The organism is Paenibacillus sp. SSG-1 (genome assembly GCF_002224835.1).
Taxonomy (GTDB): domain Bacteria; phylum Bacillota; class Bacilli; order Paenibacillales; family Paenibacillaceae; genus Paenibacillus_AQ; species Paenibacillus_AQ favisporus.
This window is the reverse complement of the sequence record NZ_MBRK01000001.1, coordinates 4,901,787-4,959,457: the sequence shown is the minus strand read 5'-3', so window position 1 is coordinate 4,959,457 and position 57,671 is coordinate 4,901,787. Positions and strand designations below refer to the sequence as shown.

General features: G+C 56.3%; 48 protein-coding genes (2 of these 48 cut by a window edge). 40 read left to right on the top strand and 8 right to left on the bottom strand.

The features are described from left to right. The 3 genes from BCV73_RS22900 to BCV73_RS22890 form a co-directional block, all read left to right on the top strand. Positions 1-757 carry the 3' portion of an ABC transporter ATP-binding protein gene (locus BCV73_RS22900; protein WP_089548645.1) on the top strand. The gene continues 326 nt to the left of window position 1, outside the view, so the window shows 757 of its 1,083 coding nt (coding positions 327-1,083); its start codon lies off the left edge, out of view; the stop codon is at positions 755-757. A gap of 1 nt (position 758) precedes the next feature. After that, positions 759-1,631, top strand: a complete 873-nt coding sequence (locus tag BCV73_RS22895) for a carbohydrate ABC transporter permease (RefSeq protein ID WP_089548644.1) — start codon at positions 759-761, stop codon at positions 1,629-1,631. 105 nt (positions 1,632-1,736) lie between these two features. Continuing rightward, complete coding sequence (locus BCV73_RS22890) at positions 1,737-2,597, top strand: carbohydrate ABC transporter permease (RefSeq protein ID WP_089550367.1); 861 nt, start codon at positions 1,737-1,739, stop codon at positions 2,595-2,597. Positions 2,598-2,806: 209 nt separating this feature from the next. Here the strand turns inward: BCV73_RS22890 and BCV73_RS22885 are convergent, their stop codons facing one another. Beyond that, a complete protein-coding gene (locus BCV73_RS22885; protein WP_089548643.1) occupies positions 2,807-3,433 on the bottom strand; it encodes a DUF3298 and DUF4163 domain-containing protein in 627 nt (208 codons plus the stop codon). A gap of 271 nt (positions 3,434-3,704) precedes the next feature. Between BCV73_RS22885 and BCV73_RS22880 the strand changes: the two genes are divergently transcribed. Then, the gene (locus BCV73_RS22880) at positions 3,705-5,267 is read left to right on the top strand and encodes a sigma-70 family RNA polymerase sigma factor (RefSeq protein ID WP_089548642.1); all 1,563 of its coding nucleotides are present in this window, start codon (positions 3,705-3,707) and stop codon (positions 5,265-5,267) included. A gap of 132 nt (positions 5,268-5,399) precedes the next feature. Here BCV73_RS22880 and BCV73_RS22875 read toward each other — a convergent pair whose 3' ends face one another. Next, a complete protein-coding gene (locus BCV73_RS22875) occupies positions 5,400-6,011 on the bottom strand; it encodes a hypothetical protein (RefSeq protein WP_089548641.1) in 612 nt (203 codons plus the stop codon). Between the two features lie 135 nt (positions 6,012-6,146). Here BCV73_RS22875 and BCV73_RS22870 point away from each other — a divergent pair, with 135 nt between their 5' ends. The 28 genes from BCV73_RS22870 (at position 6,147) to BCV73_RS22740 (ending at position 44,624) form a co-directional block, all read left to right on the top strand. Continuing rightward, complete coding sequence (locus BCV73_RS22870) at positions 6,147-7,001, top strand: AraC family transcriptional regulator (protein WP_089548640.1); 855 nt, start codon at positions 6,147-6,149, stop codon at positions 6,999-7,001. A 133-nt stretch (positions 7,002-7,134) separates the two neighbouring features. Further along, positions 7,135-8,031: a phytanoyl-CoA dioxygenase family protein gene (locus BCV73_RS22865; protein ID WP_089548639.1), complete on the top strand. Its 897-nt coding sequence runs from the start codon at positions 7,135-7,137 to the stop codon at positions 8,029-8,031. Between the two features lie 183 nt (positions 8,032-8,214). Next, positions 8,215-9,924: an amylo-alpha-1,6-glucosidase gene (locus tag BCV73_RS22860; RefSeq protein ID WP_089548638.1), complete on the top strand. Its 1,710-nt coding sequence runs from the start codon at positions 8,215-8,217 to the stop codon at positions 9,922-9,924. 215 nt (positions 9,925-10,139) lie between these two features. Further along, positions 10,140-11,903 (top strand): cache domain-containing sensor histidine kinase, encoded by a 1,764-nt coding sequence (locus tag BCV73_RS22855; RefSeq protein ID WP_089548637.1) that lies wholly within the window; start codon positions 10,140-10,142, stop codon positions 11,901-11,903. Beyond that, positions 11,863-13,044: a response regulator transcription factor gene (locus tag BCV73_RS22850; RefSeq protein ID WP_089548636.1), complete on the top strand. Its 1,182-nt coding sequence runs from the start codon at positions 11,863-11,865 to the stop codon at positions 13,042-13,044. Before BCV73_RS22855 ends, BCV73_RS22850 begins: the two co-directional genes overlap by 41 nt. 131 nt (positions 13,045-13,175) lie before the next feature. Beyond that, entirely contained in the window at positions 13,176-14,441 is a 1,266-nt protein-coding gene (locus tag BCV73_RS22845) for an ABC transporter substrate-binding protein (protein ID WP_076175655.1), read from the top strand. A gap of 25 nt (positions 14,442-14,466) precedes the next feature. Then, on the top strand, positions 14,467-15,456 hold the full coding sequence (locus BCV73_RS22840; RefSeq protein ID WP_076175657.1) for a carbohydrate ABC transporter permease: 990 nt from the start codon (positions 14,467-14,469) through the stop codon (positions 15,454-15,456). After that, positions 15,453-16,265, top strand: a complete 813-nt coding sequence (locus BCV73_RS22835; protein WP_076175659.1) for a carbohydrate ABC transporter permease — start codon at positions 15,453-15,455, stop codon at positions 16,263-16,265. The genes BCV73_RS22840 and BCV73_RS22835 overlap by 4 nt, the downstream gene beginning before the upstream one ends. A gap of 55 nt (positions 16,266-16,320) precedes the next feature. After that, the gene (gene lacZ / locus BCV73_RS22830; RefSeq protein WP_089548635.1) at positions 16,321-19,473 is read left to right on the top strand and encodes a beta-galactosidase, LacZ type; all 3,153 of its coding nucleotides are present in this window, start codon (positions 16,321-16,323) and stop codon (positions 19,471-19,473) included. Beyond that, positions 19,466-20,248 (top strand): SDR family NAD(P)-dependent oxidoreductase, encoded by a 783-nt coding sequence (locus BCV73_RS22825; RefSeq protein ID WP_089548634.1) that lies wholly within the window; start codon positions 19,466-19,468, stop codon positions 20,246-20,248. The genes lacZ and BCV73_RS22825 overlap by 8 nt, the downstream gene beginning before the upstream one ends. Positions 20,249-20,334: 86 nt before the next feature. Beyond that, positions 20,335-21,774 carry an aminomethyl-transferring glycine dehydrogenase subunit GcvPA gene (gene gcvPA / locus BCV73_RS22820; RefSeq protein WP_089548633.1) on the top strand — a complete coding sequence of 480 codons (1,440 nt, stop codon included), beginning with the start codon at positions 20,335-20,337 and terminating at the stop codon, positions 21,772-21,774. Continuing rightward, entirely contained in the window at positions 21,771-23,342 is a 1,572-nt protein-coding gene (gene gcvPB, locus BCV73_RS22815; protein WP_089548632.1) for an aminomethyl-transferring glycine dehydrogenase subunit GcvPB, read from the top strand. The genes gcvPA and gcvPB overlap by 4 nt, the downstream gene beginning before the upstream one ends. Positions 23,343-23,637: 295 nt before the next feature. After that, entirely contained in the window at positions 23,638-24,834 is a 1,197-nt protein-coding gene (locus tag BCV73_RS22810) for a Gfo/Idh/MocA family protein (RefSeq protein WP_089548631.1), read from the top strand. Positions 24,835-25,150: 316 nt separating this feature from the next. Next, on the top strand, positions 25,151-25,903 hold the full coding sequence (locus BCV73_RS22805; RefSeq protein WP_076175669.1) for a response regulator transcription factor: 753 nt from the start codon (positions 25,151-25,153) through the stop codon (positions 25,901-25,903). Beyond that, positions 25,872-27,554, top strand: coding sequence for a sensor histidine kinase (locus BCV73_RS22800; protein ID WP_089550366.1), 1,683 nt, complete (start codon positions 25,872-25,874; stop codon positions 27,552-27,554). The genes BCV73_RS22805 and BCV73_RS22800 overlap by 32 nt, the downstream gene beginning before the upstream one ends. Before the next feature lie 155 nt (positions 27,555-27,709). Beyond that, the gene (locus tag BCV73_RS22795) at positions 27,710-28,015 is read left to right on the top strand and encodes a Dabb family protein (RefSeq protein ID WP_089548630.1); all 306 of its coding nucleotides are present in this window, start codon (positions 27,710-27,712) and stop codon (positions 28,013-28,015) included. A 71-nt stretch (positions 28,016-28,086) separates the two neighbouring features. After that, positions 28,087-28,212 (top strand): hypothetical protein, encoded by a 126-nt coding sequence (locus BCV73_RS35915; RefSeq protein ID WP_256992956.1) that lies wholly within the window; start codon positions 28,087-28,089, stop codon positions 28,210-28,212. Positions 28,213-28,284: 72 nt separating this feature from the next. Further along, the gene (locus tag BCV73_RS22790) at positions 28,285-29,922 is read left to right on the top strand and encodes a type 2 periplasmic-binding domain-containing protein (RefSeq protein ID WP_076175671.1); all 1,638 of its coding nucleotides are present in this window, start codon (positions 28,285-28,287) and stop codon (positions 29,920-29,922) included. A 121-nt stretch (positions 29,923-30,043) separates the two neighbouring features. After that, positions 30,044-30,913 carry an ABC transporter permease gene (locus BCV73_RS22785; protein ID WP_244364612.1) on the top strand — a complete coding sequence of 290 codons (870 nt, stop codon included), beginning with the start codon at positions 30,044-30,046 and terminating at the stop codon, positions 30,911-30,913. A gap of 18 nt (positions 30,914-30,931) precedes the next feature. After that, on the top strand, positions 30,932-31,819 hold the full coding sequence (locus tag BCV73_RS22780; protein WP_089548628.1) for a carbohydrate ABC transporter permease: 888 nt from the start codon (positions 30,932-30,934) through the stop codon (positions 31,817-31,819). Between the two features lie 246 nt (positions 31,820-32,065). Then, positions 32,066-33,943 (top strand): molecular chaperone HtpG, encoded by a 1,878-nt coding sequence (gene htpG, locus BCV73_RS22775; RefSeq protein WP_089548627.1) that lies wholly within the window; start codon positions 32,066-32,068, stop codon positions 33,941-33,943. A gap of 164 nt (positions 33,944-34,107) precedes the next feature. After that, positions 34,108-35,310, top strand: a complete 1,203-nt coding sequence (locus BCV73_RS22770) for an SEC-C metal-binding domain-containing protein (protein ID WP_089548626.1) — start codon at positions 34,108-34,110, stop codon at positions 35,308-35,310. Between the two features lie 272 nt (positions 35,311-35,582). Next, on the top strand, positions 35,583-37,844 hold the full coding sequence (locus BCV73_RS22765; RefSeq protein WP_089548625.1) for a helix-turn-helix domain-containing protein: 2,262 nt from the start codon (positions 35,583-35,585) through the stop codon (positions 37,842-37,844). 308 nt (positions 37,845-38,152) lie between these two features. Next, positions 38,153-39,781, top strand: coding sequence for an extracellular solute-binding protein (locus BCV73_RS22760; RefSeq protein ID WP_089550365.1), 1,629 nt, complete (start codon positions 38,153-38,155; stop codon positions 39,779-39,781). A gap of 45 nt (positions 39,782-39,826) precedes the next feature. Further along, the gene (locus BCV73_RS22755) at positions 39,827-40,723 is read left to right on the top strand and encodes an ABC transporter permease (RefSeq protein ID WP_076175735.1); all 897 of its coding nucleotides are present in this window, start codon (positions 39,827-39,829) and stop codon (positions 40,721-40,723) included. A 39-nt stretch (positions 40,724-40,762) separates the two neighbouring features. Further along, on the top strand, positions 40,763-41,635 hold the full coding sequence (locus tag BCV73_RS22750) for a carbohydrate ABC transporter permease (protein WP_089548624.1): 873 nt from the start codon (positions 40,763-40,765) through the stop codon (positions 41,633-41,635). A gap of 154 nt (positions 41,636-41,789) precedes the next feature. Further along, positions 41,790-42,794, top strand: a complete 1,005-nt coding sequence (locus tag BCV73_RS22745) for a sugar phosphate isomerase/epimerase family protein (protein WP_179232047.1) — start codon at positions 41,790-41,792, stop codon at positions 42,792-42,794. 42 nt (positions 42,795-42,836) lie between these two features. Further along, entirely contained in the window at positions 42,837-44,624 is a 1,788-nt protein-coding gene (locus tag BCV73_RS22740; protein WP_089548623.1) for a hypothetical protein, read from the top strand. Between the two features lie 143 nt (positions 44,625-44,767). Here the strand turns inward: BCV73_RS22740 and BCV73_RS22735 are convergent, their stop codons facing one another. After that, a complete protein-coding gene (locus BCV73_RS22735) occupies positions 44,768-45,520 on the bottom strand; it encodes an SGNH/GDSL hydrolase family protein (protein WP_076175689.1) in 753 nt (250 codons plus the stop codon). A gap of 153 nt (positions 45,521-45,673) precedes the next feature. On the opposite strand from BCV73_RS22735, the gene BCV73_RS22730 reads away from it, so the two are divergent. Next, positions 45,674-45,946, top strand: a complete 273-nt coding sequence (locus tag BCV73_RS22730) for a NifU N-terminal domain-containing protein (RefSeq protein ID WP_076175691.1) — start codon at positions 45,674-45,676, stop codon at positions 45,944-45,946. 244 nt (positions 45,947-46,190) lie between these two features. Here the strand turns inward: BCV73_RS22730 and BCV73_RS22725 are convergent, their stop codons facing one another. From BCV73_RS22725 to BCV73_RS22715, 3 genes are read right to left on the bottom strand one after another with little or no spacing between them, the layout of a single operon-like run. Continuing rightward, positions 46,191-47,291 carry a Gfo/Idh/MocA family protein gene (locus BCV73_RS22725; protein ID WP_089548622.1) on the bottom strand — a complete coding sequence of 367 codons (1,101 nt, stop codon included), beginning with the start codon at positions 47,289-47,291 and terminating at the stop codon, positions 46,191-46,193. A gap of 5 nt (positions 47,292-47,296) precedes the next feature. After that, positions 47,297-48,145: a sugar phosphate isomerase/epimerase family protein gene (locus BCV73_RS22720; protein WP_089548621.1), complete on the bottom strand. Its 849-nt coding sequence runs from the start codon at positions 48,143-48,145 to the stop codon at positions 47,297-47,299. A gap of 36 nt (positions 48,146-48,181) precedes the next feature. Then, entirely contained in the window at positions 48,182-49,345 is a 1,164-nt protein-coding gene (locus BCV73_RS22715; RefSeq protein ID WP_089548620.1) for a Gfo/Idh/MocA family protein, read from the bottom strand. 207 nt (positions 49,346-49,552) lie between these two features. On the opposite strand from BCV73_RS22715, the gene BCV73_RS22710 reads away from it, so the two are divergent. Further along, the gene (locus BCV73_RS22710) at positions 49,553-50,380 is read left to right on the top strand and encodes an AraC family transcriptional regulator (protein ID WP_089548619.1); all 828 of its coding nucleotides are present in this window, start codon (positions 49,553-49,555) and stop codon (positions 50,378-50,380) included. A gap of 45 nt (positions 50,381-50,425) precedes the next feature. Here the strand turns inward: BCV73_RS22710 and BCV73_RS22705 are convergent, their stop codons facing one another. Together BCV73_RS22705 and BCV73_RS22700 are read right to left on the bottom strand one after the other, a co-directional pair. Next, complete coding sequence (locus tag BCV73_RS22705; RefSeq protein ID WP_411829700.1) at positions 50,426-51,127, bottom strand: response regulator; 702 nt, start codon at positions 51,125-51,127, stop codon at positions 50,426-50,428. Next, positions 51,120-52,766 (bottom strand): ATP-binding protein, encoded by a 1,647-nt coding sequence (locus BCV73_RS22700; protein WP_089548618.1) that lies wholly within the window; start codon positions 52,764-52,766, stop codon positions 51,120-51,122. The genes BCV73_RS22705 and BCV73_RS22700 overlap by 8 nt, the downstream gene beginning before the upstream one ends. Positions 52,767-53,008: 242 nt before the next feature. Between BCV73_RS22700 and BCV73_RS22695 the strand changes: the two genes are divergently transcribed. The 6 genes from BCV73_RS22695 to BCV73_RS22670 form a co-directional block, all read left to right on the top strand. Continuing rightward, positions 53,009-54,043 carry a tripartite tricarboxylate transporter substrate binding protein gene (locus tag BCV73_RS22695; protein WP_089548617.1) on the top strand — a complete coding sequence of 345 codons (1,035 nt, stop codon included), beginning with the start codon at positions 53,009-53,011 and terminating at the stop codon, positions 54,041-54,043. A gap of 76 nt (positions 54,044-54,119) precedes the next feature. Next, positions 54,120-54,581 (top strand): tripartite tricarboxylate transporter TctB family protein, encoded by a 462-nt coding sequence (locus BCV73_RS22690; protein ID WP_089548616.1) that lies wholly within the window; start codon positions 54,120-54,122, stop codon positions 54,579-54,581. An 11-nt stretch (positions 54,582-54,592) separates the two neighbouring features. Further along, positions 54,593-56,119, top strand: a complete 1,527-nt coding sequence (locus tag BCV73_RS22685; protein WP_089548615.1) for a tripartite tricarboxylate transporter permease — start codon at positions 54,593-54,595, stop codon at positions 56,117-56,119. Between the two features lie 23 nt (positions 56,120-56,142). Further along, positions 56,143-56,844, top strand: coding sequence for a TerC family protein (locus tag BCV73_RS22680; RefSeq protein ID WP_089550363.1), 702 nt, complete (start codon positions 56,143-56,145; stop codon positions 56,842-56,844). 17 nt (positions 56,845-56,861) lie between these two features. Beyond that, complete coding sequence (locus BCV73_RS22675; protein WP_076175710.1) at positions 56,862-57,101, top strand: HPr family phosphocarrier protein; 240 nt, start codon at positions 56,862-56,864, stop codon at positions 57,099-57,101. A gap of 18 nt (positions 57,102-57,119) precedes the next feature. Further along, a protein-coding gene (locus BCV73_RS22670; RefSeq protein ID WP_089548614.1) for an NAD-dependent malic enzyme crosses the window boundary here: on the top strand, positions 57,120-57,671 show its 5' end (the start). Its footprint extends 867 nt past the window's final position; the window shows 552 of its 1,419 coding nt (coding positions 1-552); it begins with the start codon at positions 57,120-57,122; the stop codon falls past the right edge of the window.

Below are 57,671 nucleotides of genomic sequence, written 5' to 3'. Positions count from 1 at the left end.
GCGGGAGCGCCTGGTCTCCGATATTTCGGAAATCGTCGGACTTGGGCCATACCTCGACAAGAAGCCGCAGAATCTCTCCGGCGGCCAGCGCCAGCGCGTGGCGCTCGCCCGGGCGATGGTGAAGCAGCCGAAGGTGTTTATCCTTGACGAACCGCTGTCCAACCTGGACGCGAAGCTGCGGAACCAGATGCGGACCGAGCTGATCCAGCTGCACGAACGCCTTGGCACGACCTTCGTCTACGTGACGCATGATCAGGTCGAAGCCATGTCCATGGGCGACGAGATCGTCGTCATGAACGAAGGGGCGGTCCAGCAGGCGGACTCGCCGATGAAGCTGTACGAGCAGCCTACCAACCTGTTCACCGCCCAGTTTATCGGCACGCCGGCGATGAACATCATGAAGGTCGGCGACATCAAGGGGCTGCGCGTCCAGCCCGAGTCCGGAGCCTACCATGTCGGCTTCCGGCCGGAGCATGCACAGATCAATCCGGACGCCCCGGTGGAAGGGCTTGTGCTCGAAGGAGACATCTTGACGCGGGAGAGCCTGGGGGCGGAGCATATCTATCAGATCCGTTCCAAGGCGGGCGTGTTCTTTGTCAAAACATTTCTGAAGCCGCTGGTGACGGCGGATCGCGTAAGCATCGCCGTACCGAACGGGCATCTCTATTATTTCAGCCTCAACGGCAGCCGGGTGCAGACAGCGGGAGCGGCGAATGAGAAGACCTCCTCGCGGCAGCTGATAGCGGGAGGGGTGTAGCATGACCGTCTGGGAACGGCTGCGCCCGTACAGCATGGTCGCGCCGGCAATTGTCGTCTTTGCCATGTTTTTTATCTACCCGATTTTTTACATGATGTACTTAAGCCTGTTCGACTGGAACTTCGTCAGCCCGACAAAAACGTTCGTCGGCATCCAGAACTTCGTCGATCTGCTGTCGGAGCCCGATTTTCGCCAGGTGCTGTCGAACACGACCCTTTATACGGTGCTGACGGTTACGCTGACGACCGGACTCTCCCTGTTCATGGCGATCTGGCTGAACCGCAGCGGCTTCTTCTACGGCCTGGTGCAGGGGGCGATCTTCAGCCCCCATATCATCTCGCTCGTATCGATTTCGCTCTTGTGGAGCTGGCTGATGGACCCCGAATACGGGCTCTTGAACTGGGTGATCGGCCTGTTCGGCTTCGGCAAGCTGGAATGGCTGTCCCATCCGAGCACCTCGCTGATCTCCCTGGTGATCGTGGCCGTGTGGAAAGGGCTCGGCTATAACACGCTCGTGTTTATCGCGGGGCTGCAGAGCATCCCGCAGGATATATACGAAGCGGCTTCCCTGGACCGCTCCAGGCCGTGGACGACGTTCACGCGGCTGATTCTGCCGATGCTGTCGCCGACGATCTTTTTCCTCGTCATCATCAATTTGATCGGGTCGTTCCAGGTGTTCGAGACGATCGCAATCATGACGCAGGGCGGTCCGGTCAACTCGACCAATACGCTGGTGTATTACATCTACGAGGCCGGCTTCCGCTTCTTCAAAATTGGGTATGCCTCGGCGGCCGGCGTGATCCTGCTGTTCATCGTCGGCATCCTGACCATCGTCTATTTCAGGCTGCTGTCCAGCCGCGTTCATTACCGTTAACCGGTAACAACTTCTGCTTCTATGATCTTAAAAAAGGGGGAAAACCGCGTGGAACCCGCAAACCGTGCTTTTGACGGGCATACCGTCGCTGTTCCCGGAGGACGCATGCTGGAAGCGCCGGGCAGACCTGCCCTTGTACGCTCCGCAGCCGTCCTGCTGCTGAAGGCGCTGAATGTGGCGGCGCTGCTGCTGCTGGTCCTCATCTTTGCCATGCCGTTTGTCTGGATGCTCTCGACATCCCTCAAAACGCTGCCGGAGACGATGATCTTCCCGCCGGAATGGATTCCCCGGAATCCGGTATGGAGCAATTACGCCTCCGCGTGGCAAACCGGGCCGTTCCTGCATTACATCACGAACAGCGCCGTCATTTCGGTGAGCATTTTGCTGCTGCAGATGTTGACGATCATTCCGGCTTCGTACGCATTTGCCAGATACCGGTTTGTCGGCTCCGGCTTTCTGTTCAGCCTGGTCATGGTGACGCTCATGATCCCGACCCAGCTCATCTTTCTGCCGGTATACTTGGAGCTGAGCGCCTTCAAGCTGCTGAACACCCATCTCGGGCTGATCCTCCCGTTCGCGTCCAGCGCGTTCGGCATCTTCCTGCTCCGGCAGGCGTTCCGGCAGATCCCGGAGGAGCTGGTGGAAGCTTCCCGCCTGGATCAGGCCAAGGAATGGAAAATCATCATCCGTATCATGGTGCCTATGGTGAAGCCGGTGCTTGTGACGTTTGCCCTGTTCAGCTTCATCGCGCACTGGAACGATTATTTTTGGCCGCTCGTCATGACGACGAACGAAACGGCGCGGACGCTGCCGATCGGCATCGCCAAAATCCGCGAGGTCGAGGGCGGCGGCACCTGGAACATCCTGATGGCCGGCAACGTCATTTTGGTCGCGCCGATTCTGGCCGCCTTTTTCCTGGCGCAAAAGCATATCATCAAAGCGTTTGTTTACAACGGCGTCAAGTAAGAGGGATGCTGTATGCCACGTGTACCACGTGTACCACAGTGACCATGAACGCAGGCTTACGTGTAAAAGAGCTGCTCCTTCGTCTCTCAGACGATATGGAAGCAGCTCTTTGCTTTTTTGGAGTTATCCAGTCTATAGATAGGGGTGACTTTAGGCTGCGAAAATGGATCACGGACGGCCGCTCAGCTCCTGTCACCTGGGGCGCCGCTTTACACGACGTCTGCGGCAAGTGTCGTAAGCGGGCCGTCTTCAGCGGCGATGTCCTGCAGATCATAGACCGAAATCGGGAACATCGGAATGCCGACATAATAGGGTGTGATCGCGTACAATGGGTAAAAGAGCACCAACGCCTTGTCGGCGAGGTGGAAATCCTGGTTAGGCGCGACCGTGATGCTTCCCGCATCCAGTACCGGAAGATTCCGCTCCTGCACCTGCTTCTTGACGGCGGCAGTCAGGACCGCTTGGTAAGGGGAGCCCGGTTTGAACAGGCTGGACAAGGTATAGGTGTTCCCCGTTTGCAAGGAAAAGGTCAATCCCTTGGCGATTGTGTATCCATGCGCCATCGGTGTGGAATAGGTGTAGTTGCTCAGCACGAGGCTGAGAATGCCGCGCTCGTTCGTTTTGATCTCGAAATTTCCGGTCGTTTCCGGCTGGCTTCCCGTCTGAACCGCCTGCTGGGCGCGCTGCATCTCCTGGATCGTACGGATGATCGTGTGGTTGATTTTGTTTTCGGCCGTTTTGTCGGCGAGCCCGGTTACCTGCGGATAGTGGATCACCGTGCCGGGGGCCGTAAAGGTGACGGTATGGATGGTGACCGGCGGTACGTATTGAGGCATGCGGTTCGCTCCAATCGTTGAATGGTATACACCAGCCTATTCCGGGGCTGGGCGTTCGGTGACGCGAATGGAGCGCGGGAGCATACTTCCACCTGAGGTCAGCCGATCTAATCGATATAATGTAATACGAGAACAGTGATCACGCCGCACTAAGGCGATTTTTCTGAACAGATTCAGTTTTTTTAAAAAAATATTCCGAAGCTCTGGTAACCTTACGGATCTGATATTGCACTATAGGGTTGAAACCAAGATCAAAGGGAGGAAAGTGGGTGTGCGGCAGATCATTGAACAAGCCCGGCAGGGAGACGGGGATGCGCTAAACCGTCTCTTCCGGCAGTATTATGCGATGGCGCATACGGCCGCATACGGAAAGCTGCAGGATCACGATTTGGCGGAGGAAGCGGTGCAGGAGGCGTTTGCGGAAGCATTCGTCCACCTTAGCCGGCTGCAGCAAGCGGACGCCTTTCCGGGGTGGCTGCGGACGATTGTGCATCGCCAGTGCTATCGCTTGATCCGCAGGAAGCCGCAGACTTCCGCGCTGGAGGAAGGGAAAGTGACTGCACCCGACCAGCCGGATATCGGAGAGGTCGTGGCGCGGCAGGAGCTGTACCGGATGCTTCACGATTCAGTCCAGGCCTTATCGCCCGGCATGCGGGAGGCGGTCCAGCTGTTTTATTTTCACGGCTATAGTCTGCAGGAAATTTCGGAGTATGCGGGAACGCCGGTGACGTCGCTCAAAAAGCGGCTGTTCGACGCACGCCGCAAGCTGAGGGGCACGCTGCCGGTCGCTGACTTCGCGCATGTATTCAAGCATTTACACGAAGGAGGAAAACGCATGCTGCATATTGTTAACGGCGATACGGTCGCCGAGACGCTCAAGCAGGGAGTCGTTCAGGGGGATATCCTCGTTTGGCGCGAGGTATATTCGGAAGGCCCGGTGTTTCTGGAGCCGGCGGAATCGGAGAGCCGTGCGGTCCGCGCGGGATACCTTGAGAAAGACATGGGCATCCCGGCTGATGAATATATCCGGAACTGCGAAGAGCAGGAGCAAAAACTGGCCGGATTCCGGCAGTATGACGAAATCGTGCTGTGGTTCGAGCATGACCTGTTTGACCAAACGATGCTGTCTTATTTGCTGCACTGGTTTGGACGGCAGTCCCTTGGCGGGACGAAGCTGAATCTGCTCTGTATCGGAGATTATCCGGGAGTCGGCCTGTTCCGCGGACTCGGTCAGTTAACGGCCAGTCAGCTGAAGTCGTTGTCCGGAACGTGGCATCATATCGGAGCGGAAGAGCTGAAGCTGGGGAGCAGGGTCTGGGAGGCATACACCTCACCTGATCCGATGAAGCTCCAGCAGCTATTGGAGGAGGACACCTCGGCGCTTCCGTTCGTGCGGGAGGCATTTGAGCTGCACCTGTCCCGTTATCCTTCCGTTTATAACGGACTGGGGATCGTGGAGCAGATGACTTTGGAAAAGGTAAGCGAAGGGATTCACTCGCCGCTGGACCTGTTCAGGCAGATCGGCGACCGGCTGCACGGGTTGGGCATGGGCGACCTGCAGTACTGGGATGTTCTGCGCAGCCTGTGTCAGGGCCCAAGTCCGCTGCTGACGCTGGAGGGGGCGGAATCCTTTCCAGGCTATGCGGGACCTTCTCCTGCTTTCCGGGACAGCAAGGTCCAGATCACAGAATGGGGGACCCGGGTTTTACGCGGTGAAGATTACCTGGAACGGTGCGGCATAGACAGGTGGTACGGAGGCGTTCATTTGAGCGGTGACCAGCCTGTGTGGCGTTGGGATCAGGATCGGAGAAGGCTGGTGAAATGCGGGGAGTAGGAACGGCCATCGGAGGCAGACGCCGTACTACCGGCCATAGGTTCAGATCATGACAAAGAAGCAGGCAAAATGCCTGCTTCTTTGTTTCGGTTCTTCCTAGAATCTGACCCTTTCCTTTGCATCCACGGGGACTTACTCGAAAAGAACCTCCTGATCCAGAAAGGTTTCCCTGTGCCTGAATTCCATAGGCTCTTCGAATGGGATCAGCGCGAAGTGCACAGTGTCCAGCTCTTCCGGCAAGCGGGGTTCAACGAGGAAGGACATGGAGCTGGCTCCTCCGCCCCCACGGGAACCACTGCGCTGTACGTTGTACTCTTCATTAGTACTCGTGACTTCGAGCTGAAGACGGGGATGAAAATCTGGTGAGTCGTTATCAATCTTCAACTGCCTAATCTCGATATGTACAATACTGCCATGCTCATGCTGCATCGCATGGGTGATCCTGTATTGGTACCCTTCCTGTACGGTCGTTTTCATAATCTGCAGGATGCCCTGCAGCTCGCCGGGACCGTCGGAGCGTGTACGATGAAACCCTCCGTTAATCGAATGAAACAGCCAATTCAAATAGGGAGGCTTCAAGCCGAATTTCGTTTCAAACTCCTTCATCACTTCCTTAGGCGGAAAACACCGGCGCCCTTTCGCCAGGGCTTTCCGGTGGTTGAGCAGCTCAATCAGCTGCGTATCGACCGCATGGATTTCCTCATCGTAATCATTGGGCACCGCCCGCAGTTCTGACCATCCCATGATCCAGTTCCTCCCTTATTGTCAATATACCATTAAAACATAAGTTTTCCTGATTATACCATAGGCTGAAAACTGAGATATGAAAAAGTATGGACAAGCAATAAGGCTTTGGACTGTAGCTCCTCTCCGCGATTGATGTATAGTGAACATAACATCATCAAGCGCTTGGCTTGGCCCAAGCTGGCGGACAAGGAGGATGAAGCGATTTTGCCTGAAATTAGAGGTTTTATCGGAACCCACGACAAGGACTGGGAGGACGAGCGGCAGTGGAGCCATCCCGATTTGGAAATCTCCGTCGTGTTGGAAGGAAGCGGGCGCTTTGTTCATGAACAGGAAGAAAGGCGGGTCGAAGCAGGGCATGTCGCGCTGATCCCGTCCTTATCCGCTCATTCTTTTCATGCGATGACCCCGATCCGGTTCGGGGTTGTGCTCGTTGACGGACTGCCGACACATGTACGTGAGCTGTTCGAACGGCTGATTGTCCTTGGCAAACCGCGCATTATTGCCTTATCCCGCCTCGACCAGGACCGCTACGAGCGGCTGTTCCGGGAATGGCTGAGGAGCCGTTCGTCTACGCTGAAAGAGCCGGTCCGAAATGATTTGGCCTGGATCGAAATTCTGCTGCTGTTTTTAAACGAGCATTCCCACCCGGACCAGCAGTCGTTCACGGTATCGCATACAGGCGATTATATTCGCCGGCATCTTCAAGAACCTATCGTCATCGGCAGCCTCGCGGAGATGGCCGGCTTATCGGAGGAAGGCTTCCGCAAACGGTTCTTCAAAGCCTACGGCATGACGCCCAAGCAGTATCAGCAGATGTGCCGCCTGGAAGAAGCCAAGTGGCTGCTCAGCTCGACGGACAAGGATATGCAGGCGATAGCCGAGCAGATCGGCTTTGCTCAGCTGCACTCTTTTTCGCTGTGGTTCAAAAAGACCGAAGGCTGTCCACCGTCAGAGTGGAGAACGAGGCAGCGCCGTGATCATCATTGAGGCAACCGGTCCGGTTTTGCGTAAATTGTGGTGGGTTTCGATTAACGACTTTCTCCTGAAGCAGGGGCTATGATGAGGGGGAATCTTCCGCTTCCGGCAGGAACGCGGTGATACCTTGAAAGGAGAGAGCGGTATGAACGTGACGATCGGAACGAGGGAGCTTGTGATGGGAAGCCGGTATTTGACCGAGCTGCGCAGCAGCAACGATATATTGGAGGACACGGAAGCGCTGAGATTGCGTCTGGCGGAGGAGGGATACCTGCTGATCCGCGGATTTCACGACCGCGAGCGGGTGCTGTCCGCAAGAGAGGAGTTTTTACGCAAACTCCAGGCCATGGGCAGATTGGAGCCGGGGACTCCGCTGGACGAAGGGCGCATTTCCCGAGACAACCGCAGCATGATGTGGGGCGGCGGCGCGGAAGAGCTGCAGGCGGACTTCCCCCGATTTTTGGATGTGGTGAACCATCCTTCGGTCCTGGATTTTTTTGACCGTCTGCTTGGCGGCAAATCGATGACATACGACTATAAATGGCCGCGGGCCGTAGCCCATGGCGGGAATACCGGCGCGCACTACGACGTCGTGTATATGGGAAGGGGTACCAAAAACGTATATACGATGTGGACCCCTTTCGGAGACACGCCGCTTGAGCTCGGAACGTTGGCCATGTGCCTGGGCTCCCAACATTTCAGCAAAATTAGGCAAACGTACGGCGAGATGGATGTGGACCGGGATAATGTCGCGACAGGCTGGTTTTCCGAAGACCCGGTGGAGATCGTCGATACGTTTGGGGGACGATGGGCCACAACATCTTTCGAAGCGGGCGATGCCATTATTTTCGGCATGTACATGATGCATACTTCGCTTAACAGCACGACGGACCGCTACCGGATCAGCTCAGATACCCGCTATCAGCTCGCATCGGAGCCGGTCGATGAGAGATGGGTGGGCCGCAAGCCGAAGGGACATTACGCATGGGGCAAAACGACGCCGAAGCCGGTCGCCGATGCCCGCAAGGAATGGGGGGTATGAGGGAGGCAAATTGCCGAATCTAACAATCGCCCCCCCTCCCACCTGACAAAAAGACACGATTGCCCGGAAAATAAAGCCGTCCCCAACAAATGTGCAGGTACATGGAAACACCTGGCCGTTTCCCTTCCAGGCGCCGCAGTTTACAATGAAAGCGTTATATTCCTGGATAAAAGGAGAACAGCCATGAACTTTGACCTGAACGTAGTACCCTTCAGCCGCAGAGAGACGTTTCTGGCGGTATCGCTGCTGCCTGAGGGTAAAAATAGACCAGCCGGGCTGTACCTGCGCACCGTCCGGGGCGGGGACGACAAGTTCGGGGAGGCATTCCGCATCGAGCTGCTGGATGACGCCGGTGAGCTTTTGCCGTTCACGGCCGAAGCCAATCCCGCGAGCGTGAAGCTGGCTACTCTCGATAGCGCTACTTATGCAGAGCTGTGCATATCGGACAGCCGCACCGCGCGCTTCCGGACCAGAGGCTGCGGCATCCGGCTGACGTTTCAGCCGGCGGCTTACGATTATGCCTACGAGGCGGTGCCCGGCAGCTGGGAAGTGAACAGCTTTACGCACGAATGCCGGTTTATGCTGACCCGTCTCGCTGGCTGCATGAAGATGGAAGTGATATGGGACAAGATCAAGAGCTCGCGCATCGTGGCTGAGTTCAGGCCCGACGGAGCCGCGGGTACGGCCGAATTCGCTATTGAAGAGTTCCGCACCGTGTGGAAGCCGCGGCCGGCCTGGGAGCCCTTTGAGGCGGCGGTGAAGGAAGCCGAGGCCGAATTTGCGGCCTGGCTGGATCACAGCCTTACGGTCCCGGCGCACTGGCAGGAAGGGCGGGAGCTGGCAGCTTACATTACGTGGTCGTGCCTCGTTCCGGCCGAAGGCTGCCTGACGCGCCCAGCGATGTACATGTCGAAGAACTGGATGACGAATATATGGAGCTGGGACCACTGCTTTAACGCCATGGCGCTGGTGCGCCACGATCCGAAGCTGGCGTGGGACCAGTACATGATCTTTTTTGACCGGCAGGATGAGAGCGGGCTGCTTCCCGATTTTATCAACGACAAGTACGAGCTGTGGAACTGCAACAAGCCGCCGATCCACGGCTGGACGCTCGGCTGGATGATGCGCCGGACCGATTGGATCGGCGAAGCGCAGCTTCGGGAGGTATACGGGCCGCTGTCCAAATGGACGGATTGGTGGTTCCTGTACCGGGACGGCGACGGCGACGGCATTCCCCAGTACAATCACGGCAACGATTCCGGCTGGGACAACAGCACGGCGTTTAATAACGGCATTCCGGTGGAAAGCCCGGATCTGTCGGCCTTTCTGATTTTGCAGGCGGAGCTTCTGGCCGAGATTGCCGGGCTCTTGGGGAAGGCGGAGGAAGCGGCGCGTTGGCGCCGGCTTGCCGGGGATACGCTGGACGCCATGCTAAGCCATTTCTGGAAAGACGGCCGATTCACGGCATGCCGGTCAGGGACGCATGAGCGCTCGCAAGGCGACAGCCTGCTGCTGTTCGTGCCGATCCTGCTCGGTAACCGGCTGCCGGAAGAGATACGGACCGCGCTGCTGCAGGGGCTGCGGGAAGAGGGCCGTTTCCTCACCGGCAACGGCTGGGCGACCGAAAGCGTCCGCAGCCCGTATTACCAGCCCGACGGCTACTGGCGCGGGCCGATATGGGCGCCGTCGACCATGCTGCTCGTGGAAGGCGCCGCGGCGGCGGGGGATACGGAGCTCGCCAGAGAGGTGGCGCAGCGGTTCTGCCGCATGCTGAACAAGAGCGGCATGGCGGAGAACTTCGACGCACTGACGGGGGAAGGGCTGCGGGACCGGGCTTTTACCTGGACGTCGAGCGTATTTTTGATCCTCGGGCACGAATACGGGGAGCTTTAGCGGGATCATGCACTTCTTCGGAAGGGACTTTTTGGAAAAGTCCTCCGGGGAGGTGCTTTTCCCGTTTAACGAAAGGTGCTTCACTTCCGCAAACAAGGCGCTTGGCCACGGATTTCTTGTAAGCGGTAACAATTGCGCGGCGAAAGGGCTCCGTCCCCTGTCCGTCCATGCTAGAATGCAAATAGACGACTACCGTGAAGAGGAGGGGATTCGCCATGAATATCCGCCGGCACGGACCGCTGCGGCGCTGGCTTCCGGCAGGAGCTTACCGCAGCATCCGGACCAAACTGCTCGTATGCTTTCTGATTGTGACGCTGATCCCGCTGCTCTCGCTCGGGGCGCTTTCTTACTACCAGTCCGCGAAGACGGTCAATTCCCAGTTCGGCCGTTACGGCGAGAACGCGGTGGCCCAGCTGCAGCAGCAGTCGGACTCCATGCTGGTCCGCATGAAGCAGATGAGCCAGACGATCTACTCGTATTTGCTGGATCCCGCCCATGCGGATCTCGGGAGCGATCCGCCGGTCACCTACGGCGAAATCATGGAGAAGAACGACTTCGAATCCGTCCTGAGATCGCTGGCTAACGACCAGACGGCCGGGATTTATATTATTACGCCCTCCGGTTATTACTACGGCGAAAATAACCTCGACGTCGGCAAGCTCACCGGCATTCCGGCCTGGAAGAGCATGCCCGACACGAATAGCGGCCCTTATTGGCTGGGCTTCTATATGCAGAACCATGCGATTTCCGCCTCGGAGCAAGCCGGTCCGGCGGTGCTGGGACTGGCCGTGCCGATCCGGAACCCGGGCGGCGCCCAGGACGGCAGCACGATCCTGATTGAGGAGGACGCACGGGAGCTGCTGCGCATGTTTCGTCAGTTCGAGGAGGACACGCAGGCGCATCTTTCGATCCAAGCGCCGGACGGCCGGACCATCTACGAAAGCACGGAATCCTTTTCGCCGAGAGATAACGATATCATCTGGGACAAGACACTGTCCGTCAATCATTGGAAGATCGAGGCAAGGCTGCCTGCCAAGGCGTTTTACCAGTCATCGGGAGTCATCCGGTCGAACACGGTCATCGTGGCGGTTTGGTCCTGCCTGCTCGCTTTCGGGCTGGCCTATCTGTTTACGTCCCGGTTTACGGGGCGCATCCGTTCCCTGAAGGAGTCGATGCAAAAGGTCAGCTTCGGCAAGCTGGACACGCGGGTTCCGGTCGAAGGACGGGACGAGCTCGGGAGCCTGGATATCAGCTTCAACCGGATGGTCAGCGGCGTGCAGTCGCTCGTCCAGGAAGTGGAGCGAAGCGAGCGCCTCAAGAAGGAGGCGGAGCTGAAGGCGTTTCATTACCAGATCAATCCGCATCTGCTCTTCAATACGCTGAACTCGATCCAGTGGAAGGCCAGGCTGGAAGGGGCGGAGGAGATCCGCCGAATGCTGTATCACCTGACGATGGTGCTGGAAGGCAACCTCGATATATCGCAGGAGCTCGTTACGCTGGAGCGGGAGCTGCGGATGATCGGGCATTTTTTGAAAATCCAGGAGATCCGCTATGGAGCCGTATTCCAGTATAAGCTGGACTGCGAGGAAGATCTGAAACGGTTTGTCATCCCGCGGATGACGCTGCAGCCGCTGTTTGAGAACATCTTTTTCCACGGCTTTACCGACGGGGCCGGGGTCATTGAGCTGCGCGTCCGGGAGCAGGGGGAGGAGCTGCTGCTGGATCTAAAAGACAACGGGGCTGGCATCAGCGAAGAGAAGCTTGCGCGGCTGTTCGCTCCGAATCCCGAGCCCCGCGGCCGCGGCGGTCTCGGCGTAAGAAACGCGGACCAGAAATTCAAGCTGCATTTCGGCCCGCGGTACGGACTTACGGTACGTTCAATCAAAGGAGAGGGAACATCGATACTGATTCGCTGGCCCAAAAAGGAGGAGCATCCGGATGGAGAACGCAAACAACCTGAAAGTGCTGATTGCCGATGACGAGAGCATCGTTCGCAAAGGTCTGAGATCGACGGTGCCCTGGGAGCGGTTCGGTATGGAGGTCGTGGCCGACGCGCCCAACGGGGCGAAGGCGTGGGAAGCCTTCAAGGAGCACCGACCGGACATCGTCATTACCGATATCGTGATGCCGGAGATGGACGGCATCGAGCTGCTGCGCAGGGTCAAGGAGGCTGAGGAACGGACGAAAATCATCCTGCTCAGCTGCCACCGGGATTTTGAATACGCGCAGCAGGGCATCCAGCTAGGGGCTTCGGGCTACCTTCTGAAGACCGCGTTTGAGGACGAAGAGCTGGAAGGGCTGCTGGAGAAGCTGCGGCGGGAGCTACAGCGGCGTCCGTCCCCGGCACCGCTGGACGGGGAGAAGCTGGAGGCGCTCCTGTTCGGCTGGCTCAGCGGCAGCAGCGGCAGATTTCCCGCCGAGCTGGAGCGGCTTCGCGCGGAGGCGTGGCGTTTCGGCGGCCAGGACGTGCATGTGTACCTTGTCCGGACGGAGGGCTGCGGCATGCCGTGGGCCGAATGGCTGAAAGCGAAGCAGCTCGTACACAGCTCGGGAAATGAAGCGGTCATCCCCTATGGCGGTGACGCCTGCTATTGGATCGTGCCGGAAGGGCTGCAGGAGGCGGCCAACAGCCTGCTGATCGAAGCCAAGGGCAGCCATAGCCTGCTGAAATGGTCCGCCAAGGGCCCCTTGGGCACCAGCAGCGGCATCGCGGAAGCGTTCCGCGCCCTGCATAAAGAGGCCGAGCTGGAACGAGCGTACGGCGTATCCGGCGGGGACTGGCCTGAGCCGATCCAAAAGGCGGTGCGGCTGCTTCATGAGCAGCCTGGTTCCGACTGGTCGGCGAGCGAGCTGGCGGAAGAGGTCGGACTCAGCCGCAGCCATTTTTCCATCCTGTTCAAAAAGACGGTCGGCGACAGCTTTATCGCGTTCCAATACAAGCGCAAGCTCCGGCTGGCCAAGGGACTGCTGCGGGATACGGACCTGACGATGCAGGATATCGCCGAGCGGACGGGGCTTGGCGACAGCAAATACTTCAGCAAATGGTTCAAGCGCTGCACGGGTCAAACTCCAAGCCAATTCCGGACCGTGCAAAAAGGCGAATCGGACCGGACAGTTTGACACCCCGCCCGAAAGTTCAAACAAAAAGACGCCAAATTGCCGATGATCGCACGTTTTGAACCGCTTTCAAAAGCGTTACGATGAAAGCGGTTCAAAAATGAGATGCCTCATTCGCGAGGGGAGCTGACAATATGAAAAAACAGGTTTCACTTATCGTTCTTGCAGCGGCGCTGATGATGTCACTGTCGGCCTGCGGCGGCAGCGGGGGCAAGGCCGAAACGGCCGGCCAGGGCGGCGGCTCCGGATCGGAGAAGACGCTGCGCTTTGCCACCTGGGATACGGGGGATGCGCTCAAAATTGAGCAGGACATCGCCAAGAAGTTCGAAGAAAGCCATCCGGGCACGAAGGTGCAGGTGGAGGCATACGCGGACGGCTTTGATCAGAAGCTCGCCGCGGGCTTCGGCGCCGCCAATCCGCCCGACGTCATGTACATGTGGGATTTTCCGACGTACCACCAGTCGCTGGAGCCGCTGGACAGCTATGCGGACAAAGACAAGGATTTAAATATTGACGACTTCTACAAGGGCCTGTTCAATTACGGCAAAATCGACGGTACCCTGTACGGCATTCCGGCGGGCTTTACGACGCGGGTGGTGTACTACAACAAGAAGCTGTTTGATGAGGCGGGCGTGCCGTATCCGAAGGACGGCTGGACCTGGCCCGAATTCCAGGAGATGGCCGGAAAGCTGACGGATAAATCCAAGAAGCAGTACGGCTTCGGCGTCCGCGCGGAGAATGACACTTACGATCTGCAGGGGTTCGTATGGAGCAACGGGAGCTCGTTCATTTCTCCTGACGGCAAGACGATCGACGGCTACATGAACAGCAAGGAAACCGCAGAGGCGATCCAGATGTTCGGCGACATGGTGAAGAACGGCTCGGCCGTGCTGACCGGCGGAAAGGGGCAGCAGAGCGGCGACGACATTTTCAAGGCAGGCAAAATCGCCATGTGGGAAAGCGGCATCTGGCCGCTGGAATCGTTCCGTCAGGCAGGTGTCGATGTAGGAACGGTTGAAATGCCGGCCTTCCCGGGCAAACCGGTCAAAGGCGTACTGGCTGAATCGGCGCTGTCGATCGCGAAGGATTCCAAGCAAAAGGATCTGGCCTGGGAGTTCATCAAGTTCTACGTATCCGATGCGTCAATCAAAATGCGGGTTGCCGACCTTCCGGTGCGTCAAAGCGTCGTGACCGAGCTGAAAAAGGACCAGGATCCGCTCTACAAGCCGTACTACACGATGCTGGAGCGTTCGGACAACACCCCGGCGTTCCTGTTGAATCCGAAGTGGAATGAGGTTAACCGGCAGCTTTCCGCCGCGGTGGAATCGGTCATGCACGGCAGCAATGCCCAGGATGTGCTGAACCAGGCCGTAAAGGACAGCGAGCGCTACATGAAATAATACCTGAAGAAAGAAGGTTTTTGAGATGGCTCAAACCTACCTCCACCCGGCACGGGAACAGTCAGCCGCCCTCAAGGCCTTGAAGAAACGCAGACGGGGTGGGGCTGCCCCCTACCTCTTCATTTTTCCGTGGATATTCGGCTTTCTGGTTTTCACGCTGGGACCGCTGCTGTTTTCGCTCGTCATTTCGTTCTTTGACTGGCCGATCGTCGGCAAAGTGACGTTTATCGGGCTTGGCAACTACGTGGAAATGTTCACCGACGATCCGCTGTTCTGGAAATCGCTGATGGTGACGCTGAAATTCGCCGTGCTGTTCGTGCCGCTGAACATCATTGTCGCCCTCGGGCTTGCGATGCTGCTCAACCAGAAGGTTCGGGGCAGCGCGATTTTCCGCACAGCGTTCTACCTCCCGTCCGTTATTTCGGGTGTGGCGCTGGCCATGATCTGGTCCTGGGTATACAGCGGCGATTACGGCATCCTGAACTACTTCCTGTCGATCTTCGGGATTCAGGGGCCGGATTGGCTGAACGACACCAAATGGTCGCTCGTCGCCATGGTCGTTGCCAGCTTATGGGGACAGGGCTCGATGATGCTGATTTTTCTGGCGGGGCTGAAAGGCATCCCGAAGGATCTTTACGAATCGGCCTCCATCGACGGCGCAGGCAAGCTTCGGCAGTTTGTCAGCGTCACGGTTCCGATGATCACCCCCACGATTCTGTTCAACCTGATCACGTCGATTATCGCGGCGTTCCAGCAGCTGACGCTGGCGCTGCTCTTAACGGGCGGGGGACCGATGAAGGCGACGTATTTTTACGCGATGTACATGTATGAGAACGCATTTAAATATTTCAAAATGGGCTACTCCGCCGCCAACGCCTGGTTCATGTTCCTGATCGTGCTGACGCTGACGTTCCTGGTGTTCAAGTCGTCGGAAGCGTGGGTGTTCTACGAAGGCGAAATGAAGCGCGGACCGCAGAAGAAGCCGAAGCCGGCGAAAGGAGGGAGGGTAGGATGAAAAAGACGCTGAGCTATCTTGCGCTGATCCTCTTGTCCCTGCTCTTTATCGCGCCATTGTTCTGGGCCATTACGACTGCGCTCAAGTCTCCGCAGGAGCTGTACCTGTTTCCGCCCAAATGGATTCCATCCGTCTTCCGGTTCAGCAACTTTGCGGATGCCTGGAATATTCAGCCCTTTAACCTGTTTCTGAAAAACACGCTGATCGTCACCGTGCTCTCCACCCTCGGCCAGCTGGTATCCTGTACGCTTGTGGCCTACGGCTTCGCCCGGTTCGAATTCAAGGGACGGAACCTGCTGTTTCTGATCGTGCTGGCCACGATGATGATTCCGTGGGAAGTGACGATGATCCCGCAGTATATGGAGTTCAATTATTTGGGGTGGATCAACACGCTCAAGCCGCTGATCGTTCCGTCCTGGTTCGGCTCTGCATACTTTATCTTTTTGCTGCGTCAATTCATCATGACATTACCGCGGGAATTAGATGAAGCTGCTACGATCGACGGGGCGGGCAAACTCACCGTACTGATGCGGGTGATCGTGCCTTTGATGGGGCCGTCGCTCATCCTGGTGGCGGTGTTCCAGATGATGAGCTGCTGGAACGATTACCTCGGACCGCTCATTTTTCTGAATGACCAGACCAAATACACGCTGACGCTGGGCTTGTCGCAGTTCAAGGGCATGTACGGCGTCGATATGCAGTCGATTATGGCGATCACCTGCCTGATCTCCATTCCGCCGCTTGCCATCTTTTTCTTTGCACAGCGTTATATCGTCGGCGGCATAGCGAGCACGGGCATCAAAGGCTGACGCCTTTCCTGCTCAAGTGAGGAGACGCATCCAGAGAGAGAAAGGAAGGGAAAGCATGCACAACACGAACCTGCCCCGGGATTGGGACGATCTTGCCGTGCTGGCAAAAAACCGGATGAAAGGCAGAGCCTATTTCATTCCTTATGCGGACGCTGAAGGGGCCCTGAGCAGCGACCGTGGAAGCTCACCTTGGTTCCAATCGCTGAACGGCATTTGGAAATTTCACTATGCAACCAGGCCGGAGCTGGCGCCGGACGATTTTCGGGAAGAAGCGCTGTCCGGCTGGGACTGGTCGGATATTCAGGTGCCGGGGCACTGGCAGCTGCAAGGGTACGGCAGTCCACATTATACGGACCTGGACTACCCGTTTCCGGTGGACCCGCCCCGGGTACCCAATGACAATCCAACAGGCAGCTACGTCCGGGAATTCGAGCTGCCGCCCTATTGGCAGGGGCGGCGGATCGCCGTCAAATTCGACGGTGTGGACAGCGCCTTCCATGTGTGGCTGAACGGATCGTTCGTCGGTTACAGCCAGGGAAGCCGGCTGACTTCGGAGTTTGACCTTACGCCTTATTTACAGCCGGGGGTCAACCGTCTGGCCGTCCGCGTGTATCAATGGTCGGACGGCAGTTACCTGGAGGACCAGGACATGTGGTGGCTGAGCGGCATCTTCAGGGACGTCTACCTGATCGCCGAGCCCGCCTCGATCCGCGTCGCCGATTACCGGGTGGTTACCGAGCTGGACGCAAAGTTTGAGCAGGGAGTGCTGAACGTTCGGCTCGACCTGGAAGGGGTTGAACCGGAGGGAGGCGTCTCGCTGCGGCTGATGGACCCTGCGGGGCAGGAAGCTGCCTCTGCTAATGAATCGGTGCAAAATGGCTCCAATACCTTGGATGTCCGCCTGCCCGTTGCTCATCCGGCTTTGTGGAGCGCAGAACATCCTGCACTGTATCATTTACTGATTATGGTAACGGACGCTCACGGGAATCAGACCGAGATCATCGCGCAGCGGGTGGGATTCCGGCAGGTGGAAGTGAAGGACGGCAGATTTCTCGTCAATGGCAGGGCGATCCTCCTTAAAGGAGTCAACCGGCACGACCATCACCCGGATACCGGCCGAACCGTGACTTTGTCCACGATGCGGGAAGACATCCTGATGATGAAGCGCCACAATATCAACGCCGTCAGAACGGCTCATTATCCGAACGATCCGCGGTTCTATGAACTCTGTGACGAATACGGGCTGTACGTCATGGAGGAGACGGATCTGGAGACGCACGGGTTTGAGCCGCTCGGGAACATTTCGCGCCTGAGCGACGATCCCGCCTGGAAGGAAGCTTATGTGGACCGCGTCCGGCGCATGGTGGAGCGCGACCACAACCATCCTTCCGTCATCTTCTGGTCGCTCGGCAACGAGTCGGGCTTCGGCTGCAACTTCCGCGCCATGTCCGAGTGGTGCAAGGCGAACGATCCGACGCGCCTTGTGCATTACGAAGAGGACCGGGAAGCGGAGGTATGCGACATCGTCAGCACGATGTATTCCTCCGTGGAGAAGATGGAGGGCTTCGGGAAGCTGACGGACCATCCGAAGCCGCATATTATGTGCGAGTTCGCCCATGCGATGGGCAACGGACCCGGCGGGCTGCGGGCGTATTTCGATACCTTCGAGAAGTTTCCCCGCCTGCAGGGAGGCTTCGTCTGGGAATGGATTGATCACGGCCTGCGCAGACGCACGGCCGATGGGCGTGACGATTACGCCTACGGCGGCGACTACGGCGACGTGCCGAACAACGGGAACTTTTGTCTGGACGGTCTGGTCTTCCCTGACCGCACCCCGTCGCCTGGTTTGATTGAATACAAGAAAGTCATTGAGCCGGTTCGTGTGGAGTGGGCGGAAGCAGGCCGCATCCGCATCACGAACAAGTATGACTTTATAACGCTTGAACATCTTCAGGCGGATTACAGCGTGACGGCCGATGGCCGTACCCTGCGCAGCGGTGTGCTGACCCTTCCGGCCGTGGGGCCGGGGGAATCGGCAGAGCTCGCGCTCCCCTTTGCGTGGGACCGTCCGGAAAGCGGTCTGGAAGCCGGGACGGAGCGGTGGCTGAACGTCGGCTTTACGCTGGCGGCCGACTGCAGCTGGGCGGAGCAGGGGCATGAAGTCGCTTGGACACAGCTGGCACTGCCTGCTGTGGCTCCGGCAGAGGCGGCGTCGCAGCATCAAGCAGCCCGGTCCGCCGAGGCTGCGAGTCTGCGCCGGGCCCTATCCGTTCAGGAACGAGGGCATGCGCTGATTCTGGCAAGCGACCGGTTCCACTTGGAAGCGAGCAGGCTTGAACCCGGTTTCACTTCGCTCCGGATGAGCGGCAAAGAGCTGATCCGGCGCGGACCGCGGCTGAACTTCTGGCGCGCGCCGATCGATAACGATATGTACGTGCTGGCGGACTGGCGGAAGGCGCACTTGGACCGGCTGACCGAGCGGGTGGACGATTTCCGCTGGGAGCGGCTTGGCGCGGACGCGGCCCGGCTGACCTGGTCCTCGCGGATCGCGCCGCCGGTGTACGACTGGGGCTTCCGCTGCGAGACGTCGTACACGGTGACGGCGGACGGGCTCATCATCATGGACGTGGCAGGATCGCCGATCGGCACGCCGCCGTCTATGCTGCCGAAAATCGGGCTGCAGCTGCAGCTCCCGGGGGATTGTGAGCGGGTGGCCTGGTACGGCCGCGGTCCCGGGGAGAGCTACTCGGACAGCAAGGAAGCCGGCCGCTTCGGGGTGTACCGGAGCACGGTGGACGGCCTGTTTACGCCGTACGTGTACCCGCAGGAGAACGGCAACCGCACCGATGTGCGCTGGGTCTCGATGGCGGACGGCACGGGGCTGGGACTGCTTGCGGAGGGCTCGCCCGTACTGGAGTTCAGCGCAAGGCGATACACGGATCAAGATCTGGAGCAGGCGCAGCACATGACGGAGCTCAAGCCGCGCGACTATATTACGCTGAACCTGGACTACCGGCAAAACGGGCTCGGCAGCAACAGCTGCGGTCCGGCGCAGGCGCCGGAGCACGCGGTGAAGCCGGAACCGTTCCGGTTCCGGGTGCTGCTGCAGCCGTATATGGCGGAGGACCAAGCGCCGGAGCGGCTGAGCCGGCAGATGACCGGGGAGGCCGCACGATACCCACTTAAGGAGGAGAACGAGGATGCTTAATACACAGGACGTTTTGAACTTGTCGGGGAAAGTGGCGGTCGTGACCGGAGGAGCTTCCGGCATCGGCCTGGCCACCGCTGAGCTCCTGGCGGCTTTCGGCGCTCACGCTGTGCTGATCGATATCAATGAGGCGGCCGGGGAGGCGGCGGCCGCAGGCATCCGGGCCGAAGGAGGCTTGGCCACCTTCCGCCGCTGCGACGTCACCTCGGCCGCGGACTGCGAACGGACCGCGGCTGAAATTGCTGCCGATTTGGGAGGCATCCACATTCTGTTCAACAATGCGGGCGTCATCCGCCGCCGAAGCGTGACCGAGCTGGAGGAGCGGGATTGGGACCTGGTACTCAACGTGTCCCTCAAAGGCGTCTACCTCCTCTCGAAGTACGTCATTCCGGTGATGGAGCGGAGCGGCGGAGGCAGCATTATTAATACGGGCTCCGGCTGGGGTCTTAAGGGCGGGGACCGCGCCGCAGCCTACTGCGCCGCCAAGGCCGGCGTCGTGAACCTGACGCGGGCGATGGCGATCGACCATGGGCCGGCGGGCATCCGCGTCAACTGCGTATCGCCTGGCGATACGGACACGCCGCTGCTTCGGGACGAAGCCAAACAGCTGCAGCAGGATGAGGCGGCGTTCCTCGTCGCCTCCGCCGGGGGACGCCCGCTCGAGAGGCTCGGCACGCCGCGCGATATCGCGAATGCGGTGCTGTTTCTCGCGAGCGACCTGTCGGCCTGGGTCACGGGCAGTGTGCTCGTCGTCGACGGCGGCGGGATCGCCTGACCCCAAAGGCATATCGATTTTTTTCAACCTATACAACAATCCAATCATTTCTTTAGTTCATTCTATACAGAACGGAGGCGTTAGCTTTGGCAGAACACAGAACGTATGCCCATCCTTATATACCGAATACCGTCCCGGAAGTCCGGGACGCGATGCTGCGGGAAATCGGACTGACGTCCATGGACCAGCTGCATGACGCCATTCCCGATCACCTGAAGCTGAAGCGGGAGATGGACCTCCCGCCGGCCATGAACGAATATGAGCTGCGCCGGCATATCGAAGGCATACTCGCCAAGAACAAGCACGGCGCGGATTACCTGAATTTTTTGGGGGCGGGCTGCTGGCAGCATTTTATCCCCGCGGTCTGTGACGAAATCAACCAGCGCTCCGAGTTCGTGACGGCCTATGCCGGCGAGCCTTATGAGGATCACGGCCGCTTCCAGGCGCTGTTTGAGTATCAGAGCCTGCTGGCCGAGCTGGTGGATATGGATGTCGTTAACGTTCCGACTTTTGACTGGGCACAGGCGGCGTCCACGGCGATCCGCATGACCGGCCGCATCACCGGGCGGCGCACTGCCCTGATTCCGCGCTCTGTCGATCCGGATAAGGTCGCCATCATCCGCAATTACTGCACGCCGGTCATGGACATCCGCATGGTGGAGATCGACCCGGCCACCGGGAAAATGGACCTGGCCGATCTGGAATCCAAGCTGGACGGGGACACCGCCGCCGTTTATTTCGAGAATCCCGGGTATCTCGGCATCATCGAGGACCAGGGATCGGAAATATCCCGCCTCGCCCATGCCGCTCAGGCATTGTCGATTGTCGGCGTGGACCCGATCTCCCTCGGCGTGCTGGAGCCGCCGGCCCGCTACGGCGCGGACATCGTCTGCGGGGACCTGCAGCCGCTCGGCATGCATATGAACTACGGCGGGGGACAGGCCGGATTTATCGCAACCCGCGACGAAGAGAAGTTCGTCATGGAATACCCTTCCCGGCTGTTCGGCATCGTGCCGACGGAAGTGGAGGGCGAGTACGGCTTCGGTGACGTTGCATACGAGCGCACCTCGTTTGCGCTGCGGGAGAAGGGCAAAGAATCCGTCGGCACGCAGACCGCCCTATGGGGCATTACGGCCGGCGTCTATTTGGCCCTGATGGGGCCAAGCGGCATGCAGGAAGTGGGCGGAACGATCGTCCAGAAGGCGAAGTATGCGGCCATCCAGCTGTCCGGTATTCCAGGCGTATCCCTGCGCTTTGGCGGCACGCCGTTCTTCAAGGAGTTCGTCGTCGACTTCAACGAAACGGGACGCACCGTGGCCGACATCAACCAACAGCTGCTTGATGAAGGGATTTTCGGCGGCAAGGATTTGTCGGCAAGCTATCCCGAGTGGGGGCAGTGCGCCCTGTACTGCGTCACGGAAATTCATACCCAGGCCGACCTGGACCGCCTGGCCGGAGCCGTCCGCGCCATCGTAGGCGCAGGTGCTTCAGCGGCCGGAGCATCAGGAGAGGAGCAGACGCCATGAAACGGATTGTCAGGGACCGGAAGGTCCGCCAGTTCCACCAAGCCAAATGGGATGAGCCGGTCATCTTTGAACTGCACCGCGCGGGAGAGCGGGGCGTCATCCCGCCGCAGACCGAGCCGGCCGTTGCAGCGGAAGCCGGCGGCGTGCAGGACGCCATTCCGGCGAACATGCGCCGCAGCCAGGCGCCTGCCCTGCCGGAGATCGGCCAGGCCAAGGTGCTGCGCCATTACCTTCGCCTCTCCCAGGAGACGCTGGGCTCGGATTTGAACGTCGAAATCGGCCAGGGCACCTGCACGATGAAATATATCCCGCGGATCAACGAAATGCTGATCCGCAGCCCCCGCATGACCGAGCTCCATCCGCTCCAGGATGTGAGCTCGGTACAGGGCATGCTGGAAATCTACCACAGCCTGGACCTTGCGATGCGGGAGATTTCCGGCATGGATGCTTTTAGCTTCCAGCCTAGCAGCGGCACCCAGGCGCTGCTGGCCATGGCTTCCATCGTGCGGGCTTACCATGACTCGCGCGGGGAGGGGGAGAAGCGCGACGAGATCATCACGACGATCTTCTCCCACCCGTCCCAGGCCGCGACCGCTGCCGTCAAAGGCTACAAAATCATCACCCTTCATCCGGACGAGGACGGATTCCCGGACCTGGAGAAGCTGAAGGCTGCGGTCTCCGAACGGACCGCCGGCTTCGTCGTAGCGAACCCGGAAGACACCGGCATTTATAACCACCGGATCCGCGAGTTTACGGACGTGGTGCATGCCGCCGGCGGGGTCTGCTACTATGACCAGGCTAATGCCAACGGCCTGCTCGGCATTACCCGCGCGAAGGAAGCGGGCTTTGACATGTGCTTCTTCAACCTGCACAAGACGTTTGCCGCGCCGCATATGTGCGGCGGACCGGCCACCGGCGCGCTCGGCGTGACGGATGCGCTGAAGCCGTTTCTGCCTGGACCGCTGGTGGATCAGGCGGCGGACGGGAGCTATGTCCTGCGGGAGCAGGGCGGCAGCAGCATCGGCAAGGTCCGCAGCTTCCACGGCGTCGCCCAGACGGTGCTCCGCGCCTACGCGTGGATTCTCAGCCTCGGCGCGGAAGGCCTGAAGGATGTGGCGCAGACCGCTGTGCTGAACAATAACTATCTGTACCACAAAATCCTGCAGATCCGCGGGGCAAGCGCGCCATACATCAAGGGCCGACGCCTGGAGCAGGTCCGCTACAGCTGGAAGCAACTGACCGACGAGACCGGCGTCACGACCGAAGATATTACGCGGCGGATGTGCGACTTCGGCCTGCATTACTGGACGTCCCATCATCCGTACATCGTGCCGCAGCCGTTTACGCTCGAGCCGACCGAATCGTACTCCAAGGAAGATCTTGACGAGTACATCCAGGCGCTGGAGCATATTTCAAATGAAGCGTACACGAATCCCGAGATGGTCCGGACGGCTCCTCATGCCAGCACGGTTCACCGCAACGACGAATCGTCCCTGGACGATCCGCGGCAGTGGTGCATTACGTGGCGCGCCTATCTGAAGAAGACCGAACCGTCAGCAGTGAAGTAACCACGAATGAACTTGTAGACCAAGGCCACAGCCGAACCGATGGCTTTGGTCTTTTTTTATGGACTTGGCCCAATATAGGCCCCTCAGACATAATGGGGGTGGCTGGCCAAGCCGGATCCGGGGGAGGAACAGGTCATCCGGTTCCCTTATGCTCGTTATCCAAAAAACACAAAAAATTTGGAGAAGGAATAACCCTTTTTATAGAGAACTATGCTTGTATAGTCCATAAAACAGCCAAAGATGGACTGCATTGTTCACAGCCAAAACAACCAAATATTTGGAGGAGTGATCGAGGGTGAAGGAGAAGGTGCGTGTTGGAATGATTGGTCTCGGCGCACGCGGCATGGGGCTGCTGAGAGGAATCATCCTGCATATGGAAGATGTTGAGGTTGTCGCGGTTTGCGACCTGTATGAAGACCGCTGCGAGGAGGCGGCTGGATATGTCCAAGAGACAGGAACCACCAGACCGCTGGTAACGACCAAATATCAGGAAGTTGTGGCCCTGCCGGGGCTGGACGCCGTTGTGATCGGCGCATCCTGGGCGGACCATATTCATATTGCTGCGGCATGCATGGAAGCCGGGATCTACGTAGCCAGCGAAGTCGGCGGCGCTTATTCGGTGCAGGAGTGCTGGAAGCTGGTAGAGACGTACGAGCGCACCGGCGTACCCTGCATGATTATGGAAAACTGCTGTTACGGACGCGAAGAACTGATGGTGCTGAACATGGTCAAGCAGGGTGTATTCGGCGACATCGTTCACTGCGCCGGTGGCTACCATCACGATCTGCGCGAAGAAATTGCCTACGGCATCGAAAACCGGCATTACCGCCTGAACAACTATATTCACCGTAACTGTGAAAACTACCCGACGCATGAGCTCGGACCCATTGCTCAGATCCTGGGCATCAACCACGGCAACCGGATGGTATCCCTCGTCTCCATGTCCTCCAAGGCCAAAGGCATGCATGAATACGTTGTCCGGGAGAGAGGCGCCGATTCGGCGCTTGCCCAGACCGAGTTTATGCAGGGCGATATCGTTACTACCGTGATCAAGTGCGCCCATGGCGAAACGATTACGATCACGCTCGACACTACGCTTCCCCGCTACTACTCCAGAGGGTTTACGGTCCGGGGCACGAAAGGGATGTATGTGGAGGAGAACCATTCCATTTACATCGACGGACAGCATGACGAGCACCACTTTGACTGGAAAAACCAATGGGGCAACGCCGACTCCTTCCGTGAGCAGTATGAGCATCCGATCTGGAAGAAGTTCATCAGCGAGGGCGTGAAGGGCGGCCACGGCGGCATGGACTGGCTGGTCTACTCCGAATTTATCGAATGCGTGAAGAACGGCACGGATACGCCGCTTGATGTGTACGATATGGCCGCCTGGATGAGCATCTCGGCCCTGTCCGAGGAGTCGATTGCGCTCGGCGGTCATCCGGTGGCGATTCCGGATTTCACGAACGGAAAGTGGATGAGCCGTTAAACGATACAGCGATATTTTAAGCGAAATTTCTCGAAAAAGTGACCTGCAGCCATTTCGGAGAAACTTTCCCGAATGTACAGGTTACGGGCGCTGGCGATGAAGCCGGCGCTCTTTTTTTTAACCGCCGGCCATCGTTACTCTACGAGCGAACAAATTATTGAAAGCACTTTCACTTCATATGATATAATGCAATAAAAGCAGACATACCTAATATATCAATCACTTCCACCGTTTGCATCGTTAAAGCGCAGCAGCCGCTTGCCCCTAAGGTCCTATCCCTGCATATCATTAGTTCATAAGGAGACGAGTCCGTACGATGTTTAATGTTCTTGTAGTAGACGATGAGCATGTTCAACGAGAGGGCATCAAGGATTTGATATCGGAATACCGGTTTCCGTTCCACGTGCTCGAAGCCGACAATGGCCGCGCGGCCGAAACCATTTTGAACCGCCACCCGATCGATATTTTGATTACCGATGTCAAAATGCCGCTGATGAGCGGCCTCGAGCTCGGCAGGCTGGCGAAAAAAACGCAGGACAACCTCAAAATCGTCATCTGCAGCGGATACGACGAATTCGAATACGCGAAAACTGCCATTAAGCTGGGCGTCGTCAACTATCTGCTCAAGCCGCTTGTGACTGAGGAATTTTTGGAGGTGATGGAGGAGATTACGCATATTCGCCCCCATGCCGGCGGGCCCGAGGTGGAATCGGAGGAATCGAAGGTGATCCGCCAGGTGAAGGAGTTCGTGAAGGACCATTTTCAGCGCGACCTGTCATTGACGGAGGTGGCCAATGAGGTGTATCTGTCCCCTGGATACTTGAGCATTTTGTTCAAAAAAGAAACCGGGATGAACTTTTCCAAATATTTGACGGACCTCCGCCTCCGCAAGGCAGGCCATCTGCTGCTGAACTCCAATATGAAAATTAACGACATCGCGGCGTTTGTCGGCATCGACAACACCTCTTATTTTTGCCGGCTGTTCAAAACCAACTACGGCGTGAGCCCATTACAGTATAGAGAGAGCGGGAATGTCCATGCTTCACTGGATCAAGAGCAGGTTCAATGATATCCGGTTCCGCAACAAGCTGCTGCTGTCCCACCTTTTTATTGCGCTGATTCCCATTCTGCTGCTCGGCGTTCTCGCTTTTATCCAATCCTATCGCATCCAAATGAAGGAGCTGAAGAGCGAAGCCGCGGCCAGTCTGGACCAAGTGGCGAACATTCTCGATTATAAAATCAACCGCTACAACACGCTGAGCGAATTTATCGTGCTGAACCGCGACTTTTCGAAATTGTTCACCCGGAACTATGCCGGCAATTACTTCGAGATGTTCCTTGATTTCCGGGACATTATGGACCCGCTCATTTCCAATACGAAAACGATGGACGACAATATCGAGGGCATTACGTTCTATACGTCCGGGGATTTGCTCGGCATCCGCGACAACATTTTGCCGCTCAGCGATTTGAAGCAAAAGCCGTGGTTCGACGGGTACCGGGGCAGGCATTGGGTGGTGGACGGCAGTCACGTCTATCTGGTGCAGGAGCTGATCAGCAATTTGAAGGACAGCAATTACATGGTGATCTCGGTCAATTACGACAGCATTTTCTCGGATATGGACAAGCTGTCGGATCATATTACCGTACAGATCGAAGGTCCGCAGCACCAGCCGATCTTCCGTGAACAGAAGGCGGACCCGCCCGCGCAAGGGGCGACCCGGCTCGACCGGACGCTGAAAAGCAACGGCTGGACGATCCATTATTACCTGTCCAATGCGAACGCGTATGTCAACGCGCTGACGTTTTTCAAAATCACCCTGCTCGTCATTGGATTAAGCCTGCTCGTTGCCTTTTTCCTGATCTATATCGTGTCGAACAACTTCACGAGGCGGATCATCCACCTCAAAAACAAGGTGGACAAGGTGGAGCAGAACAACCTGGACGTCGTCATCCAGAGCTCTTCCCGGGATGAGTTTGGGGAACTGACGAACGGCATCGGTAAGATGCTGGGGCGCATCAACAGTCTGATTCACCAGGTGTACCAGGCGGAAATCGCCAGGCAGCAGAGCGAGTACCAGCGGCTGATCAATCAGATCAATCCCCACTTTCTGTATAATACACTGTCTTTTATACACTGGCGGGCCAAAAAGAAGCGTGACCTGGAAACCGGGTACATGGTATCGACGCTGGCCAAGTTCTACCGGACGACCCTAAACGGGGGCAGGGAGATGGCGACGGTCGCGAACGAAATCGAGCATATCCGGGCGTATCTGGACCTGCAGCTCGTCATGAATGACGGGGACTTTGACGTGGAGTTTCAAGTGGATGAAGATACGGCGGATTTGAAAATCATTCACTTCGTGCTGCAGCCGATCGTGGAGAACGCGATCAAGCACGGGTTTACCCATCCGGAGGCTGAGGAAACTCCGCGGATCGTCATTGCGTCGCGCCGGCAGGAGGGCATCCTGACGCTGAGCGTAACGGATAACGGCGTCGGGATGACCCCTGTCCAGGCCGCCAAGCTGCTGTCGGCAGAGAACGGGGGAACCGGCGTGAAGAACGTCAACGACCGGATGAGGCTGTATTACGGGCCGCCGTACGGCCTAGCCATCGACAGCGTCCCCGGGATGGGCACGACGGTCACCCTGACGTTTCCTGCGGAGCCGGCGGATACGGCGCCGAAGGGGCTAGTCGAGAGCGCGGCTGCCGGTCCATAGAGGGCGGAGATCAGCGGCAGCGAATGGGGCGTGTATCCGCTTCGAAGCGCCGTTGGCCGGCAGGCAATCCTGTTTTTAGCGCACAGAAGGAAGAGCCGGCTTCCGTATGGAAAGAAGGTAAAGAAGGAAAGAGCGCATGAGGAGGAAAAAACCATATGTTTGAACATTTGGTCTCATTTAAATTTAATCGCATCCTTGAACCGGAGCTGGAGCATGAGCTGCTTGGACTGCTGTGGGGGCTGAAAGATCAGATTCCCGGCATTGTTGAGCTTACGGCCGGCCTCAATGAAACGGAGGAAATGGAGAACATCCACGGGTTCAGCCTTGGGCTTCGCGTGACTTTCAAAGACCGCGAATCACTGCAGGCCTACGGGCCGCATCCGGCCCATCAGGAATTTGTTCGCAAACTCGATGGCTTGATCGAGCAGGTCGTGGTGGTGGACTATCCCGTTCAAGGCTGAGCATCCATCATCGGTGAGGCGGTGTGAAGCCGGCAGTCGTGCTGCCTGCTGGCATATACCGGGGTATTCCTATGATTGCTCAACGTCTGGTAGCTGCCGCCAGAGCCAAAGAGCGTTCCTTCGGGGCGCTCTTTTTGTGTGTCGAATCCGCCGGCGGGGCATTCATGAAAAAAGTGACACAGAACGGAAAAATGTGATATATACGATTTTTTTGCAACCGCATACAATTTTACTTGTACAAGGAATCGACAAGAGAGGGGTTCAAACGGATGAACAAACGAAAAATATCGTCACTGCTGGCCGTCACGTGCATCACGGCGCTCATCGTCAGCGGATGCGGCGGCGGAAGCGGCAAAGCGGAGGACAAGGTTGTCAGCGAAAAGGACTACGAGCCATACAGCAAGTACGAGTCCCCGGTGGAGTTTACCATCGGACGCAATACGAGCCATACGAACAATCTGCCGAAGGGCGATTCGATTGAAAACAACATGGCGACCCGCTACGTCGAGAGCAAAGTGAACGTGAAGGCCAAGGTAGCCTGGGAGACCGATGATATGGACCAGAAGCTGTCCCTGTCGATGACGACCGGTGAGCTGCCGGACGTGATGCTGGTCAGCCGCACGATTTTCAATCAGCTCGTAGACAATGACCTCATTGAAGATATGACCGAGGTTTACGAAAAAACCGCCTCCGAGGGTGTCAAAAACATCTACTCCTCTTATGGGGATCTGCTGCTCGACCAAGTGAAGGTGGACGGCAAAATCATGGGCCTGCCGATGACGAATATCGGCAACCAGCATCAGCTGCTGTGGATTCGCAAAGACTGGCTGGACAAGGTCGGCGGCAAGCTGCCGCAGTCCGTGGACGATGTGTGGAACCTGGCCAGAACCTTTGTGGAGAAGGATGCCTCCGGAACCGGCAAGACGATCGGGTTCGGGATGAATCAGGACGCGATGAATTTTTCACCGATATTTGCAGCTTATAATGCATTTCCAGGCCAGTGGATCAAGAAAGACGGCAAGGTCGTGTACGGCTCCGTGCAGCCCGAAATGAAAGAGGCGCTCGCCGATTTGGCCGAGCATTACAAGGAAGGGCTGATCGACAAGCAGTTTGCGGTCCGCTCGGACGAAGAGAAGGAAGCGCTGGTCATCAACGGCCAGGCTGGCATGCTCTTTAACCCATGGTGGATCGGATACACGAACTACAAGGACTCCATCAAGCAGGATCCAAAAGCCGAATGGGTGGCGGTATCCGCACCTGTAGATGAGAACGGCAAATTTAAAACGATCCGGCAGGACCCGGTCGGTGGAGGCATTGTTGTCGTGCGCAAAGGTTATCCTCATCCCGAGGCGATCATGAAATCGATCAATCTGACGACGGACTTCCTGTACTCACTGACGGACGACGCCGTCCAGTACAAGAAGGAGCATGCCAGCGAAGGGCTGACCGACCACAGCCGCTGGAACAACGAGCCGACGCAAATTCCGATGCAGGTGGACTATGACGACGTGCTCAAGCGTTATTACGATGACATCATGAAGGCTGACAAAGCAGGCAGTGCCGACGGAATTCAAGAGGACCGCGTCGTGTCCTATGAAGCGTACCAGGAGTTCAAGCAAAAGGGGACTGCGGTCGACGCCAATACGTACGGTGAGTATCTATCCCGGATCGAGGGGCAGCGGGAGGCGAACAACCCGAACCTCGAAGTGATTCCGGCCGGCTTCTACGGCACGACGGAGACGATGAAGCTGAAATGGGCGAACCTGCAGAAGATGGAGCAGGAAATGATGCTGAAGATCATCATGGGCCAAGCCAGCATCGATGCTTTTGATCAATTCGTGTCGACCTGGAAAAAGACCGGCGGCGATGAGATCACGCAGGAAGTGGAAGAGATGAGCAGCAGGTAAGTCCCAGTCAATACATCCTGGATAAATGGAAGTGATAAGTATGTCTTCGCTGGAAGCAAATCTCCATACGGAGCGGCAGGTTTCGGGACGGATACGGAAGAAACGCAAGGCTTTTCATGAAATGACGTATCACTTCATGCTGCTGCCGGGCATGGTGCTGCTGTTCATTTTCTCCATCGTCCCGATGTTCGGCATCGTGATGGCCTTTCAGAAATTTATCCCGGCCAAAGGCATTTTCGGCTCCAAATGGGCCGGGCTGACCAATTTCACGTATATGTTTCAGCTCCCGGACGCAAAGCAAATTTTCGTCAATACGCTGGTGATCGCGGTCGGAAAAATCATACTGGGGCTGATCGTGCCGATCGTGTTTGCGCTGCTGCTGAATGAAGTCCGCCTGAAAGTGTTCAAAAGCACCGTGCAGACGATCGTGTACCTTCCCCACTTCATGTCCTGGGTCGTGCTCGGCACGATGATGACGATGATCTTCTCTTACGACGGCATGGTGAACAACGTTCTGCAGCTCTTTGGGATGGACAGAACGATGTTTCTGGCCAGCAACACCTGGTTCAGACCGCTGCTGATCGTGACCGACACCTGGAAGGAGTTTGGCTACGGAACGATCGTCTATTTGGCCGCCCTGACGGGCATCAATCCTTCGCTATATGAATCGGCCGCTCTTGACGGGGCAAGCCGGTGGAAGCAGACGCTGAACATTACGCTGCCCGGAATTTTACCGACGATCATCCTGCTCGGCACGCTGAGCCTGGGCAATGTGCTGAATGCCGGCTTCGATCAGGTGTTCAATATGTACAATCCGCTGGTATATCAGACCGGAGACATCATCGATACGTTCGTGTACCGGATGGGTCTGATCCAGATGCAGTATTCGTTTGCCACTGCGGTCGGCTTGATGAAATCGGTCATCAGCTTCGTGCTGATTGTCGTATCCTACAAGTTGGCTTCCAAATACGCCGGTTACCGGATTTTCTAGAAAGGGGCGCTGATTTGCATGATACAATCGAGAACGTTCGGGGCGCAGGCTTCCCGCTTCCTGATCATCCTGGTGCTGGTGCTCATCGCCTGCCTGTCCCTGGCCCCGATCATCAATACGATCATGGTGTCGGTGAGCAGCAGCACGGCGGTCAACGCGGGCAAGGTGTATTTTCTCCCGGTAGATATCAACTTCTCCTCTTACGTTAAAATTTTGGACGACGAGAAGTTTTGGAGGGCTTTCCTGGTGTCGGTGGAACGGGTCGCCCTGGGCGGAGCCATTAACATGGTGCTGACAATTCTGATGGCGTATCCGCTGTCGAGAACGGCCTCGCAGTTCCGGGCACGCAACGTCTATATGTGGATTATCGTGTTCACGATGCTGTTCAGCGGCGGCATTGTTCCCTGGTACATGGTCATCAGCAAGCTGGGATTGATCAACTCGATCTGGGCGCTTGTGCTGCCCGGCGCGGTCCCGGTCTTCAACGTCATCCTGCTGATGAACTTTTTCAAAGGGATTCCGAAGGAGATGGAAGAAGCGGCCTTTATCGACGGTGCGGGTCCGCTGAAAATTTTGTGGCATATCTTCATTCCGGTGTCCCTGCCCAGCTTGGCGACGATCACCTTATTTGTCATCGTGGGCCACTGGAACAACTTCTTCGACGGGATCGTCCTGATCAACGACAGTCATAAGATCCCGCTGCAAACGTATTTGCAGCAGCTGAATTTGACCAGGGACCAAATGCAGAATCTGTCGGTTGAGCAGCTGCAGCAGTACAACAAGATCTCCAACACCACGCTCAACTCGGCTAAAATTCTCGTGTCCATGATCCCGATCCTGCTGATCTATCCATTCCTGCAGCGGTATCTCATCCATGGTATCGTGCTGGGGTCGGTCAAGGAATAGCGGGTCTTGATAGGCAAAACATGACAGCGACAATGAAAGACGGGGCTGACCGCGCAAGCTTTGCAAAAGGCTGCGGGGGCAGCCCTGTTCGGCGTTTGCCGGGAATGGCCGGAAGGGATGCGAAAGGGGTGCGGATAACCAATTGTTGACTTCAAAAATGAACTTATGTTATATAAAAATAAGAATAATTAGCACTCATTATGTTTGAGTGCTAAGATACTATGTTCGTTGAGGGGAGTATGCTAGATGGCCATGAAAGAGTTTAAAGCCGAGTCGAAACGACTGCTTGAAATGATGATCAACTCCATTTATACGCAGCGGGAGATCTTTTTGCGCGAACTCATCTCCAACGCCAGCGACGCTATCGATAAAATCTATTATAAAGCGCTAACAGACGACCAGCTGGTTTTCAATAAAGACGATTATTACATCCGGATCACCCCGGATAAAGAAGCCAGAACGCTGAAGATTTCCGATACGGGCATCGGGATGACGCAGGAGGAGCTGGAGAACAATCTGGGCGTCATCGCGAAGAGCGGGTCGCTGGCCTTCAAGAACGAGAACGAAGCCAAGGACGGCCACAACATTATCGGCCAGTTCGGGGTCGGCTTCTATTCGGCCTTCATGGTGGCGGACCGGGTGACGGTCATCACCAAGGCGCTTGGCTCCGATACGGCGTACAAGTGGGAGTCTGCGGGAGCGGACGGATATACGATCGAGCCTGCGGCGAAGGATACCGTGGGTACGGAAATTGTGTTGAAAATCAAAGAAAACACGGAAGAAGACAATTACGATGAATTTCTGGAGGATTACCGCCTCCGGACGATCATCAAGAAGTACTCGGATTTCATCCGGTACCCGATCAAGATGGACGTCACCGGGCATCGGCCGAAAGAGGGCGCGGACGGCGAGTTCGAGGAATACAGCGAAGAGCAGACCGTGAACAGCATGGTTCCGATCTGGCGCAAGAACAAGGGCGAGCTGACCGAAGAGGATTACGTCAACTTTTACAACGAGAAGCGCTACGGGTTTGACAAGCCGCTGACGCATGTGCACATCAAGGCGGACGGCGCCGTTGTGTACAACGCGATCCTGTTCATTCCGGAGCACACCCCGTTCGATTATTATACCAAGGAATACGAGAAGGGGCTTGAGCTTTACTCAAACGGCGTCCTTATCATGGAAAAATGCGGCGACCTGCTCCCGGATTACTTCAGCTTCGTCAAAGGGATGGTCGATTCCGAAGACCTGTCGCTGAACATTTCCCGAGAAATGCTGCAGCATGACCGTCAGCTGACGCTGATCGCGAAAAATATCAAGAGCAAGATCAAGAGCCAGCTGCAGACGCTGCTCAAGGATGAGCGCGAGAAATATGAGAAGTTCTATGAGGCGTTCGGCAGACAGCTGAAGTTCGGCGTGTACAACAACTACGGCGCGGATAAGGACGTGCTGCAGGATCTGCTGCTGTTCACCTCTTCCAAGGAAAAGAAGCTGGTGACGCTGGACGAATACGTATCCGGAATGCCGGAGGATCAGAAATATATTTACTACGCCGCCGGCGAATCGGTGGAGCGGCTTGAGAAGCTGCCGCAGACGGAAATGGTGGCCGATAAGGGCTACGAAATTTTGTACTTCACCGACGATATCGACGAATTTGCCATCAAGATGCTGATGAAGTACAAGGACAAGGAATTCAAATCGGTATCAAGCGGCGATCTCGGTATCGAGACGGAAGCGGACAAGAAGGATGAAGCGGCGGAGACGGAGAGCAAGGAGCTCTTCGAGGAGATGAAGAACATACTCTCCGGCAAGGTGAAGGACGTCAAGGCTTCCAAACGGCTGAAGTCCCACCCGGTCTGCCTCTCCACGGAAGGCGACTTGTCGATCGAAATGGAGAAGGTGCTCAAAGCGATGCCGAGCGGCCAGGATATCCAGGCCGACAAGGTGCTGGAGATCAACATACACCACGAGGTGTTCCAGTCCCTGAAGGATGCTTATGACAAGGACCGCGAGAAGCTGGGCCTGTACACGAACCTGCTGTACAACCAGGCGCTGCTGATCGAAGGGCTGCCGATCCAGGATCCGGTCGAATTTACGAACGATATCTGCAAAATTATGGTGTAAGCCAAGCTCCTCCCGACCTGCGGCAGAATGCCTGACAGGCGGTACAACCCGGCCTGCCGGAGTTTTGACCTCCGGGCCGGGTTCCTTTTTTTGCCGGAGGGCGGGCTGCGAAGCGAACATCGTGTATAATGGTAGAAGGGCGCAGAGTGATGCCTTAACTGGTCATGCTGCGCATGCTTAATAACGAAGAAGAGGTGTACATGTTGGAAGACCCTACGTTACAACTGGAACAAACAAACATACAGCACGCCATCATCGGCGAACCCATGACCAGCTTGTCCGAGATTTTGCTGAGCCTGACCAAGACGAGGCTGTCCGCGCTGGCTTCCGTCCACAGCATCACAGGTCGTTCCAAGATGAAGAAAGAAGAGCTTGCCGAAGCGCTGTCGGATTACGTCACGAATACGGAGCATTTGTCCTCCATGCTGCTCCAGATGGATGGTGCCGAATGGAGCCTGTTTGAGACGCTCCTTCAGGAGTCTTCCGTTCAAGATAATACGATTCCATACGGGGATTATGCCTTTTTGCTGGATCGCGGGCTCGTATTCAGCTTTTTCTCGGAAGGTCAGCTGCACCTGATCATGCCGGAAGAAATCAGGGACGCCATCCGCAAGGCTGATCTGCCTGCTTTGAAACAGCAGCACGGCCAGCACCAGCTGGCTTATCAATATATTGTTGCCGCATCCCATTTGTACGGAGCGGTCAAGGTGGACAAGCTTCTTGAGATCTACAACGCCCAGAATGAACAGGCGCTGAGTGCGGAGAAGCTTCTGAACGAAGTGAACGAGGCGATCGGCCGGGGCGAGAACCTGCTCCTTCACAGCGGATACATCGTGAACAGCTATCTGCTCCACGACCTGGACGAGCAGAAGATCAACGACTGGATCGCGAAGGTCGAAGGGAAACCGTATTACGTTCCCGAGCAGGAGGAGCTGCTCCGATATGCGGACGAGACGTATTTTGAAATGACGCCGCAGCTGTCCGCGCTGCAGCAGTACGTGCTGCGGGAGCTGTGCAAGGACCAGGAGACGGTGGAATACCTGATCGACGATCTCCAGCTGGCGTGCGCCAAAGGTTCGTCGATTCAGGATCTGATCTACGAATTCGAGAGCCGCAAGATCAATTTCAAAAACCCGCTTCAGGCCCAGCAGACGATTCAGCTGCTGACCGAAGTCTATAACCATACCCGGATGTGGGCTAATAACGGCTTTACCCTGGTGGAGCTTCAGGCCATTGCCGATGGCGTTAAGCCGGAGCTGGTGAAGTTGGTGAACATTTCCGCAGCGGATACCGTGCCGAAGGTGGGACGCAACGAGCCGTGCCCTTGCGGCAGCGGGCTGAAGTACAAGAAGTGCCACGGAAAATAACGCTTATCGCTCTATTTATCCTATATAGATCATCAACTATAAGAGCGGCAGTCCGGACATGAACGTCATGTCCCGGGCTGCCGTTTTTGCGTTTCCCTCTTTTTATATGATCCAGCGCCTATGGATTGATTCCGAACCGTCCCATCCGATAGAATAAAATGAATAAAGAAAGCGCTTACCTCATGTCGAAAAAAATTGGCGACTACCATGGCCCCTTTGATCCGTTATCGTGATTCCATGGCAAACAACCCGTTGTAAAGGAGTGATTGGCATTGCGGAACAGCTGGTACCGCCGAATGCTGCTTTCGTATTTCCCCATTTTTTTGATCACTGTAACGATTCTTGTGTTCCTGTCTTTCCTCGTCGTCAATGAAATTTCCCAGAAGGAGACGGTTAAGGCGGATCAGATTTCTACGGGATATATCGTGGACACGGTCCAGATGGCCCTCAAGGAAATCGAAATGAACGCACTGGATGAGGTGGAGCGGAACAGCCGCTACAACGATTTTCTTCAGGCGGACGGTCCGCATGAGCGGGATGCGGTATATGCGGTCGTGGATAGCCTGCGAACCCTGGCTGCCAAAGACGAGCTCGTGGATTCTGTGTATGTGTACCGCAGCGGCGATCGGCAGACGCTCACAACGAGCGGTCTCCTGGAGTGGGACGAGTTTGCCGACAGGCCGTTTGTCGAGTTGGCGCTGGGCCAGCCGGCATACCAGGGCTGGTCCCCGATCCGCGACTATCATGAAATGGGGAGCGATGCGAAGCGGCGGGTCATCTCTATGTACAAACGGGCCCCGCTTCCGTTCGGTACGCAGGGCTTTGTCGTCATTAACGTCAACATGTATGCGCTGGAGCAGAAAATCCGGACCATGAAAGATACCGATGTATCCTTCCTTCAAATCCGCGACCGGGAAGGAAATTTGATCTTCTCGACGCGTCCGTCCGAACCGGGAGACGCAGAGGCTGCAGAAGGCCGCATTCTGAACCGTATTCCGTTCCAAGCCACCGGCTGGACGTTTGAGAGCGGGATTGCAGACGGCCAGCTGTTTATGTGGGTGTCGGTCGTTTCGTACATCTGGATCGTCATCGGCGTGGGCACCGTGCTGGCAGCCGTCGCCTACTTACTGTATATCACCAAGCGCAATTATAAACCGATCCGCGCCATGATGCACCGGATCGAAGCGGTCCGTGACCGGATGGATCCTCCGGGCGGCGCCAAGAGCGACGAGCTGCTTCTGATCGACCGGGCATTGGAAAATTTAATCCGGCAGACCGCCGACTACGAGAAGCAGCAGCAGGAGAACATGCTGATCGCCAGAAGGCAGCTGTTCATCGACCTCGTTCAGGGGGAACGCCTTGGTGATGCAGGCGAGCGTCTGGACCGATTGAAACCGCTGCCGGTACAGGTCACGGGGCCGTATCTGCTGGTCCTCGTAGAAATACTGGAATTTCCGCGTTTTCAGCAGGGCTTTTCGGTTCAGGACCAGAGCACGCTCAAGTTTGCGCTGACCAATGTGCTGCAGGAAATGGCCCGCGACGAAGGCTTGCACGGCTGGGGGGAATGGACGGAAGCGAACCGGATGGGCCTGCTGCTCGGTGTGAGCCCGGATGTGACGGAAGAAGAGACGCAGGAGAGGATTCGAAGGCTGTCGGAGCGGGGCATCGCCTGGACCCATGACCATTTGGGCTTGTCCCTGATGGTCAGCGTCGGACCGCGTTCGGACTCATGGGAAGAAGTGTCCGCCTCGTATCAGGCCGCGGCCAGGGCGCTGCAGCATAAGCTGTCGCTTGGCCAGAGGGCATTTATTCTCAGCGAGGACATGCCGGCTAACGCGGCGACCAGAACATATACCCACCTGCAGGGCATCGCCGAGTTCGTGAAGCAGTTCCGGCTGTCCGACGGCGATTGGCGGAGCCGTCTTGAGCGGATTTTTGACGACCTGAAAGCCGATGCCTTGAAGGATGAGGATATCCGCATGCTGCTGCTGACGATGATGGAAATGCTGGCGCGGGAGGTCGGGGACCTTTCCGAACAGCTGCAGTCCTGTTTTACGGGCGAGCGGGCCGGATCTTGGCGCCGGGCTGTTGAGGAGACGACGTCGCTGGACAAGCTGCGATCGTTGTTTACGGAGCAGCTGGCAGAGATTTACCGTACGTTCGTAGCCGTCAGCGAAACGAAAAGCCACCGGGCGATGATCGTGGAGATGAAGGCGTACATCGAAGAGAATTTTGCCGATCCGGATCTGTCACTGAAGCATCTGAGCGACCGCTTTCAGATCTCGGGCAAATACGCGAGTTACCTGTTCAAGGAAGAGTTCAACATGAAGTTCGTCGATTTCATGGTCCAGCTGCGGATGGCCAAAGCAGAGCGGCTGCTGCTGGAAACCGACGACACCGTCCAGCACATTGCGCTTCAGGTCGGCTACGCCAATTCCATTACCTTCGGCCGGACGTTCAAGCGGGAGGTGGGGGTGACCCCGGGCGATTACCGCAAATTAAAGGCGAAGTCGCAGCGTGACGTTCCGATTTAAGGAACGCGTTCGAGGGCAGATGCAGGAGCCGTAAGCAGTCCACCAAGCCTTGCAGCTCCTGGCCTGAGCGGTGTTTTGAAAATAGTTTATTGCCGGAAAACGGTTTGCTCTTCAGGGTGTTATGGGTTTTCCGCCTCTACGCCCAAACGGTTTATCGATCCGAAACTGGTTTATTGTCCAGCCGCCGCATCCCGTGACATACTGTGGGCATTCCCGCTGATGCGGTAACCGGCCCGATTGAAAGCGTAAACAATAATCCGCTTGCCATTCAGCGGAGCCGGCATGAAAAAGATGAAGGGATGATACGAATGGTTGGGAACAGGAACACAAGATCTTTGGCAAAATCGGTTCGCTTCATGTCAGCCGTGCTGGTCGCGGGCAGTATGCTGTTGTCTGCATGTTCGCCCAAATCGGAACAGGCCGCTTCGGAAGGATCCGGATCAGGATCCGGGTCCTCAGGCAAACAGGTGACCCTGTCGGTGGAGGTGTTCGACCGCGGCAATTCGCCTTCGGGGTATACCATCAAAGATAATTATTGGACCCGCTGGGTTCAGGAAAAGTTCGGCACCCCTAATCAGATTCAGATGAATTACGTTCCCGTCCCGCGTTCGGAGGAAGTCGAGAAGCTGAACGTGCTGATGGCAAGCGGCGGAGATGTGCCGGACATCGTGTTCACGTATGATTCCAGCACCTTTTACCGATATGCGCTGCAGGGCGGGCTGACGGACTTGACGGAGCTGATCGATCAGTACGGGCCGAACCTGAAAAAGTTTCTTGGCGACGAGGTGCTGAACTATGGAAAGGTGGATGGGAAGCTGTACGCCGTTCCGGCCAAACGGTCGAACCTCGGCAAGTATTCCTCGTTTATCCGCAAGGACTGGCTCGACAAGCTGAGCCTGCCTGTGCCGCAGACGACGGACGAATTGTACTTGGCGCTGAAAGCTTTTAAGGAAAAGGATCCGGGCGGAACCGGGGGCAAAGTGATCCCGCTCGGCATGACGATCGCTCCGGCGCAGTACGAACCGCTGATCTGGTCTTTCATCAAGGAGACGACGGAGGAGCAGAAATATACGCTGACCCAGCAGCTCGGATCCCGTGATTATCCGATCCTGCTTCCCGGCTTCAAGGATGCGCTCCGGTTCATGAACAAGCTGTACAACGAGGGATTGATGAGCCGGGACTTCGGGCTGGACGAGGACAAAAAGAAGATGAGCGAGGATATCTCCACCGGAAAGGTTGGCTTCTTCAGCGAGGACGACACAAATATTTACTATGCTGACGGTACCTATGAGACGCTGCAGTCCAATGTCAAGGGTGCGGAACTCCAGGCGGTGGATGTATACACGAATGAAAAAGGCGAGCATGCCAAGCCGGAATACGCGCCGGTGGGCTTGTACGTTATGATCCCCAAATCCAGCAAGCATGCGGCAGAAGCGGTGAAATACCTGGACTGGATGGCATCGGGCGACGTGCTCTTCAACATGCAGACAGGGGTCGAGGGCGAGAACTATACGATGAAGGACGGCATCCCGGTGGCGCTGGAAAATCCGACGGAGGAAGCGAAGAACCGGATGTTCAACGCCGGCGATATGACCCTCATTACCAACGGTCAGCAGCTGGGAAGCCCTGAGAAGAACAAGGAGGCCAAAGCGCTCCAGTTTCCGCCGAAGTATCAGGACGGTGCCCGGGAAGCCTTGAAGATTTCCAACTCAGATACGGTACCGCCGGTACTGATGGATCGTCCGATTGAAGCCCAGGCCAAATACGGCAATACGCTGCTCGACAAGTTCAACGAAATGATCGTCAAGACGACGACGGCAAAACCGGAGCAGTTCGAAGCGGTGTACGATTCCCTCATGAAGGATTATATGGCCAGCGGCGGTCAGGCCGTTCTGGATGAGCGGACCAAAGTGTACGGCGAAATGAAGTCGAAATAAACCGTGCGGTTAGGCCCGTCAACAGAGGAGGCAAGGCTTGTGAAAATGACGCGTTATTTGGGCAGATATTGGCAGCTGTATGCGCTTCTGCTTCTGCCGCTGGCTTATTTTATTATCTTCCGGTATGGACCGATGTATGGCATTCAGATCGCTTTCAAAGACTTCAATCTGTTTCAAGGCATTAACGGCAGCGAATGGATCGGACTGGACGCTTTCAAGGAAGTGTTCGGCATGCGGGACTTTTACAAAACGCTGCGCAACACCTTGATGCTGAATTTTCTCGATTTGCTCGTTTCGTTCCCGGCTCCGCTGATCCTGGCGATTATGCTGTATGAGCTGCGGAGCGCGTGGTTCAGGAAGCTGTCCCAAACGATCCTCTACATTCCCCATTTCATTTCCTGGGTGATCATCGGGGGCATCGTGTACCAGGTATTCGGCACGCAGTCCGGCATGATCAACAATGTCATTACGGCCTTTGGTTTTCCGGAGGTTCCCTTTTTAACGGATAAAAATACCTGGCTGATCACCTATCTGCTGGTCGGGGTATGGCAGAGCGCGGGCTGGGGAACGATCATCTATCTGGCGGCATTGACCGGCATTAACAAAGAGCTGTTCGAAGCGGCGGAAGTGGACGGGGCTACACGGATGAGGCGCATCTGGCACATTACGCTCCCCGGCATCAAGCCGACGATCGTGACCCTGCTGATCATCAACCTGGGCCACATGATCTCGATCGGCTTCGAGCGCCCGTACATTATCGGCAACACGATGGTACGCGATTATTCCGACGTGCTCAGCACGTTCGTGTACCGGATCGGCCTCGAATCGGGACAGTATACGCTTGCCACCGTTGTCGGCCTGTTCCAGGCGGTGGTGGGGCTGGTATTCGTCCTCGGGGCGAACTTTGTTTCGAGGAAGCTGACCGATGAAGGCATTTTGTAGCGCGGCAGGAGCATTTTTACGAGAAAGGAGTGAACGAAGATGAGATCGCAAACGTCCGGCAGGGGATTCGATATCGTCAATGCGGTGCTGCTCGGCATCGTCGTGGTGGTCTGCCTGGCCCCGTTCCTTCATATTTTGGCTATATCCCTCAGTTCGAGCCGCCCGGTTCTCTCCGGAGAGGTGAGCCTGCTCCCGGTAGAGCTGAATTGGGGGGCTTACCGGCAGGTGTTCAGCGACTTGTCGATGATCCGATCGCTTGGCTTTACGGTGCTGCTCACCGTGATGCATACCGTCATGTGCATGCTGATGACCGTTGCGGCGGGATATCCCCTCACCCAGAAAAAGCTGAAAGGCCGCAGACTGATCATGTTTTTGATCGTGGTGACGATGTTCTTCAGCGGCGGCATCATCCCGGAATACATTCTGGTCCGCAGCCTCCATCTGATCGATACGATGTGGGCGCTGATTTTGCCCGGGCTGATCAACCCTTTTTACCTGATCATCCTGATCTCGTTCTTCAACAACATCCCGGATAGCCTGGAGGAATCGGCCGAACTGGACGGAAGCAGCCACTTCCGGACGCTCATCAGCATTATTCTGCCGCTGTCGATGCCGGTCATCGCCACACTCAGCTTGTTCTATGCGGTGGGCCGGTGGAACGGGTTTACGGATACGCTGCTGTACATTACCAGCCCTGAACTCTATCCGATGCAGCTGAAGCTGTATCAGCTGATCCAAAACAACATGGTGTCCGACCTGATGCAGATGGAGGGCGCAATGGTGAGTCCGATGCAGCCGGAGAGCCTGAAGGCGGGGAGCGTTATTTTTGCCACCGTTCCGATTCTGCTCGTTTATCCTTGGCTGCAGCGGTATTTCGTGAACGGGGTCATGATCGGCGCGGTTAAGGGGTAGGCGAATGGGAGGGAAAATAAATTTATCGGCTGTAAGGATCAGTTGTACCGGTTTTTCGGCAAAAGGATATAAGGCTTGGTTTGAGTTTGAGATTGAGTGAGCGATGCCCTTCGAGGGGCGGAACGCTTTTAATCGAATACAAGGAGGCGGCTTGATGGTTCTGGACAAAGGGGAGTATTCCTTTTCAACCTGCTGGAATATTAAACGCCACGCTGTGGGAAGCGATATGATCGAGGAAATCCGGGGGCTGGGCTTTAAGCGCGTGGAGCTCAACTATAACGTCACCCGGGAAATGCTGACCACAATCGAACCGATGATTGAGCGCGGCGAAATCGCTATTTCCAGCGTGCATAATACGTTCCCATTGATTGACGATCCCGATTACGGCACCGATTCGGTGCTGCTCGGATTTGACGATGAAGGTAAGCGGAAGCGGGCGGTCGATCTGCTGGTGCAGTCGGCGGAATATGCCGCCCGTTACGGAGCGGCAGCCGTGGTCGTCCACCCGGGAGAGGTACCGTTTGAGGCCAATATCGATCAGGAGCTGAAGGCGCTCTACAAGGAGCACGGCCCCGATTCGCCGGCATACCGCAGCCTGTGGGAAGAGATGCTGGAGCGGCGGGATTCGCTGAGCGGGCATTATGCGGAGCGGATCGCGCACAGCCTGGTAGACGCCTGCGGGCGGATCGCAGCCAAGGGATGGGACGTAACGATCGGCATCGAGACCCGGTCGCGGTGCTACCAGATGCCGACACTGAGGGAAGCGCGCGGCATCATTGACCGCCTTCAAGGCGCTAAGATCGGTCTGTGGTACGACTTCGGCCACGGCATGATGATGGAGCGGATGGGTCTGTACGACAACGCGGAGGATATGAGCCTGATCATGGACCATATCGCCGGGATTCATATCCACGAGAGCGTAGGCTTGTCCGACCATTGGTGCCCCTATGTCCACAGCGGCGACGTGGTTTATTTCGACCGGTTTTTGCCGGTGATCGAAGCCGCGCCTGTGAAGGTCTACGAGCTGAAATCAGCCTGTACGCCGGAGGAGATCGACCGCAGCCATGGGCTGCTGACGGCCAAGCTGGAGCGTCTGCGGGCAGCAGGCGGCCGGACCGGGACGGGACACATTCCGGTTAACGAAAGTGGTGTGGAGTAAGGATACGGTGGCATGATGAACCCGAAAGCGAGTGAATAAAGCATGTATGAACAATTGGTTGCCATAAACGACCGATGCGTGGAGGAAAGCCTAAGCCGCCAAGTGCTGGACGAGGGCAGCCGTTATCATGGAGGCGTCACGGACCCGGTCAACGGCATCGCCTGGGCCAGCCATGGCGGCACGCCGATGATCATGGCGCTCTGGGCCGCGGCATTGATCAATCCCGATTCGCGTTATTATCATAACGAAGAGCTGCTCAGTCGGCTGGAGTACGGAGCCGAATTCATATTGAGATTTCAGCATGCGGACGGCTCCATCTCCCCGGGCTGGACGAATATGCACTCCCCGCCGGATACGGCGTTCGTGGCAGGCGGTCTCGCCCAGGTGCACGAGCTGCTCGTGGCCCATCTCGAGGGCTGGGAGCAGCTGGAGAAAGCCGCCGGCCTGATCCGGTTGTTCCTTACCCGGACCGCCCCTGTACTGCTGACAGGCGGCTGCCATACCCCCAACCACCGGTGGGTGCTCACGGCCGCCCTCGGCTTTTTGTACCGGCTCACCGGCAAGGAGGAACTGAAGGACAGGGCCGAGGCCTGGCTGGCTGAAGGGATGGACTGCACGGAGGACGGGGAATGGACCGAGCGGAGCAACGGAATCTATAACGGGGTCAGCGACATCGTGCTGTATTATGCCGCGGAACAGCTGAACCGGCCGGAGCTGCTGGAGCCGGTCCGCCGAAACCTGAGGGTGATGGCTTACCTGATCCATCCGGACGGCGAGGTGGTCACCGATTATTCCGGCCGCCAGGATTACGGGGTGAGGCATGACCTATCCGGCTATTTTCTAATCAGCCGACTGATGGAGCATATGGACCGGGATCCGCTGTTTGCAGCGCTCGCCGATGCCGCCGGTCAGGCGATTGTCCATCCGGGCTGGCTGCCGAACAACGCGATGATCGGCTATCTGCGCTATCCGCAGCTCCGTGAGCGGCGGGTTCAGCCGTCTCCTCTTCCCGATCGCTACCGCGTGATGATCAACCGGCATTTTGACCGCGGGCAGTACCTCCGGCAGCTGGAAAGCGCGGGCCATTACGGCCGCATTTACCACAGCCGGCTGCACACCGACTTCGGCGCTCCGGTAGGGCGGCAGCGGGACGGTCAGACCAGCCTGACCGTCATGGCGGAGACGGACTCGTTCCTGTCCCTCCGGCATGGGGCTGTGCGGCTGCTGGGCGTCCGGCTGGCTTCCTCGTTCGAACCCGGCTACGTCAAAATGAACACGCTCGAGGAGCTGCCGGACGGATATCGGTTGGCCGGTGACGAGGCCAAAGGCTATTACGGACCGCTTCCCCGGACAGCACTGCCGCAGACCGCGGCAGGTGGCGGGACGAGCCCGTGGTACTTGCTGCCGCATCATTTGCGCGAGATGACGCATGAACAGCACCATCGCGCCGAAGCGGATCTGACCGCGGATGAAGAGGGGTTCCGGCTTCGCGTGCAGTGCCGGGAACCTGAAGGCATGATGACGCAGATATCCTTCGTCTTCGGCGGCGAAACGGCGTTCGCCGGGGAAGGATTGTTTCCCGCAGACGAGTCCGGCGGCGTGCTGTTCTGGAAGCAGGGCGGCGTCCGCTGCAGTGCCGGCACGGACTGGATCGAGATGGAGGGCGGGCAGCACGGACACTGGGCGAAGGCGCTGAACAACACCGGCTTTCCTGCCGGCTGCCGCACGCTGGTCGTCAATTTGATGACGCCGTATGACTGGACGTTCACTCTGCGGCTCTCCCCGAAGGAAGGCCGCTTGGGAGAAGTAGACTCGAAAGAGCCGGACTAAACGAATGAGAAAACTCCAAATTACAAAAAAAGGCTGTCCCCCCAGGTGAAGTCACCTGATAGGGCAGCCTTTTTTAGTACAAACCAAGCAAGTCTAGAAGCAAGGTACGCCTATTGAATTGGATATTCGCATGATCCTATCATTTACACCTCGCAGCCAATCGTATTGTCCTTCAGCAAATGCCCGTAATTGGCTTTGACGAACTCGAGAACCTTGTCGTAAATGATACGATGGCCGTCCTGGTTCGGATGGATGCCGTCGGAGCAGATGAATTGGGTAAAGTCCGGATGGGCGAGAAAAGCACCCCGCACGTCGATGTATTTGGTCTTGGTCAGCTCGGACACCTTGAGGATCGTCGAATTGTAACGCTCCTGCCACCAGTAGATTTTGGTGACGCTGCCGAGAAACTTCATGATGTTTCGCTCCGCTTCGGGGTTATCCTGGCTGACCCACTTGAAGTATTTATCCGCGTTGAGGGGAGGGAGGCTCATGAGAACCGGCGTAATCGACTGGCTTTTCAGAAAATTCACCGTATCCGTCAGCATCTTCTCAAACAGCGTAAAATCCGTCTTGGGACGATGCTCCGCGTCCGGATTGCTGGCAATTTCGCTCCAGTTAAAATCGCAATCGTTGCCGCCGTATTCTATCAGCACCATGCTGGGCTTGCCCTTCAGAATTTCTTTCTTCAGGCTGCCAATGCCCTTCATCAGTGTATTGCCGAATCTCGCCGTGTTTTTCACGGCTCCCTTTAGTTTGTCCTGAAGAAGGGATACGTAATTATCCTCAAGGATGACATATTTGCTGCGCGTTTCATCATACACGACCCCCTTGGAAATCGAGTCCCCGGAAACGATGTACGTGGCGTCCATTCCGGGCTGCAGTCTGCTGTCGCTCATTTCTTCACCTCTCCCTAACCGTTCAATTCCTTTTATTGTAATCCAGCGTTTCGCCAAGCGCAAATGATGTCGCTTTCACTTCTGAAGGGCGAATTGGTTTTGGTGGAAAATGGACAATATGGTACAGTTATAGGCAGAAAGGAGTGATTAAGCATGGCCGTATCCATTCAAATTCAGCAGACCCCGAACCCGCACTCGCTTAAAGTCAATGCGAGCCAGAGCCTGTTCGAAGGACCGAAAAGTACCTCACTGAAAAAAGGGGACGACACCGACCATCCGCTCGCCGGCGCGCTGCTCAGCATCGACGGGGTGGACAACATTTTTGGCATCGGGACGTTCGTCACCGTCAGCAAAATGCCGGATGCCGATTGGGAGAACATCGTTCCGAAAATCGAAGAGGCGTTTACCAACGTTTACGGGGAGTAGTGACAGAATAATAGCCACAGCCTCAGCACGTGCATGACATATAACCGAATGGCATGGCTATTCTTTATTCGATGGATGCCCTAACAGAATAGATCCAAATCCGGATGGAATGAAAAAAAGCTCCCGCCGTGCTCCTAACCTCTTTACACAGAGGGGGAGCGCGATACGGGAGCTTTTTGCTTATGGAAAAGTCGTCAATCCTGGCAGCCCGTTAATTTAACGCGCGGTCAGGCAAGAATTGTGGCTATGAATTCGTCTGCAGCACCTGATCGATGCGTACGGCTGCCTCCTGCGCCTTAAGGCACAGCTCGGCTGCTTTAAAGCAGTGTTCCTGGGTCATGGCATTCTCGGTCCGGTTCAGGCAGTCGAGAATGAGCTGGCCGAAGTAAGGGTACCCTACCTTGCCTTTGACTTCGAAGTGCTGCTCGCCGTCCCCGTTCACCAGGTAGACATGGTCGCCGCGCGGATCGCGGGCGATGTCGATGTATTTGCGCAGCTCAATATAGCCTTCGGTGCCGAGGATGATCGTCCGGCCGTCGCCCCAGGTGCCGAGACCGTCAGGCGTAAACCAGTCGACCCGGAAATACTGGGTGGCGCCATTGTCGCCTACCAGGGTCGCGTCGCCGAAATCCTCGAGCTCGGGATAGTCCGGATTGTTGTAATTCGCTACTTTGCTGTGCAGAACCTTGGCGTCCTTGCAGCCGGCATAGAACAGGAACTGTTCGATTTGGTGGCTCCCGATATCGCACAGAATGCCGCCGTATTTATCCTTCTCAAAAAACCAGTCCGGACGCGATGGCGCATTCAGCCGGTGCGGGCCGAAGCCGGTCACTTGGATGACACGGCCGATGGCTCCCTTTTGCACGAGCTGTCCGGCATAGACCGCTGACTCCACATGAAGCCGCTCGCTGTAATAGACAGCATATTTCTGGCCGGTTTCCTTCACCTTCCGGCGCGCCGCTTCCAGCTGGTCCAGCGAAGTGAACGGCGTTTTGTCCGTAAAATAGTCTTTTCCTGCGTCCATCACCTGCAGCCCAAGAGCACAGCGTTCGCTGGGCACCGCGGCTGCGGCCACCAATCGGACCTCCGGATCCCCGAGCACCTGCTCAAGGCTGTCCGCGATCTGAACCTGCGGGAACTTGTCGGCAAAAGCCTGGCTTCTCGCCGGCTCCGGATCGTAAACCCATTTCAGCGTCGCCCCGGCTTCGATCAGCCCGTTGCACATGCCATAAATATGCCCGTGGTCCAGAGCCGCCGCCGCAAACACAAACTCGCCCGGTTCAACAACATGGTTCGGCTTGCCTTCCGGCGCGTAGTTCATTCCGTCTTTATTTTGTGCGGTCATGAAGGTCACATCCTTTCGCGCATGAGCTGGGCGAATTCTTTCAGCAGCTCACGCGACGTGTATTGTTCGCTGAAATCCTCGATGCCCAAGTAGCCGTCATAGCCGACGGATTTCAGGTCATTGAGCAGTGAGGTGAAATCCACGATGCCTTCGCGCATCGGCGCCCATTTCGAACGCCATTTTACGGTTCCGTCTTCACGCGTTCCCTCGCGGACCCACTCGGCGTTTTTGATGTGAACGTGGGCGAGGTAGGGACCGAGAAGCTGAAGGCCCATCCGGGAATGCTCGAAGCCTTCGTGGATCATGTTGCCCGGATCGTACAGGACGCCGATATGGTCCGGGCTGCAGTGGCTGACCAGGCGGTGGGCGAGACCGGCGCTCGGCGCGATTGTGCCGTGATGGGTTTCGATGATGCCTTTGACGCCGTATTGCTGGGCCATATGCTCCGCTTCTTTTAAATAGCGGACTGTCTTGTCGTACAGCTCGTTATAGTCGGCGGATGCGTTGTAGCCGGCTACGCCGAGGCGGATCATTTTCGCCCCAAGCTGCTGGGCCGTCCGGAATACATGCTCCGTATCCTTCAGGTCCAGATGGTTCAGATAGGGAGTGATGCTGGCGACTTCAAGCCCCTGTGCAAGGGCCAGGTCTTTGAATTTCAGCATTTGGTCCGCGGGAAGGGAAGGGTCGATCGAGCACAAATTGTTGCTCCAGAACGACGGCTTCTCGCCTGCCGCGCCTGCGGGAACTTCCTTGAAGCGCCATTCCACGCCGTCCAGTCCGGCTTCCTTGGCGGCCAGTACAAGCTCTTCAGGGGTCAGATCCGGGGTGACGACGGTAAATACCGATAGTTTCATAGGGCGATTCTCCTCTTATCGAAAATGGGATATCTATCAGTGAGTTCCGGATACGTCCAGCACCTTACCGCCGGCGGTTTCCTTGCGGAACGTCGAGTTTTTGATCTTCTCCTGCAGCTTGTCATAGAACAGATCCTCGTCGAGCGGAAGGTCCACCCAATCGTCCGTCCAGGCGGACAGATGCATCGCGTTCGAAATCGTCAGGCCGCGGATGCCTTCTTCGCCCGGGGCGATCAGCTTCTCGCCATGCAGCAGGGCATTAGTGAAGTTCTGTAAAATTCCGTTATGCTGCGGACCGTGTCCCCCATGCACCGGAATGTCGCATTTCCAGCATTCCGGCTGGCCGAATCCGCCTGTATATTCCGCGTTGAACTGCGGCTCGGGCACGCGCAGGCGCCAGAAGGTGATTTTGTCGTCTTCGACGACGATTTTGCCGTTATCTCCGGAGAGCTCGAACCGGTTCGTTCCGGGTGCCTCGCCTACGGTGGTCACGAATACGCCGGTAGCTCCGTTTTCATATTCGACATAAGCGGTGACGTCATCTTCGACTTCAATATTGCGGTATTTACCAAAGTGGCAGAAAGCACGCACGCGCTTCGGCATCAGGCCGGTCGTCCACTGCCACAGGTCCAGCTGGTGCGGATCCTGGTTCAGCAGCACACCGCCGCCTTCGCCGGCCCAGGTGGCCCGCCATCCGCCGGAATTATAGTAGCTCTGCGAGCGGTACCAGTTGGTAATGATCCAGTTGGTCCGCTTGATGTTCCCCAATTCTCCGGACTGCACCAGGTCGCGCAGCTTGGTATACAGCGGGGAGGTCCGCTGGTTGTACATAATGCCGAACAGCTTGCCCGATTGGGAAGCGGCCTCGTTCATTTCGCGAACCGCCTTGGTGTAGACTCCGGCCGGTTTTTCGACGATGACGTGGTAACCGTTCTCAAAAGCCTGGATCGCCAATACCGGATGATCATAATGCGGAGCGGCGATCAGGACGGCATCCATCGCTTGCGAGGCGAAGAACGCCTCCGGCGTGTCGAATTTTTGAACCGATTCCGGCAGATGGGCCTGTGCCCACTCCAGACGGGCGGGGCTTGTATCGCATATCGCCGTCAGCTGCGCCCCCTTGATTTTATCCACCAAATTCAGTGCATGACTGCTTCCCATATTCCCGATGCCGATAATGCCGTATCGTACTTGCTCCATCTAAATGATCCCGCCTTCCCATGGATTATGATCAAAGTTTGCAGGCATGTAAGCCATTACATCTCCCTCAAGCTTAGCCCGAATGGCATGGGAAGCAAATGGCTAAGATTAAGAGGGTTTTGCACAAAATTAAGGTGTTTTCGTAAAATGGGAATGATACAATGGCATTACATTAGACGACTATTTTCTATATAAGGAGGGTCATTTATGGCACAGGCCATGCAGCTCGGCGCACGGCTGCCGGAAGGGCTTCGGGTACATATCAGTCACGTCCAGCTCAAAAGCGGCTTTCCCGACTGGAACCGGGCCGAAGTCGCCCCGAGCTTCCACCGGCTCTATTACATCACCCAAGGCGAAGGATCGGTCGTCATCAACGGCGTGACCTATTACCCCAAGCCGAACCAGCTGATGATCATGCCTGCGGGGACGAGCCAGACGACCTACACGTCCAAGGAAAATCCATACACGCGGTATTTCTGCCATTTTGACGCCCAGGTGGGGGAGTGGCCTTTGTTTCATGCAGACAGCAAGCTGTATATCAGCGATGTCGGCGACCCGGAGTTTATTCGAAGCACTTTTAACGAGATGATCGGCCAATTTCAGGCGGGAGGTCCTTTTGCGGCCTTGCGCATGCAGGCGGGTCTGCTGCACATGCTGGCCTGCTGCCTGGAAGAGGGGGGATACACCGACTATTGGATCGATTTCATGCACCATACGGAAGGGAACAAGCTGGGCGGCGTGCTGCAGTACATTCATGACCATCTTCATGAACCGATGGAAATCGAAAAGCTGGCCGAGATCGTCCATCTGCACCCAAACTACTTTATCCCTTATTTTAAAAAAGCGATGGGCTGCACACCGATGCATTACGTCCAGCGCAAGCGTATGGAGGAAGCCAGACGCCTGCTTTCATTTACGAATGCGCCCGTAGCGGACATTGCCGATCAGCTCGGAATGCAGCTGTCGCACTTTTCCCGGCAGTTCAAGGGGCATACCGGCATGTCGCCGACGGAGTATCGGGCGTGCACGCGGTAAGAATTATCCGATAGCAAGGAAAACCCGCCTGCACCTGCAGACGGGTTATTTTTTGCTCCGGTATACACGCTCCGGCCGTCCTACGACCCCATAGGACAGGTCGGCATAGACAATGCCGAACCCGACGAGATGCTCCAGATATCTCCGGCTGGTTGAGCGGCTGATGCCGATCCGTTTGGCCACTTGATGGGCGGTTAGCCCGTCGTTCACCGTCGAAATGGTTTGAACGACCTTTTCAAGCGTCAATTTATCGATGCCTTTGGGCAGGAAAACGTCGGCCGTATTCACAGGAAGCGGCTCCGCTTTGACGGGACCTGCCAGCAGGCGGTCCACGTCGCTCTGGCCAATGCTCCCAGCCGTATCCAGCCGGGATAACTCCCGTTGAAATGCCGCATAATGCAGCAGCGTTTCCTTCAGCCTGTCGAAGATGAGCGGCTTCATGAGGTAATCGAACGCCCCGCTGCGGATGGCTTCCCGGATCGGTTCGATTTCCCGGGCGGCGGTAATCATGATGACATCCGTGCTGCGGTAATGCTGGCGGATGAACAGCAGCAGATCCAGGCCATTGGCTTGAGGCAGGTAGATATCCAGAAGTACCAATTGGGGCTCCAGGATTTCCAGCTGCGATTTCGCCTGCATTTCATCCGTGGCGATGCCGACGACTTTAAATCCCGGCACTTGTTCTACGAATCGCCTGTTTATCTCTGCGATTTTGGTGTCATCCTCTACGATTAACACCTCAATCATTGGATTTACTTCGGACATTTCCATGAGGATGCTCCTTTCTGAATAGACCGGGTTGTTTGGGGATCGCCACCGTAAAGACCGTACCGCCCCCCGCCGTATTCCGATGGAACGTAATGTAACCGCTTAACTTATGGACCGCATGAACGACAAGGGCAAGCCCGATCCCGCGGTGTTCCCCCGGTTTGGTAGAGAAGCCCTTTTCATAGATCGTATCTCCGATGTCTTCCGGAATGCCGATTCCGTTATCCTCGCATTCGATGATCAGGTCCTCACCCAAATCGGTCAGGAACAGCGTGACTTCGCCTTTGGATTCGGAGAAGGTTTGCCGCGCAAGAACGGCTTCCATCGCGTTGTCGATCAAATTTCCGATAATGGTCACGAGCAGGCTGCGGTCCATATGGTCCGGGATGTCAGCGAACGTGCTCTCTGGATCGATCTCAAAGGAAAGCTTCAGCTCTTGGGCGTGATTGTACTTGCCGATCAGCAGCCCGCCGATGACCGGGTCCGGGATTTCCCTCATCACAAACTGAATCAAATGCTGATGGACGTTCACTTCGCGGTTGATCAGGTCTACCGCTTCCTGGTAAGACTCCAGCTGGATCAGGCCGGATATGACATAGAGCTTGTTGGAGTATTCGTGCGTCTGCGCCCGGAGCGACTCCGCAAAACGCTTGACCTGGGACAACTCTTCGGCCAGCCGATATAATTCCGGCTTGCTGCGGAAGCTGGAGACCGCTCCGGTTAATTGATTGTTCATATCCATGATAGGAAGCCTGTTCACGATCACTTCATGGTCGCCGATCAGCATCTCCCGGTCGAACTCGGCTTCGCCGCTCCGGACTACCTCGAGCAGCCGCGTGTTCGGAAGGACATCCTCAATATGTTTTCCCATGATCGCTTCATTCTCCGACAGATTCATCAGCTGAAGAGCGAAACGGTTAGCCATCGTAATGAAACCATCCCGGTTAATGGCGATAATTCCTTCGCGGATCGATTCGAGGACTGCCTTTTTCTCTGTATACAGCGCCCCGATTTCCTTGGGCTCAAGTCCATGGATGGAACGCCTGACGCTGCGTGCGATCAGTACGGCTCCGCTTGCCCCGACAGCCAGACCGATCAAGGAGACCAGCAATATTTCATTTTGGTATACATCGTTTATCCGGTCAATGTTGTCGGTCAGAAAACCGACAGACACGATGCCGATCACCGTCCCGTCATCCGCAATAACAGGAGCCTTCCCGCGAACGGAAGGCCCCATGGAACCGGTAGCCTTGGACACGATCGAATGCCCCGCAAGTACCGGACCGTTGTCGCCGCCGACCATCGATTTGCCGATCCGGTCCGGCAGGGGATGCGAATACCGGATGCCTTCGCGGTTCCCTACAACGATATACTGGGCGCCGGTTTTGATCCGGACGCTTTCCGAAATAGGCTGGATTGCGGCCGAAGGATCCGGCTCAGTAAAGGCTTTTCTAATCTCCGGCATGATCGCTAGAGTTTCAGCTACTTTTAAGGCGCGCTGACCGATCTGATCCTCAAAAATGTTTGTGATCACGACATAAAAAATACCGCTCAAGCTGAGGATGATAAAGGCAATCAGGGAACAGATGATCCAAATCAGTTTTGTCTGCAGCCGCATGTTGTACCGTGCGCCCCTCCGTTTTTTGCTTTTATTGTAGCATATAGGCCTTGAAAGGGCTTTCATTTTATCGTGAACAAAATGAACAAAATGCCCATAATCGTGTTTTTAGATCTTATGTGCTTAACATTTGCTAAAGCTGCCGCGGGTGATATGCTGGGAACCACAAAAAGAAAGCGCATACATTTCGATGACACCAAGTTGATAAGGCTTTAGATGAACTTTTCGAAAGGGGTATCCAGATGGATAAAAAAATGATGAGCAAAACCTGGAAAGTGATACCTGCGGCCATTCTGGCGCTTAGTTTGGCGGCTTGTGCCAACGGGGGAGCAGCAAAAGAGGGGACATCGGCCAAAAAATCCGATTATCCCGACAAAGCGTTAACGCTCGTGGCCCCATCGGGTGCGGGCGGGGGATGGGATATGACGGCCCGTACCATTGCGAAAGTATTGACCGAGACAAAGGCTGTCAGTAAAGCGATTACGGTTGAAAATAAACCCGGCGGAGGCGGCGCCGTGTTTATGGCCGAGTATGCGACCAAGGACAAGAAGGATGACTACAAATTGTTTGTCAACTCTCCGCCGATCCTGATCAACAATTTAAAAAAGGAGGGCAATTCGCCATATGGATATCAGGATACGACGCCGCTGGCTCAGCTGACGAAGGACTATGGCGCTATTGCCGTAGCGGCTGACTCGAAATACAACGATCTGAAGTCGCTGCTCGATGACTTGAAAGCCGATCCGACCAAGTTCACGATCGCGGGCGGATCGGCTCCCGGCTCTATGGATCATCTTGTATCCATTCTGCCGGCATTCAAGTACGGGATTGACCCCAAGAGCGTGAAGTACGTTTCTTACGACGGGGGCGGCGAAGCCATTACCGCACTGCTTGGCGGCAACGCCGATGTACTGGGTACCGATGCCTCGTCGCTTGACCAGTATTTAAAAGCCGGAAAAATCAAAGTGCTCGGCGTGGCCGCACCTGAACGTCTGGGAGGAAGCTTGAAAGACGTGCCGACGATGAAGGAGCAGGGAATTGACGCGGAATTCCTCATTTGGCGGGGGATATTCGGACCTAAGGAAATGAGCGCTGAAGCGAAGAGCTATTGGGATCAGGCCATCAAAAAAATGACCGAGACGAAAGAGTGGGCGGCCGAGATGACGGCGAACAACTGGGAAAGCGATTATAAGAACAGCGACGATTTCAAGGCTTTCCTGGCTCAACAAAATGATCAGCTGAAAGAAATGCTGACGGCACTCGGCATGCAGAAGTAACGGCTTAGGCCATGCAGGGGGAGGGAAAGGGATGGGGACTTCCCTTTTCCCTGTCTGAAGAGGAGGCGTGAAGACTATGAATCATTCATTTGACCGCTATGCCGGCATCGTATTTTGTGCGGTCGGCATCGCTTTTGTCATCGGAAGCACCAGCATATCGACAAGCGCTTATGGCAGCAACGTCGGCGCGAACATCTTTCCGTTGTTTCTCGGCGCATTTCTTTCGCTGATGAGCATCAGGCTGATATATGAAACCTTCCGCAGGCAGCAGAAACAGCAAAATCGGGAAAATCTCGATTACAAGCGTTTCGGTATTATTTTTACGGCCGCCGTGCTGTACGCCCTTTTCCTGGAGGATATCGGATTCGTTATTTCAACGTTCCTGTTCCTGATGATCGGCTTTCAAACGATGCAGCGGGGCCGGATCTGGATATCGGTCGTGATCTCCGCCTGCTTTTCTTACGGTGTGTATTATCTGTATGTCAACGTGCTGGATGGTACCCTGCCCGGTTTTCCATCTTGGTTAGTCTTATTCTAGGGGGTTAAACAATGAGCACAGTTGAATATTTGCTGCATGGACTTGGGACGGCAATGCAGTGGCATAATCTGGTCTTTGTATTTTTTGGCGTCTTGATCGGCACCGTCGTTGGCGTGCTGCCAGGCATTGGTCCGATGAGCGGCGTGGCGCTGCTGATTCCGATTACCGCAACCATGACATCAGGCCTGAGTCCGGAAGAAGCGGCTACAAGTTCCATTATTCTGCTGGCTGGCGTATATTACGGCGCCATGTACGGCGGCTCCACGACTTCCATTCTGCTCAATACGCCGGGCGAGTCCTCGTCTGTCGTCACGACTCTAGACGGATATCAAATGGCGAAGCAGGGACGGGCGGGTGCAGCGCTCGCGATATCGGCCATCGGTTCGTTTGCCGCAGGCATTATCTCTTTGGTTGGACTCATCTTCCTGGCCCGCCCATTATCGGCTGTTGCTATCAAATTTGGTCCCGCCGAATACTTTTCGCTGATGGTGCTTGGACTCCTTGCGATCAGCGGCCTGGCCGGCAAATCGATGGTCAAGGCGCTGATGATGACAGCACTCGGCCTGCTTCTGGCGACGATCGGGATCGACAACGTATCCGGCGTAGAGCGGTTTACCTTCGGGATTCCGGAGCTTTATCAGGGGCTGGAATTTTTGACGATCGCAGTCGGCATGTTCGCGGTAGGTGAAGTGTTCAAAACCATTTTGGAACGGGACCATAACGACGGAGAAATCGCAAAAATCAGTCGTATCCTGCCAACGAAGCAGGATATGAAGGACAGCGCCGCACCGATTGCGCGCGGTTCTATTCTTGGCTTCTTTATCGGTCTGCTGCCAGGAGCAGGAGCCATTCTCGCGTCCTTTTTTGCATATATTGTAGAAAAAAAGATCAGCAAGCATCCCGAGAAATTCGGGAAAGGCGCCATCGAAGGCGTAGCTTCGCCCGAATCGGCAAATAATGCGGCTTCCGGCGGGGCCATGATTCCACTGCTCAGTCTGGGGATTCCGTCTTCCGGTACGACGGCCATTTTGATGGGTGCCTTCATTATGTACAATGTGCAGCCGGGCCCATTGCTGTTTCAGGATCATCCCCAGCTGGCCTGGGGCGTTATAGCCAGCATGTTTGTCGGCAACCTGATGCTGCTGATTCTCAACATGCCGCTCGTCAAGCTGTTCGCCAAAGTGATCGAGACGCCTGCCAAGTACTTGATCCCTTTAATTATTGTCTTTTCGGTCTTCGGAGTGTACGCCGTTCAGTATTCAACGTTCGATCTTCTCTTAATTATGGGCTGCGGCGTGGTCGGTTATGTATTGTCCAAAAACGACTTTCCGCTCGCTCCCCTCGTTCTGGGACTTATTCTTGGACCCATGATGGAAAATAATATGAGGCGCGCGCTGACGATTTCCAACGGTGATTTTATGATCTTCCTCCAGAAGCCGGTCTCCCTTGTGTTTCTGATCATTGGACTGCTGTGGATTACGATTCCGTTAATCCTGAAGCTGAAAGGCAGGAGAGTTCTTGTTAATGAGGAAGGCTAGGAAAGGAAACGGCACTTATGGATATGGAGTGGTTACTTCTAGGTCTATTAAAAATTATCGTCATTAATATTGTGCTGAGCGGCGATAACGCTGTCGTTATCGCTCTCGCCTGCAAAAACCTGCCGCCCGAACAGAGGAAGAAGGCGGTCTTCTTCGGCAGCTTCGGAGCGATCGTGCTTCGCTTCGTACTTACCATTGCAGCCGTTTGGATGCTGCAGATACCTTTTGTTCAATTGGCAGGAGGCATCCTGCTGCTCTGGATTGCGCTTAAACTCATGCAGGGTGAAGCCGAAGGGGGGAAGCTTGAAGCAAGCACCCGCCTGGCAAAAGCCATTAAAACGATTATGATCGCTGATTTGGTGATGAGCCTTGATAATGTGGTGGCCGTGGCTGGAGCGGCGTCAGGAAATTATCTCTTAATTGCCCTTGGACTTGCAGTCAGCATTCCGTTGATTATTTGGGGCAGCAGACTGCTGATGACTCTAATGAGCCGTTTTCCGGTTATCGTTATTGTTGGCGTAGCTCTTCTCGGGTACACGTCGGGTGAAATGATCCTAAAAGAGGAGAGGCTGGCCAAAATCACGGATGCCTTGCCTCATGCGCTTCACACGATCATTCCACTGGTGCTCGCCGTTGGGATTGTCCTGGGAGGCAGACTGCTGCAGCATTACCGTCAGATGCATGAATCCCGGACCGACGCAGGTGCAAGTACCCCACAAAGATAAAGAACGGAGGTAAACACATGAGTGGTTTGGAGACCAAGGCGATTGTGGATATTAATCAGACGGCTAACCGGTTTACATCCAGTATCGTGCTTAAGGCCGGTGGCCGGGCGATCGATGCCAAGAGCATCCTCGGTTTGAGCTTTTCGCTGTTGAGCCGGGAACAGTATCAGCTTGAAATTTACGGTCCTGACGAAGCGGCAGCCACAACAGCGATGAAAGAGGCGTTTGTCAGGCACGGCCTTAGGGTTGAAATTTGACGGAGGAGAGTGGAAGGCATGGCTGTGCCTAAATCAGGGAGCACGAATATCATCGTCCGGGTGGAAATGGACAAGGCCTCGGCAGCGTTTGGAAGAATTGCCATGGCCATCGGGGATTCAGGAGGAGATATTGTAGCTATTGATGTCAGCGGTACCGGTAAAGTAACGACGATCCGGGACCTGACAGTTAACATTACGGACACGGGGGCGAAGGATTTAATTGTCCAGGTGCTGAATAAGCTGCCCGGCGTTAAGGTTTTGCAGGTTTCCGACCAGACCTTCCTGATGCATTTGGGAGGCAAAATCGAAGTGACGCCGAAAATGGCCATCAAATCCCGGGATGATCTGTCCCGTGTCTATACACCCGGCGTTGCCAGCGTATGTATGGCGATTCATGAGGACCCGTCCCGTGCCCATACCCTTACCATCAAACGCAACACGGTTGCGGTGGTATCGGACGGGAGCGCCGTGCTTGGACTCGGGAATATCGGCCCACTCGCCGCCATGCCCGTGATGGAGGGAAAAGCGATGCTGTTCAAGCAGCTCGCTGGCGTGGACGCCTTTCCCATC

Bases quoted from the DNA above. Each gene is read 5' to 3' on its own strand.
- BCV73_RS22695 (WP_089548617.1), top strand. From the start codon at position 53,009: ATGGATAAAAAAATGATGAGCAAAACCTGGAAAGTGATACCTGCGGCC.
- htpG (WP_089548627.1), top strand. From the start codon at position 32,066: ATGGCCATGAAAGAGTTTAAAGCCGAGTCGAAACGACTGCTTGAAATG.
- BCV73_RS22685 (WP_089548615.1), top strand. From the start codon at position 54,593: ATGAGCACAGTTGAATATTTGCTGCATGGACTTGGGACGGCAATGCAG.
- BCV73_RS22790 (WP_076175671.1), top strand. From the start codon at position 28,285: ATGAACAAACGAAAAATATCGTCACTGCTGGCCGTCACGTGCATCACG.
- BCV73_RS22740 (WP_089548623.1), top strand. From the start codon at position 42,837: ATGTATGAACAATTGGTTGCCATAAACGACCGATGCGTGGAGGAAAGC.
- BCV73_RS22770 (WP_089548626.1), top strand. From the start codon at position 34,108: ATGCTGCGCATGCTTAATAACGAAGAAGAGGTGTACATGTTGGAAGAC.
- BCV73_RS22795 (WP_089548630.1), top strand. From the start codon at position 27,710: ATGTTTGAACATTTGGTCTCATTTAAATTTAATCGCATCCTTGAACCG.
- BCV73_RS22710 (WP_089548619.1), top strand. From the start codon at position 49,553: ATGGCACAGGCCATGCAGCTCGGCGCACGGCTGCCGGAAGGGCTTCGG.
- BCV73_RS22835 (WP_076175659.1), top strand. From the start codon at position 15,453: ATGAAAAAGACGCTGAGCTATCTTGCGCTGATCCTCTTGTCCCTGCTC.
- BCV73_RS22805 (WP_076175669.1), top strand. From the start codon at position 25,151: ATGTTTAATGTTCTTGTAGTAGACGATGAGCATGTTCAACGAGAGGGC.
- BCV73_RS22690 (WP_089548616.1), top strand. From the start codon at position 54,120: ATGAATCATTCATTTGACCGCTATGCCGGCATCGTATTTTGTGCGGTC.
- gcvPB (WP_089548632.1), top strand. From the start codon at position 21,771: ATGAAACGGATTGTCAGGGACCGGAAGGTCCGCCAGTTCCACCAAGCC.
- BCV73_RS22720 (WP_089548621.1), bottom strand. From the start codon at position 48,145: ATGAAACTATCGGTATTTACCGTCGTCACCCCGGATCTGACCCCTGAA.
- BCV73_RS22875 (WP_089548641.1), bottom strand. From the start codon at position 6,011: ATGGGATGGTCAGAACTGCGGGCGGTGCCCAATGATTACGATGAGGAA.
- BCV73_RS22745 (WP_179232047.1), top strand. From the start codon at position 41,790: ATGGTTCTGGACAAAGGGGAGTATTCCTTTTCAACCTGCTGGAATATT.
- BCV73_RS22785 (WP_244364612.1), top strand. From the start codon at position 30,044: ATGACGTATCACTTCATGCTGCTGCCGGGCATGGTGCTGCTGTTCATT.
- BCV73_RS22890 (WP_089550367.1), top strand. From the start codon at position 1,737: ATGCTGGAAGCGCCGGGCAGACCTGCCCTTGTACGCTCCGCAGCCGTC.
- BCV73_RS22870 (WP_089548640.1), top strand. From the start codon at position 6,147: ATGTATAGTGAACATAACATCATCAAGCGCTTGGCTTGGCCCAAGCTG.
- BCV73_RS22865 (WP_089548639.1), top strand. From the start codon at position 7,135: ATGAACGTGACGATCGGAACGAGGGAGCTTGTGATGGGAAGCCGGTAT.
- BCV73_RS22825 (WP_089548634.1), top strand. From the start codon at position 19,466: ATGCTTAATACACAGGACGTTTTGAACTTGTCGGGGAAAGTGGCGGTC.
- BCV73_RS22715 (WP_089548620.1), bottom strand. From the start codon at position 49,345: ATGGAGCAAGTACGATACGGCATTATCGGCATCGGGAATATGGGAAGC.
- BCV73_RS22860 (WP_089548638.1), top strand. From the start codon at position 8,215: ATGAACTTTGACCTGAACGTAGTACCCTTCAGCCGCAGAGAGACGTTT.
- BCV73_RS22885 (WP_089548643.1), bottom strand. From the start codon at position 3,433: ATGCCTCAATACGTACCGCCGGTCACCATCCATACCGTCACCTTTACG.
- BCV73_RS22855 (WP_089548637.1), top strand. From the start codon at position 10,140: ATGAATATCCGCCGGCACGGACCGCTGCGGCGCTGGCTTCCGGCAGGA.
- BCV73_RS22760 (WP_089550365.1), top strand. From the start codon at position 38,153: ATGGTTGGGAACAGGAACACAAGATCTTTGGCAAAATCGGTTCGCTTC.
- BCV73_RS22725 (WP_089548622.1), bottom strand. From the start codon at position 47,291: ATGACCGCACAAAATAAAGACGGAATGAACTACGCGCCGGAAGGCAAG.
- BCV73_RS22755 (WP_076175735.1), top strand. From the start codon at position 39,827: ATGACGCGTTATTTGGGCAGATATTGGCAGCTGTATGCGCTTCTGCTT.
- lacZ (WP_089548635.1), top strand. From the start codon at position 16,321: ATGCACAACACGAACCTGCCCCGGGATTGGGACGATCTTGCCGTGCTG.
- BCV73_RS22750 (WP_089548624.1), top strand. From the start codon at position 40,763: ATGAGATCGCAAACGTCCGGCAGGGGATTCGATATCGTCAATGCGGTG.
- BCV73_RS22840 (WP_076175657.1), top strand. From the start codon at position 14,467: ATGGCTCAAACCTACCTCCACCCGGCACGGGAACAGTCAGCCGCCCTC.
- BCV73_RS22800 (WP_089550366.1), top strand. From the start codon at position 25,872: ATGCTTCACTGGATCAAGAGCAGGTTCAATGATATCCGGTTCCGCAAC.
- BCV73_RS22780 (WP_089548628.1), top strand. From the start codon at position 30,932: ATGATACAATCGAGAACGTTCGGGGCGCAGGCTTCCCGCTTCCTGATC.
- BCV73_RS22700 (WP_089548618.1), bottom strand. From the start codon at position 52,766: ATGCGGCTGCAGACAAAACTGATTTGGATCATCTGTTCCCTGATTGCC.
- BCV73_RS22850 (WP_089548636.1), top strand. From the start codon at position 11,863: ATGGAGAACGCAAACAACCTGAAAGTGCTGATTGCCGATGACGAGAGC.
- BCV73_RS22730 (WP_076175691.1), top strand. From the start codon at position 45,674: ATGGCCGTATCCATTCAAATTCAGCAGACCCCGAACCCGCACTCGCTT.
- BCV73_RS35915 (WP_256992956.1), top strand. From the start codon at position 28,087: ATGATTGCTCAACGTCTGGTAGCTGCCGCCAGAGCCAAAGAGCGTTCC.
- BCV73_RS22705 (WP_411829700.1), bottom strand. From the start codon at position 51,127: ATGATTGAGGTGTTAATCGTAGAGGATGACACCAAAATCGCAGAGATA.
- BCV73_RS22845 (WP_076175655.1), top strand. From the start codon at position 13,176: ATGAAAAAACAGGTTTCACTTATCGTTCTTGCAGCGGCGCTGATGATG.
- BCV73_RS22895 (WP_089548644.1), top strand. From the start codon at position 759: ATGACCGTCTGGGAACGGCTGCGCCCGTACAGCATGGTCGCGCCGGCA.
- BCV73_RS22680 (WP_089550363.1), top strand. From the start codon at position 56,143: ATGGAGTGGTTACTTCTAGGTCTATTAAAAATTATCGTCATTAATATT.
- BCV73_RS22675 (WP_076175710.1), top strand. From the start codon at position 56,862: ATGAGTGGTTTGGAGACCAAGGCGATTGTGGATATTAATCAGACGGCT.
- BCV73_RS22735 (WP_076175689.1), bottom strand. From the start codon at position 45,520: ATGAGCGACAGCAGACTGCAGCCCGGAATGGACGCCACGTACATCGTT.